At 74.2% G+C, this 57252-nt stretch carries 53 protein-coding genes, 3 pseudogenes and 1 riboswitch (2 of these 57 running past the window's edge); of the genes and pseudogenes, 23 read left to right on the top strand and 33 right to left on the bottom strand.

Annotation, left to right across the window (positions count from 1 at the left end):
- From ACI791_RS08095 to ACI791_RS08135, 9 genes are all read right to left on the bottom strand, one after another.
- Positions 1-2297 carry the 5' portion of a molybdopterin oxidoreductase family protein gene (locus ACI791_RS08095; RefSeq protein WP_456585583.1) on the bottom strand. Its footprint begins 169 nt before the window's first position, so the window shows 2297 of its 2466 coding nt (coding positions 1-2297); the start codon lies at positions 2295-2297; its stop codon lies beyond the left edge, outside the window.
- 159 nt (positions 2298-2456) lie between these two features.
- Positions 2457-2993 (bottom strand): DUF421 domain-containing protein, encoded by a 537-nt coding sequence (locus tag ACI791_RS08100; RefSeq protein ID WP_456585584.1) that lies wholly within the window; start codon positions 2991-2993, stop codon positions 2457-2459.
- Positions 2994-3002: 9 nt separating this feature from the next.
- Positions 3003-4283: a cation:proton antiporter gene (locus ACI791_RS08105; protein WP_456585585.1), complete on the bottom strand. Its 1281-nt coding sequence runs from the start codon at positions 4281-4283 to the stop codon at positions 3003-3005.
- A 40-nt stretch (positions 4284-4323) separates the two neighbouring features.
- Positions 4324-4731: a four-helix bundle copper-binding protein gene (locus ACI791_RS08110; protein ID WP_456585586.1), complete on the bottom strand. Its 408-nt coding sequence runs from the start codon at positions 4729-4731 to the stop codon at positions 4324-4326.
- A 155-nt stretch (positions 4732-4886) separates the two neighbouring features.
- Positions 4887-5738, bottom strand: a complete 852-nt coding sequence (locus ACI791_RS08115) for a formate/nitrite transporter family protein (RefSeq protein WP_456585587.1) — start codon at positions 5736-5738, stop codon at positions 4887-4889.
- 208 nt (positions 5739-5946) lie between these two features.
- Positions 5947-6810: a dioxygenase family protein gene (locus ACI791_RS08120; protein ID WP_456585588.1), complete on the bottom strand. Its 864-nt coding sequence runs from the start codon at positions 6808-6810 to the stop codon at positions 5947-5949.
- A gap of 83 nt (positions 6811-6893) precedes the next feature.
- Positions 6894-7865: a quinone oxidoreductase family protein gene (locus ACI791_RS08125; protein ID WP_456585589.1), complete on the bottom strand. Its 972-nt coding sequence runs from the start codon at positions 7863-7865 to the stop codon at positions 6894-6896.
- Between the two features lie 10 nt (positions 7866-7875).
- Positions 7876-8718 carry a citryl-CoA lyase gene (locus tag ACI791_RS08130; protein ID WP_456585590.1) on the bottom strand — a complete coding sequence of 281 codons (843 nt, stop codon included), beginning with the start codon at positions 8716-8718 and terminating at the stop codon, positions 7876-7878.
- Positions 8715-9911 carry a CaiB/BaiF CoA transferase family protein gene (locus ACI791_RS08135; RefSeq protein WP_456585591.1) on the bottom strand — a complete coding sequence of 399 codons (1197 nt, stop codon included), beginning with the start codon at positions 9909-9911 and terminating at the stop codon, positions 8715-8717. Before ACI791_RS08135 ends, ACI791_RS08130 begins: the two co-directional genes overlap by 4 nt.
- 469 nt (positions 9912-10380) lie before the next feature.
- Between ACI791_RS08135 and ACI791_RS08140 the strand changes: the two are divergent.
- The 4 genes and pseudogenes from ACI791_RS08140 to pdxY form a co-directional block, all read left to right on the top strand.
- A pseudogene (locus ACI791_RS08140) lies at positions 10381-10578 on the top strand (amidohydrolase family protein); the annotation flags it as partial.
- 148 nt (positions 10579-10726) lie between these two features.
- Positions 10727-11659, top strand: a pseudogene (locus tag ACI791_RS08145) (amidohydrolase family protein); the annotation flags it as partial.
- A gap of 86 nt (positions 11660-11745) precedes the next feature.
- Complete coding sequence (locus ACI791_RS08150; RefSeq protein WP_456585592.1) at positions 11746-12582, top strand: IclR family transcriptional regulator domain-containing protein; 837 nt, start codon at positions 11746-11748, stop codon at positions 12580-12582.
- 67 nt (positions 12583-12649) lie between these two features.
- Entirely contained in the window at positions 12650-13501 is an 852-nt protein-coding gene (gene pdxY, locus ACI791_RS08155; protein WP_456585593.1) for a pyridoxal kinase PdxY, read from the top strand.
- A gap of 6 nt (positions 13502-13507) precedes the next feature.
- Here the strand turns inward: pdxY and ACI791_RS08160 are convergent, their stop codons facing one another.
- Together ACI791_RS08160 and ACI791_RS08165 are read right to left on the bottom strand one after the other, a co-directional pair.
- Positions 13508-14326 carry a hypothetical protein gene (locus ACI791_RS08160; protein ID WP_456585594.1) on the bottom strand — a complete coding sequence of 273 codons (819 nt, stop codon included), beginning with the start codon at positions 14324-14326 and terminating at the stop codon, positions 13508-13510.
- A 328-nt stretch (positions 14327-14654) separates the two neighbouring features.
- Positions 14655-16079: an NADP-dependent succinic semialdehyde dehydrogenase gene (locus tag ACI791_RS08165; protein WP_456585595.1), complete on the bottom strand. Its 1425-nt coding sequence runs from the start codon at positions 16077-16079 to the stop codon at positions 14655-14657.
- Positions 16080-16403: 324 nt separating this feature from the next.
- On the opposite strand from ACI791_RS08165, the gene ACI791_RS08170 reads away from it, so the two are divergent.
- From ACI791_RS08170 to ACI791_RS08180, 3 genes are all read left to right on the top strand, one after another.
- Entirely contained in the window at positions 16404-17369 is a 966-nt protein-coding gene (locus ACI791_RS08170) for an anti-sigma factor RsbA family regulatory protein (RefSeq protein ID WP_456585596.1), read from the top strand.
- A 158-nt stretch (positions 17370-17527) separates the two neighbouring features.
- Entirely contained in the window at positions 17528-18346 is an 819-nt protein-coding gene (locus tag ACI791_RS08175) for a CoA transferase subunit A (protein WP_456585597.1), read from the top strand.
- A complete protein-coding gene (locus ACI791_RS08180; RefSeq protein WP_347057087.1) occupies positions 18346-19014 on the top strand; it encodes a CoA transferase subunit B in 669 nt (222 codons plus the stop codon). Before ACI791_RS08175 ends, ACI791_RS08180 begins: the two co-directional genes overlap by 1 nt.
- 96 nt (positions 19015-19110) lie before the next feature.
- Here the strand turns inward: ACI791_RS08180 and pcaC are convergent, their stop codons facing one another.
- Genes pcaC through pcaH form a run of 5 tightly spaced genes read right to left on the bottom strand, consistent with a single transcriptional unit; the run spans position 19111 to position 23044 of the window.
- Positions 19111-19515, bottom strand: a complete 405-nt coding sequence (pcaC, locus tag ACI791_RS08185; RefSeq protein ID WP_456585598.1) for a 4-carboxymuconolactone decarboxylase — start codon at positions 19513-19515, stop codon at positions 19111-19113.
- Complete coding sequence (pcaD, locus tag ACI791_RS08190; RefSeq protein ID WP_456585599.1) at positions 19512-20294, bottom strand: 3-oxoadipate enol-lactonase; 783 nt, start codon at positions 20292-20294, stop codon at positions 19512-19514. Before pcaD ends, pcaC begins: the two co-directional genes overlap by 4 nt.
- Positions 20291-21628, bottom strand: coding sequence for a 3-carboxy-cis,cis-muconate cycloisomerase (pcaB, locus tag ACI791_RS08195; protein WP_456585600.1), 1338 nt, complete (start codon positions 21626-21628; stop codon positions 20291-20293). Before pcaB ends, pcaD begins: the two co-directional genes overlap by 4 nt.
- Positions 21629-21653: 25 nt before the next feature.
- On the bottom strand, positions 21654-22301 hold the full coding sequence (pcaG, locus tag ACI791_RS08200; protein ID WP_456585601.1) for a protocatechuate 3,4-dioxygenase subunit alpha: 648 nt from the start codon (positions 22299-22301) through the stop codon (positions 21654-21656).
- The gene (gene pcaH / locus ACI791_RS08205; RefSeq protein WP_456585602.1) at positions 22298-23044 is read right to left on the bottom strand and encodes a protocatechuate 3,4-dioxygenase subunit beta; all 747 of its coding nucleotides are present in this window, start codon (positions 23042-23044) and stop codon (positions 22298-22300) included. The genes pcaG and pcaH overlap by 4 nt, the downstream gene beginning before the upstream one ends.
- A gap of 68 nt (positions 23045-23112) precedes the next feature.
- On the opposite strand from pcaH, the gene ACI791_RS08210 reads away from it, so the two are divergent.
- From ACI791_RS08210 to ACI791_RS08245, 8 genes are all read left to right on the top strand, one after another.
- Positions 23113-23889, top strand: a complete 777-nt coding sequence (locus tag ACI791_RS08210; RefSeq protein ID WP_456585603.1) for an IclR family transcriptional regulator — start codon at positions 23113-23115, stop codon at positions 23887-23889.
- Positions 23890-24075: 186 nt separating this feature from the next.
- Positions 24076-25248, top strand: a complete 1173-nt coding sequence (locus ACI791_RS08215) for a 4-hydroxybenzoate 3-monooxygenase (protein WP_456585604.1) — start codon at positions 24076-24078, stop codon at positions 25246-25248.
- A gap of 236 nt (positions 25249-25484) precedes the next feature.
- Positions 25485-26660, top strand: a complete 1176-nt coding sequence (locus ACI791_RS08220; RefSeq protein ID WP_456585605.1) for an acyl-CoA dehydrogenase family protein — start codon at positions 25485-25487, stop codon at positions 26658-26660.
- Between the two features lie 6 nt (positions 26661-26666).
- Complete coding sequence (locus ACI791_RS08225) at positions 26667-27815, top strand: acyl-CoA dehydrogenase family protein (protein ID WP_456585606.1); 1149 nt, start codon at positions 26667-26669, stop codon at positions 27813-27815.
- A gap of 485 nt (positions 27816-28300) precedes the next feature.
- A complete protein-coding gene (locus ACI791_RS08230) occupies positions 28301-29875 on the top strand; it encodes a Re/Si-specific NAD(P)(+) transhydrogenase subunit alpha (protein WP_456585607.1) in 1575 nt (524 codons plus the stop codon).
- Positions 29872-31278 (top strand): Re/Si-specific NAD(P)(+) transhydrogenase subunit beta, encoded by a 1407-nt coding sequence (gene pntB / locus ACI791_RS08235; protein ID WP_456585608.1) that lies wholly within the window; start codon positions 29872-29874, stop codon positions 31276-31278. The genes ACI791_RS08230 and pntB overlap by 4 nt, the downstream gene beginning before the upstream one ends.
- 198 nt (positions 31279-31476) lie before the next feature.
- Positions 31477-31887, top strand: a complete 411-nt coding sequence (locus ACI791_RS08240) for a hypothetical protein (RefSeq protein WP_347057099.1) — start codon at positions 31477-31479, stop codon at positions 31885-31887.
- 2 nt (positions 31888-31889) lie between these two features.
- On the top strand, positions 31890-32621 hold the full coding sequence (locus tag ACI791_RS08245) for a sulfite exporter TauE/SafE family protein (RefSeq protein WP_456585609.1): 732 nt from the start codon (positions 31890-31892) through the stop codon (positions 32619-32621).
- A gap of 3 nt (positions 32622-32624) precedes the next feature.
- Here the strand turns inward: ACI791_RS08245 and ACI791_RS08250 are convergent, their stop codons facing one another.
- Positions 32625-33005 carry a hypothetical protein gene (locus ACI791_RS08250; protein WP_347057103.1) on the bottom strand — a complete coding sequence of 127 codons (381 nt, stop codon included), beginning with the start codon at positions 33003-33005 and terminating at the stop codon, positions 32625-32627.
- Between the two features lie 186 nt (positions 33006-33191).
- On the opposite strand from ACI791_RS08250, the gene ACI791_RS08255 reads away from it, so the two are divergent.
- Positions 33192-34427, top strand: coding sequence for a glycoside hydrolase family 3 N-terminal domain-containing protein (locus ACI791_RS08255; RefSeq protein WP_456585610.1), 1236 nt, complete (start codon positions 33192-33194; stop codon positions 34425-34427).
- Positions 34428-34527: 100 nt separating this feature from the next.
- On the opposite strand, the gene ACI791_RS08260 is transcribed toward ACI791_RS08255, so the two are convergent.
- The 4 genes from ACI791_RS08260 to ACI791_RS08275 form a co-directional block, all read right to left on the bottom strand.
- Positions 34528-35373 (bottom strand): aggregation-promoting factor C-terminal-like domain-containing protein, encoded by an 846-nt coding sequence (locus tag ACI791_RS08260; RefSeq protein WP_456585611.1) that lies wholly within the window; start codon positions 35371-35373, stop codon positions 34528-34530.
- A gap of 194 nt (positions 35374-35567) precedes the next feature.
- A riboswitch (cyclic di-AMP (ydaO/yuaA leader) is annotated at positions 35568-35715 on the bottom strand.
- Positions 35716-35834: 119 nt separating this feature from the next.
- Positions 35835-36497 carry a class I SAM-dependent methyltransferase gene (locus tag ACI791_RS08265; protein ID WP_456585612.1) on the bottom strand — a complete coding sequence of 221 codons (663 nt, stop codon included), beginning with the start codon at positions 36495-36497 and terminating at the stop codon, positions 35835-35837.
- A 199-nt stretch (positions 36498-36696) separates the two neighbouring features.
- The gene (locus ACI791_RS08270) at positions 36697-37536 is read right to left on the bottom strand and encodes an SDR family NAD(P)-dependent oxidoreductase (RefSeq protein ID WP_456585613.1); all 840 of its coding nucleotides are present in this window, start codon (positions 37534-37536) and stop codon (positions 36697-36699) included.
- Entirely contained in the window at positions 37536-39026 is a 1491-nt protein-coding gene (locus ACI791_RS08275) for a flavin-containing monooxygenase (RefSeq protein WP_456585614.1), read from the bottom strand. Before ACI791_RS08275 ends, ACI791_RS08270 begins: the two co-directional genes overlap by 1 nt.
- Before the next feature lie 142 nt (positions 39027-39168).
- Between ACI791_RS08275 and ACI791_RS08280 the strand changes: the two genes are divergently transcribed.
- On the top strand, positions 39169-39822 hold the full coding sequence (locus ACI791_RS08280) for a TetR/AcrR family transcriptional regulator (protein WP_456585615.1): 654 nt from the start codon (positions 39169-39171) through the stop codon (positions 39820-39822).
- Between the two features lie 47 nt (positions 39823-39869).
- On the opposite strand, the gene ACI791_RS08285 is transcribed toward ACI791_RS08280, so the two are convergent.
- From ACI791_RS08285 to ACI791_RS08300, 4 genes and pseudogenes are all read right to left on the bottom strand, one after another.
- Positions 39870-40049, bottom strand: a complete 180-nt coding sequence (locus tag ACI791_RS08285) for a hypothetical protein (protein WP_456585672.1) — start codon at positions 40047-40049, stop codon at positions 39870-39872.
- 50 nt (positions 40050-40099) lie between these two features.
- Positions 40100-40177 (bottom strand): annotated as a pseudogene (locus ACI791_RS08290) (hypothetical protein); the annotation flags it as partial.
- Positions 40178-40280: 103 nt separating this feature from the next.
- On the bottom strand, positions 40281-40793 hold the full coding sequence (locus ACI791_RS08295; protein ID WP_456585616.1) for a universal stress protein: 513 nt from the start codon (positions 40791-40793) through the stop codon (positions 40281-40283).
- 99 nt (positions 40794-40892) lie between these two features.
- Positions 40893-41849: a DivIVA domain-containing protein gene (locus ACI791_RS08300; RefSeq protein WP_456585617.1), complete on the bottom strand. Its 957-nt coding sequence runs from the start codon at positions 41847-41849 to the stop codon at positions 40893-40895.
- Positions 41850-42099: 250 nt separating this feature from the next.
- Between ACI791_RS08300 and ACI791_RS08305 the strand changes: the two genes are divergently transcribed.
- Complete coding sequence (locus tag ACI791_RS08305) at positions 42100-43245, top strand: LLM class flavin-dependent oxidoreductase (protein ID WP_456585618.1); 1146 nt, start codon at positions 42100-42102, stop codon at positions 43243-43245.
- The gene (locus ACI791_RS08310) at positions 43242-43868 is read left to right on the top strand and encodes an FMN reductase (protein WP_347057114.1); all 627 of its coding nucleotides are present in this window, start codon (positions 43242-43244) and stop codon (positions 43866-43868) included. Before ACI791_RS08305 ends, ACI791_RS08310 begins: the two co-directional genes overlap by 4 nt.
- A gap of 78 nt (positions 43869-43946) precedes the next feature.
- On the opposite strand, the gene ACI791_RS08315 is transcribed toward ACI791_RS08310, so the two are convergent.
- The 5 genes from ACI791_RS08315 to ACI791_RS08335 all read right to left on the bottom strand — a co-directional run bounded on the left by ACI791_RS08315 (position 43947) and on the right by ACI791_RS08335 (position 50349).
- Positions 43947-44120, bottom strand: coding sequence for a hypothetical protein (locus ACI791_RS08315; protein ID WP_456585619.1), 174 nt, complete (start codon positions 44118-44120; stop codon positions 43947-43949).
- Positions 44121-44272: 152 nt separating this feature from the next.
- Entirely contained in the window at positions 44273-45847 is a 1575-nt protein-coding gene (locus ACI791_RS08320) for an FMN-binding glutamate synthase family protein (protein ID WP_456585620.1), read from the bottom strand.
- A gap of 68 nt (positions 45848-45915) precedes the next feature.
- Positions 45916-47376: a GntP family permease gene (locus tag ACI791_RS08325; protein ID WP_456585621.1), complete on the bottom strand. Its 1461-nt coding sequence runs from the start codon at positions 47374-47376 to the stop codon at positions 45916-45918.
- A 16-nt stretch (positions 47377-47392) separates the two neighbouring features.
- Complete coding sequence (locus ACI791_RS08330) at positions 47393-48946, bottom strand: gluconokinase (RefSeq protein ID WP_456585622.1); 1554 nt, start codon at positions 48944-48946, stop codon at positions 47393-47395.
- 77 nt (positions 48947-49023) lie between these two features.
- Positions 49024-50349, bottom strand: a complete 1326-nt coding sequence (locus tag ACI791_RS08335) for an MFS transporter (protein WP_456585623.1) — start codon at positions 50347-50349, stop codon at positions 49024-49026.
- A gap of 213 nt (positions 50350-50562) precedes the next feature.
- On the opposite strand from ACI791_RS08335, the gene ACI791_RS08340 reads away from it, so the two are divergent.
- The 4 genes from ACI791_RS08340 (at position 50563) to ACI791_RS08355 (ending at position 55626) form a co-directional block, all read left to right on the top strand.
- Positions 50563-50964, top strand: a complete 402-nt coding sequence (locus ACI791_RS08340; protein ID WP_456585624.1) for a cupin domain-containing protein — start codon at positions 50563-50565, stop codon at positions 50962-50964.
- Positions 50965-51080: 116 nt separating this feature from the next.
- Positions 51081-53942, top strand: coding sequence for an FAD-binding and (Fe-S)-binding domain-containing protein (locus tag ACI791_RS08345; protein WP_456585625.1), 2862 nt, complete (start codon positions 51081-51083; stop codon positions 53940-53942).
- A 16-nt stretch (positions 53943-53958) separates the two neighbouring features.
- A complete protein-coding gene (locus ACI791_RS08350) occupies positions 53959-54453 on the top strand; it encodes a cation:proton antiporter regulatory subunit (RefSeq protein WP_456585626.1) in 495 nt (164 codons plus the stop codon).
- A 6-nt stretch (positions 54454-54459) separates the two neighbouring features.
- Positions 54460-55626, top strand: coding sequence for a cation:proton antiporter (locus ACI791_RS08355; RefSeq protein ID WP_456585627.1), 1167 nt, complete (start codon positions 54460-54462; stop codon positions 55624-55626).
- Between the two features lie 4 nt (positions 55627-55630).
- Here the strand turns inward: ACI791_RS08355 and ACI791_RS08360 are convergent, their stop codons facing one another.
- The 3 genes from ACI791_RS08360 to fabG form a co-directional block, all read right to left on the bottom strand.
- A complete protein-coding gene (locus ACI791_RS08360; RefSeq protein ID WP_456585628.1) occupies positions 55631-56254 on the bottom strand; it encodes an SGNH/GDSL hydrolase family protein in 624 nt (207 codons plus the stop codon).
- A 73-nt stretch (positions 56255-56327) separates the two neighbouring features.
- Positions 56328-57101: a crotonase/enoyl-CoA hydratase family protein gene (locus ACI791_RS08365; protein WP_456585629.1), complete on the bottom strand. Its 774-nt coding sequence runs from the start codon at positions 57099-57101 to the stop codon at positions 56328-56330.
- Between the two features lie 131 nt (positions 57102-57232).
- Positions 57233-57252, bottom strand: the 3' portion of a protein-coding gene (fabG, locus tag ACI791_RS08370; protein ID WP_456585630.1) for a 3-oxoacyl-ACP reductase FabG. Its footprint extends 754 nt past the window's final position; 20 of the gene's 774 nt are visible here — the last part of the coding sequence; its start codon lies beyond the right edge, outside the window — the gene reads right to left on this strand; it ends in the stop codon at positions 57233-57235.

The following is a 57252-nucleotide window of genomic DNA, read 5'->3' on the forward strand; positions in this document are numbered from 1 at the left end:
AAGATCGGCTGCTTCGAGGCCGCGTCCCAGTCGGTGAGCGTCAGCTCGTTGGCCGCCCGGCCCCGCTTCCCGGCCGGCTCGTGCCCCTCGGGTGCGTCCCAGTAGCCGTAGTGGAACGGCAGGAAGACCACCCCGGGCCGGATGCCGCTGATCCGCAGCTTGGCCTCCACCCGGCCGCGCGGCGTGCTGATCTCCAGCAGGTCCCCCTCGGTGAACCCCCGGTCGGCCGCGTCGCCCGCCGACATCTCCACCCACACCTCCGGTGCCGCCTTCTGCAGCTGGGGGGCGCGGGCGGTCTTGGTCCGGGTGTGGAAGTGGTACAGCGTCCGGCCGGTGATCAGCTGGAACGGGAAGTCCTGGCTGGGCAGTTCGTGGGGCGGCACGTACTCCGCCGCCTTCAGGACGGCCTTGCCGCCGGGGTTCATGGCCTTGTACTCGGTGGGCGACAACGGCGCACCGGTGACCAGGTCCCGGCCGTAGCTCTCGCAGTAGCCGGGATCTGCCCAGAACTGCCCGTCCACGTAGATGCGCTCGGTGCCGTCGGGGTGCTCCTCGTTGCACGGCCACTGGATGCCGCTGCCGCCGCGCAGCTTGTCGTAGCTCAGGCCGGTGTAGTCGCACGGCCGCCCGCGGGTGCAGTCCTTCCAGCCCTCGAACGCCTCCTCCGGCGTCGACCACTTGACCAGCGGCTGCCCGTCCTTGTCCTTCAGCCCCAGCCGGTGCGCGAAGTCGATGAAGATCTCGAGGTCGGGCCTGGCCTCACCCGGCGGCTCGACCGCCTTCTCCGACAGGTGCACGGTGCGGTCGACGTTGGTGAAGGTGCCGGTCTTCTCCCCCCAGGTCGCCGCGGGCAGCACGACATCGGCCAGCTGCGCGGTCTCGGAGAGGAAGATGTCCTGCACCACCAGGAACAGGCGGTCCTGGGCGAGCACGTCGCGGATCCGGCCCAGCTCGGGCAGCGAGACCGCCGGGTTGGTGGCCTGCACCCACATGAACCGGATGGAGCCCTCCTCGGCGTACCGGAACATCTGCATGGCGTGCGTCGGCGGCGAGTAGTGCGGGATGTCCATCGGGTCGACGTTCCAGACCCGCGCGAGGTCCTTGACGTGCTCGTCGTTCGACCAGTTGCGGAAGGCCGGCAGGTCGCCGTCGGCCCCCGCCTCCCGGGTGTTCTGCGCGGTCGGCTGGCCGTTCATCTGCAGGATTCCGCACCCGGGCTTGCCGAGCATGCCGCGCACGATGTGGATGTTGTTCACCTGGACGGCCGCGGCCGTCGACTGGTGGGACTGGTAGAAGCCCTGCAGCACCGACGACAGCAGCCGCTCGGCGGTGCCGATGACGCGGGCGGCCTCCCGGATGCGCTCCGCCGGCACGTCGCAGACCTCGGCAGCCACCTCGGGCGGGTAGTTCTGCACCCGGTTCACCAGCTCCTCGTAGCCGACCGCGTGCGCCTCCACGTACCCGGCGTCGACCCAGTCGTTGGCGACGATCTCGTGCAGCAGGGCGTTCATGAGCATGAGGTTGGTGCCCGGCCGCGGGGCCAGGTGGACGGTCGCCGCGCGGGCCACCGGCGTCTCCCGGGGGTCGATGCAGACGACCGCCGGTGGGGTGGGCCCGGCCAGCCGGTCGAGGACCCGGGACCAGAGCACCGTCTGGGTCTCGGCCATGTTGTGGCCGTACAGCGCGATGACGTCGGCGTGGTCGATGTCGGTGTACGAGCCCGGCTGGCCGTCGCTGGCGAAGGACTCCTTCAGCGCGGCCGCGGCGGTGGCGGTGCACAGCCGGGTGTTCCCGTCGACGTGGTTGGTGCCGATGCCGCCGTGGGCGATGAGTCCCAGGGTGTAGTACTCCTCCAGGAACAGCTGCCCGGTCGTGTAGAAGCTGATCGCGCTGGGGCCCTGCTCGTCGAGCAGCTGCTTCGCCCGGCCGACGACCGCCTCCATCGCGGTGTCCCAGTCGGTCTCCACGAGTTCGCCGTCGCGGCGGATCAGCGGTTTCGTGAGCCGGTCGGGCGAGTTGTTGGCCTGCCAGCCGTAGAGGTCCTTCGGCCCCAGCCGACCGTGGTTGACGCGGTCGACGGCGCGCCCGCGGACGCCGGCGATGCGGTCGTCCTTGACGGCGATGTCCAGGCCGTCCCCGTTGGAGTGCAGGATCGTCGCCGACTGCACCCAGCGGTCGACGTCGCCTTCGGTCAGTCCGTCGGCGAGGTGGCTGTCCACCCGTGTGGGCCAGTCCTCGCCCGGTCCGTACGGGGTGCGTGTACCCCACGGGTCCGCGATGCGGTCGGTGCGTCGCACGGTCGTCCTCCGGGAGGTCGATGGTGTTCCAGGCCCGCCCCGTGCCCGGCCGGCCGCCGGTTGCAACACCCACCTGGGCTGTCGGGAGCAGCTGACACGGTTCCGTCACATCGGCCCGGTCCCCACGGCGACACGTGCACCTGCCGCCGCGGGGGTCGGTCAGGCTTTCGCGCCGCGGGCGACGTCCTCGGCACCCACGATCCCCTCGAGCGCGGAACCGGCGCCGTACTTCTCAGCCGGGATGACGCTCAGCGAGCCGTCGCTCTCGAGCACGACTGCGGCCACGTCGGCCAGGTCGCCGGCCCCGGAGGCGCGGACCGCCTGGCGGATCTCGGAGATGCCCACCCGCACCTCCCGCATCCGGTCGCGCACCGGCTCGCCGTTCCGCAGCACCAGCGTGGGCCGGGACGTGACGACGGCCCGCAACCCCGGCCACCGGACCGTGAGCCATGCGACCACCGCCTGCAGCAGCGCCAGCAGCCCCAGGGCGACGGCGCCCTCGGTCCAGGCGACGTCGCTGCTGAGCAGGATGGTGGCCAGGGTGGAGCCCAGCGCCACGGTGACCACCAGGTCGAAGGCGTTGAGCTTGGTGAGCGTCCGCTTGCCGGAGAGCCGCAGGACCGCCACGACGGTCACGTACGCCGCCGATCCCACCAGCAGCACCCGGACCACACCGGACCATTCGTCGAACCACATGGGGTGCCCCTACCCGTCCGGCCCCGGAGTCGACGCAAATCGGTCCCGATCGTGATCTCCGGTGTCGTCCTGCTCGCCGCGGCCCTTCGGGCCGGCGACCTTGCGGTAGAGAACGCGCCCCGGCGTCGCCGTCAGGCCGTGCACCGCGGTGCTGGCCGCCACCACGAGTGTGCCGGCGACCAGGACGACCGGGTCCATCGACAACCGTTCGGACTCCAGCGTCAGGTAGAACAGCGCCGAGACACCGATCGGGCCGAACCAGCCCAGGTAAGCGGCGTCCGGTCGGGCCAGGTGCAGGGGACGGCGGAGCAGGTAGACGACGGGGGGCCGGCGAAGCACCAGTACCAGCACGGCGAAGAGCAGGCCGCCCCAGCCGAGGGTGCGCCACTCCGACCACGGCAGGATCGCACCGAAGGCCAGGAACAGCGGGAGGACGACGAACCGGTTCACCGCCTCGTCGATGCGTACGTCCGCGGTGCGCTCCCGGCCGGTGCTGACCGCGTTGAAGGCCAGGCCGCAGACGAACACCGCCAGGATCCCGTCGACCCGGATCAGCCCACCGACGCCGAGCACGGCGAAGGCCAGGACCACCGTGAAGACCAGCTCGGGCCCTGGATCGGTCGCCCCGTGCTCGGCGCCGGCGCGCAGCGCGCGGCCACCCAGCCAGCCGAGCAGCACGCCGAGCAGAACGGCGCCGGCGACGTCCCACAGCGACTCCACCAGCGCCTCACCCGTGGACAGCGGACCGGCCAGGGCGATGGCGACGAGGACCAACGGCAGGGCCAGGCCGTCGTTGGCCCCGGACTCCAGGGAGAGCAGCTGGCGGTCGCGCCCGGGCAGATCCTCCTCGGCCGGCTTGCCGGTGGCGACGGTGGAGGCCAGGACCGGGTCGGTCGGCGTCAGCGCAGCCCCGATCAGCGCCGCCACCCCGAGCCCGACCCCGAGGGTCAGCGCGGCCAGCCCGGCGGTGACGAACGCCATCGCCGGCATCACCACGGCCAGCAGCAGGAGCACCTGCCGCCAGCGGGTGCGCGCGAGGCGGAACGGGTAGCGCAGCGCCACCGACATGACCGACATCGCCAGCAGCAGCCGGGCGGCGGTGTGCAACCACGCGTGGTCCTCGAGCAGGTCGGGCAGCGGCAGCACGCCGAACACCGCCGGGCCGAGGACGACGCCGATGCCGAGCGCCAGGAGCGGCTCGCTGACCGGCAGCCGGCGGATCCAGTCCGACCACGCCGCGGCGACGAGCGCCAGGGCGCCCGCCGCCGTGAGCAGCACGTCGACGGTCATCGTGCCCCGCCGGACTCGTTCCAGACGTGCAGCACGGTGGTCAGCCCAGGCTGGCGATGAGCTCCCGGCAGGCCGTCTCGCAGCGGCGGCAGGCCTCGGCGCAGACACGGCAGTGCTCGTGCATCTCGGCGTGCTGCGCGCACTCGTCGCCGCAGGCCTTGCACGCGGCGGCGCAGGCCTCGAGGACCGCCCGGGTGAGGTTGGCGTCGTAGCCGGTGTGCCGGGAGAGGACCCGGCCGGTGGTGTCGCAGATGTCGGCGCAGTCGGTGTTGGTGCGGATGCACTTGGTCAGCTCGGCGACCATGTCCTCGCTGAGGCAGGCGTCGGCGCACGCGGTGCACGCCTGGGCGCACTCGAAGCAGGCCTCGATGCACTCGAGGAGCTTCTGCTTGTCCACCCCGCCCAGGTCCTTCGGGTAGGTCTCGAGCATCTGCGCGGCGACGGTCACGTCGGACTCCCTCACGGTCTCGGCCCGGTGCGCGGTCACGTCCGGGGGCTCTCGCCGCGGGACGCCCTACCCCGCGCCCGCGGCGGGGCACACCATCGACCATGACGATTGCGTGACGGCGCTCCGGCCGACCGGGCCGGCGCGGGAGGCGCCGGTCAGGCCCGCTCCGCGGGCTCGGCCGCGTCGGCCTCCGCCGAGGTGTCCGGCGTCTCGCGCAGGAACAGGTACCAGTACGACGTCGCCACGAACACCACCGCGCCGACCAGGTTGCCGGCCCCGGCGAGCAGCCAGTTCAGCAGCACGTCCCCCCAGCCGATGTCCTCGACGCCGGCGAAGATCGCCGCGGGGAGGAAGAACATGTTGGCGACCACGTGGTCGAAGCCCATCGCCACGAACGCCATGATCGGGAAGAAGATCGCCAGGATCTTGCCCGACACCGTCGTCGCCGCCAGCGACATCCACACGGCGAGGCAGACCAGCCAGTTGCACCCCACCGCACGCAGGAAGGTCTGCCACGGCGTCTCCCCCAGCGCCTTGCCCTCGGCGATGCCGGCCAGCCGTTCGTGGGTCAGCCCGGCGGCACCGGTCGCGTCCGCGTCGCCGATCACCCCGGTCTGCACCGCGAGGAAGTAGGCCACGAGCAGCGCCCCGGCCAGGTTGCCCAGGAGCACCAGCGTGAGGTTGCGGGCGACGTCGCCGAGGCCGAGCTTGCCGTTCATGGCGCCGAAGGGGACCAGCAACATGTTCCCGGTGGCGAGGTCGGAGCCCGCGATCAGCACGAGCACGAGGCCGAGGGTGAAGGCCGCACCGGTGAAGAGCGTGGGCAGCGTGCCCCAGGTGGCCGGGTCCAGGCCCGAGGAGACGGTGATCGCCACCAGCCCGCCGAAGGCGATGTAGGCGCCGGCGAGGAAGGCGCTGACCAGCACCCGGTCCCACGTGCGGTGCACCTTCTTGGCACCGGTCGCGGCCGCTACCTGGGCCATCTCCTGCGGTTCACGAGCCGCCATGGTCGCCTCCTCGGGGTGGTGCCTGCCGGCCACAGCAGCCTCCCGCCGGGTCGGCCCAGCGGCAAACCGAGGACGGGAACCGGCGCTGTGGTCACCACCCCGCGACGCGGGTTGTTACAGCGGCTGCAACGGACCGCGCCCTACGTTCCGACGCCGGATCGGCCCGGCGCCGGATCGGTGCAGTGACCGCACCGAACCGGCGCGCCGGTCAGCCCTGGCGCTGGAGCACGAAGTCGTACCGGGACTCCAGCCACGGCACGTCGAGGGATCCGCCGTCGCGCGTCTGGCCCGGCTCCCGGGCGTCGAAGGAGGTGACCAGCTCCTGCTTGGTGCCGAAGACGACATCGCTGTCCAGGTACTGCGCCCCCTCCTGGAACAGGTGGGTGATGAGCGGCTCGAACCCGGGCACGTTGATCAGGAAGTGGACGTGCGCCGGCCGGAAGTGGCTGATGCCGGTACGGGCGGCCAGGTCGCCGACCGGGCCGTCCATCGGGATCGAGTAGCCCAGGGGCGCGATCGTGCGCACGCAGTACTCGCCGTCGGGCCCGGTCGTGTACTTGGCGCGCAGCCGGGCCTCGTCCACCTCGGCCAGCTGCGACTCGTAGAACCCCTCCGAGTCCGACTGCCAGACGTCGAGGACCGCACCGGCGACCGGGGCGCCGTCGAGGTCGGTCACCCGCCCGTGCAGGAACAGCGGCACCCCGGGCAGCCCGTCGGACATGTCCTCGGCGAAACCCAGCTCGGGGGAGCCCTCGATGTGGAAGGGGCCGAGCACCGTCGCCGGGGTGGCCCGGGGGTCCAGCCGGTGGTTCATCTGGACGACCAGCATCGACAGGCCGAGCACGTCGGAGGCGAGGATGAACTCCTCGCGCTTCTCGGTGCTGATCTTCCCCGTGGTGGTGAGCCACTGCATCGCGGCCATCCACTCGGCCTCGGTGAGCCGAACCTCGCGGGCGAAGTCGTGCAGGTGCCGCACGAGCGCCGTCATGACCTCGGCCAGCCGCGGATCGCGAGCGGTCGCCCACCGCTCCGCCGCCAGCTCGGTGATGTTGTCCTCGGTGACCAGTTGCACGCCGATCCTCCTGCCGTCCGGCGCGGCCGGTGCCCCGGCCGCGCGACCTCTCGCCCCCGCGGCTCCCGCGGGGTCGTGCTCGTTCAGGGCGTCAGCACGAGCCGGACGCCGGGGTCGCCGGTCGCCTGTCGGCGCCAGGCGGCGGCGACGTCGGCGAGCGGAAGCTCCTCGTGGGCCACGGCCAGGCGGCCCGCAGCGGCCTCACGGGCGATGGCCGTGACCGCGTCGGCCCGCTGGGCCGGCGTGAGCGCGTTGTTCGTGTAGCCGAGCACCGACGCCGACCTCGACCGCAGCCCCGCGGAGGAGAACTCCGCGGAGTCCCCGGCCGCGCCGCCGAGGTTGACCAGCCGCCCGCCGGGCGAGAGGGCCTGGGCGGCCGCCGTGGCGGCCGGCCCGAACACCGGGTCGACGACGAGGTCCAGGCGCCCGCCGGCGGCGTCGGCGAACCGGGTGGCGAGGGTGCCGGTCCCGCCGTCCAGCGCGACGACCGCGTCGGCGCCGGCGGCCAGGGCGCGCTCGCGCGCCGTCGCCGACCGGGCGCCCGCGACCACCCGGCCCGCACCGAGGATCCGGGCCGCGGCCACCGCGGCCTGGCCCACCGCGCCGCCGGCGCCGAGGACGAGCACGTGCTCGCCCGGGCGGAGCCCGCCGCGCCAGGTGAGCGACATCCAGGCGGCGACCGCGGACAGGCCGAGGGCGGCCATCGCCGCATCGGGGACGTCGGCATGCACCGGCACGAGCTCGTCGGCTGCGACCGCGCACCGCTGCGCCAGACTGCCGTCCCCCGGCGCCATGCCGGCGGCGGTGCTGAACCAGACGCGGGTCCCGGGCGCGGCACCGGGCCCGCTCTCCACGACCCCCGTCCCCTGCACCCCGGGGACGTAGGGCACGGCGGGACGCCCGAAGTAGGACGTGCCCGACGCGCAGAGCAGGTCCAGCGGGACCAGCGGGGCCGCGGTCACCCGGACGACGGTCGACGCCGGTCCGGGCTGGGGATCGGGGTGCTCGCGGAACTCCGGGGCCTTCCCCGGCGTGTGCAGGACGGCGGCGCGCACGGCCGGCGCCTCAGCCCGGCGTGCCGTCGCCGGTGACCGGCAGCGGCGGCGGGACGAACGGATCGGGGTCCACCGGCCGGTTGTTGAGGTCGACGGACAGGAAGACCTCGTTGGCGACCGGGTGCCGCAGCTCCTCGGCGAGCTGGCCGATCAGCCCGGCGGTCCGCGCCAGCAGCGCGAAGCCGCGGAGCAGCTCCAGCGGCAGGCCGAGATCGGCCAGGGCCGCACCGCAGACACCGGCGCCGTTGAGCGGGAGCTGCTTGCCGAGCACCTCCCGGTGCACCCGTCCGATGGCGGCGAACAGCGACAGGTGAGGGCCGTAGAGCCCCTCCTCGGCCGCGATCTCGAACAGCCGGGGCGTGCGTGGATCGCCCTGCTTGTGCACGTGGTGGCCCAGACCCGGGACGAACCGCTTGGCCGTGCGCTGCGCGGTCACCGTCGCCAGGGCGAGGGCGTCCCAGCCGGCGTCGTCGGTGGGGAGGTCGCCGTCCACGGAGGCGAGGACGTCGTGCAGGAACCGGCCGCAGTCCTCCGTCACGCCGAGGAACCGGGAGCCGCCGCCGAGGAGGCCGGCCGCCAGGGCGCCCTGGATCGAGTCGGGGGCCGACAGGTAGGTCAGCCGGGTGACGATCGCGGTCGGGGTGAAGCCGTGGTCGGCCAGCGCGGCGAGCACCGCCTCGAACACGCGGGTCTCCCCCTGGCTGGGGCGCCGCTGGGTGGCCAGCCAGAAGGCCAGCTCGCCGAAGCCCACCCGGCCCATGACGTCGCCGGCCAGGTCGCTGCCGAGCAGCGTGATCTTGTCCAGGCTGGAGGCGCCCAGCGCGGTCGGGTAGCCGGGTCGCTCGTCGCTCACCGGGTCTCCTCGGCAGCGGCCAGCCAGCGGCGGATCTCTGCGCCGTGCTCGTCCAGTCCGGGGGGCGGGAGCCGGTAGGCCGGCGGCGTCTGCGAGAAGGTGATCGGGTTGCGGACCGACGGCACGGCCGCCGCACCCTCCCCCACGCGGACCACCGGGTCCAGGCCGACCTCCTCGGCGAAGGCCACCCCCTGGTCGATGGTGTTGATCGGCCCGCACGGGACGCCGGCGGCGATGATGTCGCGGAACCACTCCTGCTTGCTGCGGGTGCGCAGCCGCTCGACGAGCAGCGGGCGGAGCTCGTCCCGGTTAGCGGTGCGGTCCTCGTTGCGGCCGAACCGCGGGTCGTCGGCGAGCTCCGGCACGCCGAGGACCTCGACGAGCCGGCGGAACTGGCCGTTGTTCCCCGCCGTGATGATCAGGTCGCCGTCGGCGCAGGGCAGCGGCTCGTAGGGGAACAGGCTGGGATGGCTGTTGCCCATCCGGAACGGGACCACGTCCCCGGCGACGTAGGCGCTGGTCTGGTTCACCAGCCCGGACAGCGCCGAGGAGAGCAGGTTGACCTCGATGTGCTGCCCCTGCCCGGTGGCGTGGCGGTGGTTGACAGCCGACAGCACGCCGATGGTCGCGTGCAGCCCGGCCATGACGTCGAAGAGGGCGACCCCGGCGCGGTAGGGCGAGCCGTCGGTGTCGCCGGTCAGGCTCATGAACCCCGAGATGGCCTGCACGATGAGGTCGTAGCCGGGCAGCGGCGCACCCTTCGGCCCGCTGCCGAAACCGCTGATCGAGGCGTAGACGACGCCGGGGTTCGTCGCGGCGACGGAGTCGTAGTCCAGGCCGAAGCGCGCCAGGCCGCCCGGCTTGAAGTTCTCGACCACCACATCGGCGCGGCGGGCCAGCTCGCGGGCGGCATCGGCGTCGGCGTCGTCCTTGAGGTCCAGGGCCACCGAGCGCTTGTTCCGGTTGATGCCCATGTAGTAGGTCGAGACGCCCTCGCGCACGGGCGGCTGCCAGGTGCGGGTGTCGTCGCCCGTGGGCCCCTCCACCTTGACCACCTCGGCGCCGAGGTCGGCGAGCAGCATGGTGGCGTACGGACCGGCCAGGATGCGGGAGAAGTCGGCCACCAGGAGCCCGGAGAGGGGCCCCGGGGCCGCCGATGCGGTGCTCGCCCGATCCGTCGCGTCAGCGCTCATCTGCGGTTCGCCACTCCTCACCAGCCCTACACGGACCACTGTCCGCGCTCGTCGTCGCAGTCTCTGCCGGGCTCGCGACGCCTGTCAACCGCAGCGCAGCGGCTCAGGCGGCCCCTGGGCCCGCTGTTGACACCCGGCGCCCGAACGGCGAAGGTGACGCAGGTCGCACGGGCTGTCCGTTCTGCGGACGCTCGTCCGGCGATGAGACGACGACCAGGAGGAGACGATGACCCAGTCCGAGCCCACTCCGGTGGCCGGCCGGCCGGTGGTCCTGCGCGGCGGGACCGTGCTGACCATGGACAGCAGTTGCACGGTGCTCGACCGCGCCGACGTCCTGGTCGTCGACGACCGGATCGCCGGCGTCGGGCCTGCCCTGGAGGTGCCCGAGGGCACCCAGGAGATCGACGCCCGCGGCGGCATCGTCATGCCGGGGATGATCGACACCCACCGGCACATGTGGCAGACGGCGATGCGCGGCTACGGCGCCGACTGGACCCTGACCCAGTACTTCGTCTGGTACTACCTCGAGCACGGGAAGAAGTTCCGGCCCGAGGACGTCGCCGCGGGCAACCGGCTCTCGGCACTGGAGGCCCTCGAGTCGGGGGTCACCACCACCGTCGACTGGTCGCACGGCCTGCAGACCGTCGACCACGCCGAGGCCGCCGTCGCGGCGCTGCGCTCGGTACCGGGCCGCTTCGTGCTCGCCTACGGCAACATCCAGGCCGCACCGTGGGAGTGGACCGCCGACCCGGCGGTCCGCGCGTTCCTGGAGCGCCACCGCGACGCGGCCGACGACCGCCTCGGTCTGCAACTCGCCTTCGACGTCACCGGTGACCCGGCCTTCCCGGAGAAGGGCTGCGTTCGAGGTGGCCCGCGAGCTCGACCTGCCGGTCACCACGCACGCCGGGGTGTGGGGCGCGACCAACGACGACGGCATCCGGCTCATGCACGAGCACGGCTTCATGACCCCCGAGACGGTGTACGTCCACGCGGCGACCCTGACCCCGGACTCCTACCACCGCATCGCCGCCACCGGCGGATCGATCTCGGTGTCCACCGAGTCCGAGCAGAGCGCCGGCCAGGGCTACCCGCCCACCTGGCAGGTCCGCTCGCACGGCATCCCGGTCTCGCTGTCGATGGACACCAGCGTCTGGTGGAGCGGCGACCTCTTCTCGGCCATGCGGACCACGCTGGGCGCCGACCGCTCCCGGGAGCACTTCGAGGCGCACCTGACCGGGGACACGGTGACCCACCTGCAGCTGCGCGCTCAGGACGTCGTCCAGTGGGCCACCCGCGGCGGGGCGCTGACGCTGGGCCGCGACGACCTGGGCAGCCTGGAGCCGGGGATGAAGGCCGACGTCGTGCTGATCAAGAACGACGCCTCCCCGGGCTCCTTCCCGATGCTCAACCCGTTCGGCCACGTCGCCTTCCAGGCCCAGCGCGGCGACGTGCACACCGTCCTGGTCGACGGCCGGGTGGTGAAGCACGCGCACCGCCTGGTCGACGTCGACCTGGCGGCGGTGCGGCGCGAGGTCGAGTCGACGGTGGACCACCTGCGCGGCGCCATGGGCGAGGAGGCGTGGACCGGCGGGATGTACCCGGACCTGCCCGACGCCGAGGTGCTGGACAATCCGTACCAGTACACCGACTACAAGTCACACGGCACGCACGCCGCCCGTGAGCAGGTGTTCGAGGATCACCTGGCCACCGAGCGGCCGGCCGGCGAGCAGCCGATCAGCCACCACTGAGCGGTCCGGGCCGGCGGTCCCGCGCACATCCGGCAGCGGGGTGCGCGGGCCCGCCCTCCACCGGCACCGAGGAGAGGACCACGGACATGGCAGGGCGCGGCACCGGGCCCGACTTCGTCGAGGCGCTCGCGCGGGGGCTCGACGTCCTCGCCTGCTTCGACCGGGACTCCCCCACCATGTCGCTCACCGAGGTGGCCGCCGCGGCGGGGCTGGCCCGGCCCACCGCACGGCGGCTGCTGCTCACCCTCGAGGAGCTCGGCTTCGTCCGGTCCCGCGACGGGACGTTCTCCCTCACCCCCAAGGTGTTGACCCTCGGGATGGCCTACGTGGGTGCGCTCGGGCTGTGGGACATCGCCCGACCACACCTGGAGGACCTGGTCGCCCGTACCGGGGAGTCCTCGTCGATGGCGCAGCTCGACGGCTCCGACATCGTCTACGTCGCCCGGGTGTCGGTGCCCAAGCTGATCGCGCTCCGCGTCGACATCGGCACCCGCTTCCCCGCCACCCAGACCTCCCAGGGAAAGGTGCTGCTCGCGGCGCTGTCGCCCGATGAGCTGGCCGACACCCTCGCCCAGCGCAGCCGGGCCGGCCTGCCACCGATGATCGGCCGGTCGCCCGAGCAGCTGCGCGCCGAGCTGACCGAGGTGCGCGCCCGTGGCTGGGCGCTCGCCGACGAGGAGCTGGCCCCGGGCGTGCGCTCGGTGGCGGTCCCCGTCCGGGACGGCGCCGGCGTGGTGCGCGCGGCGATGAACGTGACGGTGCACGCGGCGGAGACGTCCACCGACCGCCTCCTGCGCGACCACCTGCCGCTGCTGCTGCGGACGGCGGGCGACGTCAGCGCCGAGTGGGCGATGTGGCAGGCCCGGCCGCACACCGAGGTCTCGCCCCACGGCACCGTCGGCGACGACACGGCCTCGACCTGACGCCGCGCGGCTACCTCCTCGCCCCGATGTCGACGAACCGTGACGGCCGTGTGCCAGGGTGCCCTCCGTGACCGCCGTTCTCAGCATCCAGTCGCACGTCACCTACGGGCACGTGGGCAACTCCTCGGCCGTGTTCCCGCTGCAGCGCCTCGGCATCGAGGTGTGGCCGGTGCACACCGTGCAGTTCTCCAACCACACCGGTTACGGCGAGTGGCGGGGCCGGGTCTACGACGGCCAGTCGATCGACGAGCTGGTGCAGGGCGTGGCCGAGCGCGGTGTGCTGGGCAGCTGCGACGCCGTGCTCTCGGGCTACCTCGGGTCGGCCGACATCGGGCACGCCGTCGTCGGCGCGGTGGCCCGTGTGCGGGGGGCCAATCCCCAGGCCGTCTACTGCTGCGACCCGGTCATCGGCGACGTCGGCCGCGGCGTCTTCGTGCGGCCGGGCATCGCGGAGTTCATGCGTGAGGTCGCGGTCCCCGCCGCGGACGTCGTGACGCCCAACCACTACGAGCTCGACCTGCTCTCCGGCACGGCCACCCGCTCGCTGGCCTCGGTCAAGGACGCCGTCGCCGCGGTGCAGGCGCTCGGCCCCCGAGCGGTGCTCACCACCTCGCTGGTCGCCGAGGACACCCCGGACGACGCGGTGGACCTGCTGGCGTCGGAGGGCGGACGGCACTTCCGGGTCCGCACGCCCCGGCTGGGCGTGTCGGTCAACGGCGCCGGCGACGCGATCGCCGCTCTGTTCCTCGCGCACTGGCTCGACACCCGCTCGGCGGCCGAGGCGCTGGGCCGGGCGGCGGCGTCGGTGTTCGGGCTGCTCCAGCGCACCGAGGACGCCCGCTCCCGCGAGATCCTGCTGGTGGCCGCGCAGGAGGAGTTCGTCGCCCCGTCGCGCACCTTCCCCGTCGAGGAGGTCTGACCCGGCTCAGCGCCCGGCGAGGGTCGCCGCGATCCGGGTGATCGTCGGCTCCTCGACCGGCAGGTGCGGCAGTACGCCCGTCACCTCGTCGGGCTCCAGGCCGGCGTCCCCCAGCGCGGCGAGGAGCAGGTCCGCCTCGGCCGGCGGGACCGGCACCGCGCAGCCGGAGTCCTCCAGGGCCGCTCGGGCCAGGAACAGCGCCCCCGCCAGGCCCTCGTCGGGAGTCGGGGCGGGGGCCGGCGCAGCCGCCCGGGTGGCCGCCTCGGCCGCGCGGACGAGCGAGAGAGGCAGGCCCTCGGCCTCCACCTCGATCAGCGGGACGTCGCGCAGCGCGGCGAGGACGAGGTGCTCGGCGTCGATGCGCAGCGGCGCCTCCCAGCCCCCGGCGCGCACGACGTCCCCGACGTCGGCCGGGTCCTCGCCCAGGTCCTCGGCGAGCTCGGCCCACTCCGCCCGGCGGGTGGTGCGCGCCCGCTCACCGGCCACTCGGCAGGTCTCGGTGACGAAGGGCACGAGCACCTCGTCGTCGAACCGCTCGGCCTCGAGCCGGCCGTCCGGGCCGATCATGGTGAGCGCGTCCTGGAAGCTGCCGGGGCGGGCGTCCTCGAGGTCGACCCGGCCGTCCTCCTCGCTGCCCAGCGGCTGCCCGTTGGCCGCGCGCTCCCCCACCGTCAGCCCGCTGGGCACGATCCGGCCGGAGCGGCGCCGGTAGTGCGGGCGGTCGGAGAGCCCGACGGCCCACGCGCAGCTCTCGGCGATCAGCGCAACGCCGCGCTCGCGCAGCACCTCGCGGGTCAGCAGGCCCATCCAGTCGACGTCGAACACGCCCTCCACTGTCCCCGACCGGTCAGCCGGCGGCACCTGTCGGCTCGGTCACCGGCAGCAGGACCCGGAAGCGCGCGTCCCCCGCACGGACGCCACCCGGACGTCCCGACCGTGGCGCTCGACGACGATCCGCCACGAACACGTCGGGCCCAGCCCCGTGCCCTGACCGACGGGCCTGGTCGTGAGGAAGGGCTCGTCGAGTGCCGGCGCTGTCCCCGCCGCAGCACCGCCCCCTCGACCAGCCGGCGCCCGACCGCGCGGTCGGGTGCCCGCCGGCCGGACCCTTCGCCTGCGCCGAGCACGCGCGCCCGGGGCGGTGCTGCGGGGATCACTCGGCGGCGGCGCCGGCGGTGCTGCCCTTGGCCTGCCCGCTGCTGGGGCCGCCGACCCACACGGTCTTGGCGTTCATGAACTCCCGCATGCCCAGCTCGGTGAGCTCCCGGCCGTAGCCGCTCTGCTTGATGCCGCCGAAGGGCAGGTCCGGATAACTGGCGGTCATCCCGTTGATGAACGCCATGCCGGAGGCGATGTCCCGGACGAACTGCGCCCGCTCGTCCTCGTCCTCGCTCCAGAGGTTCGACCCCAGCCCGTAGACGTGGCTGTTGGCGATCTCGATCGCCTCGTCGAGCGAGTCGACGGTGTAGAGGGCGGCGACGGGTCCGAACACCTCCTCCGAGTGCACCTTCATCTCCGGCGTGACCCCGGTGAGCAGGGTGGGAGCGTAGAACCAGCCGGGCCGGTCCAGCCGCTGCCCGCCGACCACCACCGTGGCGCCCTTGCTCCGGGCGTCCTCGACGTAGTCCTCGACGTCCTGCAGGCCGGATTCGGTGGCCAGCGGGCCCACCTGGGTGTCGGCGTCCATCGGATCCCCGACGGTCAGCGCCCCGATCTTCTCGGCGAACAGCCGGGTGAACTCCTCGGCCACGTCGCGGTGCACGAAGAACCGCTTCGCCGCGATGCAGCTCTGCCCGTTGTTCTGGTTGCGGGCCGTGGTGGCCACCTCCGCGGCGGTGTCCAGATGGGCCGAGGGCATCACGATGAACGGATCCGACCCACCCAGCTCCAGCACCGTCTTCTTCAGCGCGTCACCGGCAATCGCGGCCACCGACTGCCCGGCCGGGCCGCTGCCGGTCAGCGTCGCGGCCATGACCCGGTCGTCGCGCAGCACCTTCTCGACGGTCGACGAGCCGATCAGCAGGGTCTGGAAGACGTCGTCGGGGAAGCCGGCCTTGCGGAAGATCTCCTCCATGTACAGCGCCGTCTGCGGCACGTTGCTCGCGTGCTTGAGCAGGCCGACGTTGCCGGCCATCAGCGCCGGGGCGGCGAAGCGCATCGCCTGCCAGAGCGGGAAGTTCCACGGCATGACCGCGAGCACCACGCCGAGCGGCTGGTGGACGACGTAGGCTCGCTCGGCGCCGACGGCCGCGGCGTCCTTGTCCTCGGGCTCGAGGAAGGCCGGGCCGCGCTCGGCGTACCAGCGCAGCGCCTTCACGCACTTGCCCACCTCGGCCTTCGCCGAGGCGAGGGTCTTGCCCATCTCGGTGGTCATGAGCTCGGCGACGGAGTCGGCGTCGGTGTCCAGGACGTCGGCGGCGGCCGACAACCAGCCGGCCCGCTGCTGCGGCGTGGTCAGCCGGTAGCTCGCGAACGCCTGGGCGGCCCGGGCGATCTTGTCCTCGAGGGCCTCGTCGGTGAGCGGCTCGTAGGTCTTGAGCGTCTCCCCGGTGGCTGGGTTGATCGTGGCGATGGACATGGTTCTCTCCCTCCTGGTGCGCTCTCCCCTGCCCGGACGCAGGCAGGTGAAACCGGCGGCCGGCAGGTGCCCTGCGCCGCCTCGGTCCGCTGAGCGCCCGCCACCTGGTCGGCTGCGGCATCGCCGCGGTCGCCGGCACCCGGAACTCGCGGGTGCGGTCCGGTGCCGCCGGCCGCGACCGGCTTCCGGCACCTGTGGGTCGCGAGTGGCGGACGGAGCACCTGCGGCTGACCGATCCCCGGCGAGGGCCTACCGTGGAGCATCGGTTCGCGGCGGCGGACGCAACAGGCAGGGGTGCACGTGGACTGGACGGCAGCAGGTGGGGTGGGACATCCCCCCGCCGGGGGCTTTCCGCACGACGCCCTCCTGTACGACTCGACCGACCAACTGGTCGCCACCGCCGCCCCCTTCCTGCGTGCCGGGCTGGACGCCGGCGAGGCCGCCGTGGTGGCGGCGTCGCCCGAGGGCGCCACCGCGCTGCGCGAGGCCCTGGACGGCGATCCGCGACTGCTGGTGCTCGACCGCGGTGAGGCCTACCAGCAGCGCACGCCCGCCGCGATCACCGCCTTCCGCCGGCTGGCCCAGCAGCAGACCGCCGGTGGGGCCCCGCGGGTCCGCGTCGTCGGCGAGCTGGACTACGGGCGCACCGAGCGGGAGTGGCTCGAGTGGGAGCGGTACGAGTCTGTCATCAACGAGGCGCTGCGCGGGTGGGACATGTGGGGTGTCTGCGCCTTCGACACCCGGCACTCGCCCGAGCCGGTGCTCGCGTCCGCCATCCGCACGCACCCCCACGTCGTCACCCCGGCCGGGCGCACGCCCAACCGCGGGTACACCGATCCGGCCGAGTACCTCCGCGCGCTCCCGGTGCCCGCCGAGCCGCTCGAGCGCACGCCCCCGCGCTTCGCCGCCGCCGACGTCGCCGACTTCATCGGCCTGCGGCACGCCGTGGCCGCGGAGCTGGCCGCCGTTCCGGCCTCCGCCGACGTGGTCGAGGACTTCCTCCTGGCCGTCGACGAGATGACCTCCAACGCCGTCCGCCACGGGCGGCCGCCGGTGAGCCTCCAGCTCTGGACCGCGCCGGACCGCATGGTGTGCAGGATCAGCGACGGCGGACCCGGCTGGGACGATCCGTTCGCGGGCTACGGCCCCGCGCACGGCGAGGACCTCTCGCACGGCGGCATGGGGCTGTGGCTGGCTCGCCAGCTGTGCGACCACGTCGACATCGCCGGCGGCGAGCACCACCCGGGCGACGGCGGCGTCAGCGTCCGGCTGACCACCGTTCTGCGCTGATCCCGCCGGAACTTCCGGCCAGTGGAGCCCCCCGGCCCGCGGTGCGATCCCGGACGGCGATACTGGGCGCGGTAATCGGCGAGCGATGGGAGCACTGTGGTGGATCGGACACGCGCGTACCACGGGCGGGACACCGTCCCCGTCGAGTTGGCCCGCCGGTGAACAAGGTCGTCGCCTCCGCCCGGGAGGCCGTGGCCGACATCGAACCGGGCTCGGTGCTGGCGGTGGGCGGGTTCGGGCTGTGCGGGGTGCCGTTCGTGCTGATCGACGCACTGCTGGAGCAGGGCACCGACGGGCTGACGACGATCTCCAACAACTGCGGGGTCGACGACCAGGCGCTGGGCGTGCTGCTCTACGCCGGGCGGATCCGCCGCACGATCTCCTCCTTCGTCGGCGGCAACAAGGAGCTCGCCCGGCTCTACCTCTCCGGTGAGCTGGAGGTCGAGCTGACCCCGCAGGGCACGCTGGCCGAGCGGCTGCGCGCCGGCGGCACCGGCATTCCCGCCTTCTACACGCCGACCGGCGTGGGCACGATGGTCGCCGACGGCGGCATCCCGATCCGCTACGCCCCCGACGGCACCGTCACCGAGGTGAGCGCACCCAAGGAGGTGCGCGAGTTCGACGGCCGCCAGTACGTGCTGGAGACCGCGCTGACCGCCGACTACGGCCTGGTCCGCGCCGCCGTCGGCGACCGGCACGGCAACCTGGTGTTCCACGAGTCGGCGCGCAACTTCAACCCGCTGGCCGGCATGGCCGCCCGCGTCACCGTCGCCGAGGTCGAGGAGCTCGTCGAACCCGGCGAGATCCTGCCCGAGGACGTGCACCTGCCCGGGGTATTCGTCGACCGCGTCGTCGTCGTCGGCCCGGAGGGCAAGCGGATCGAGAGGCGCACCACCCGCCCCCGCCCCGCGGCGGGCACCGCCGACACCGCCGCGCCGGCCGCCGCCGGCGAGGAAGCGACCGGAGGAGCAGCCTGATGTCCCTGTCCCGCGAGCAGCTGGCCGCCCGCGTCGCGCTGGAGCTGGAGGACGGCTCCTACGTCAACCTCGGCATCGGCATGCCCACCCTGGTGCCCAACTACGTGCCCGACGGCGTCCACGTCGTCCTGCACTCGGAGAACGGCGTCCTGGGCGTGGGGCCCTACCCCTTCGAGGGCGAGGAGGACCCCGACCTGATCAACGCCGGCAAGGAGACCGTCACCGTCCTGCCGGGCGCCAGCTTCTTCGACTCCGCGCTGTCGTTCGGCATGATCCGGGGCCAGCACCTCGACGTCGCCATCCTGGGGGCCATGCAGGTCAACCCCCGCGGCGACCTCGCCAACTGGCTCATCCCCGGCAAGATGGTCAACGGCATGGGCGGTGCCATGGACCTCGTCCACGGCGCCAAGCGCGTCATCATCATGATGGAGCACGTCGCCCGCGACGGTTCGCCCAAGATCGTCGACGAGTGCACCCTGCCGCTGACCGGCAAGGCCTGCGTGGACCGCATCGTCACCGACCTCGCCGTCATCGACGTCACCGACTCGGGCCTGGTGCTGCGGGAGACCGCTCCCGGCGTCACCGCCGACGAGGTGGTGGCCGCCACCGGCGCGCCGCTCACCGTCGCCGAGGACCTCCGCGAGATGCCCCTGCCCGCTGCCGTCTGACGGCGCCGGGGGTCGGGTCGCCGTCGTCCGGATCGGGACGACGGCGACCCAGCGATCAGCAGCCCGGCGCCGTTGCGGCACGCGGGCCGGTGGCGGTCAGGTTCCGGTGGTGCGGAGCTCCTCGAGGATCGGGCCGGCGACCTTGAAGGCGTGGTTGGCCGCGGGCACGCCGGCGTAGACCGCGGCGTGCTGGATGACCTCGCCGATCTCCTCGTCGGTCAGCCCGTTGTTCAGGGCCGCCCGCACGTGCAGCGCGAACTCGTCCCAGTGCCGCAGCGCGATGCAGATCGAGAGCGTCATGAGGCTGCGGTCGCGGCGGGCCAGGCCCGGTCGCTGCCACACGTCGCCCCAGGCCACCCGGGTGATGAAGTCCTGGAACCCAGCCGTGAACGGTGTGGTGCCGGCGACGGCGCGGTCGACGTGGGCGTCGCCGAGCACCTCGCGGCGGGTGCGCATCCCCGCCTCGCGGCGCGCCCGGTCGGTGTCGGGCAGCTCGGTCATCGGGCGTCTCCCGCGGCGTCGAAGTGGGCGAGCAGCGCGCCGGTCACCTGCAGCGGCTGCTCGATGTTGGCCAGGTGCGCACCGGGGCTGACCGTGACCTGCCGCGCACCCGGGATCCCCTCGACGATGGCCTGCTGGTGCTCCGGCGGCGTCGCCGGGTCCTCCGCCCCGGAGACGACGAGCGTCGGCGCGGCGATGGTCGGGAGGTCGGCCCGCAGGTCCATGTCGGCGATCGCCTCGCAGCAGCTCGCGTACCCCTCGCCGTCGATGCCGGCGACCATGTCCCGCAGCCCGGCGACGACGTCGGGGTGGTCTGCGGCGTAGCCCGGGGTCACCCACCGGCTGACGAGGGTCGGCGCCAGCACGCCCGTGCCCTCGGTCCGGGCCGTCGCCGCGCGGTCGAGCCAGTTCTGGCGGGGGCCCAGCAAGGCGGAGGTGCACAGCAGCGCGAGCCGGTGCACCCGCTGCGGCTCGCGCGCGGCCAGGCGCATGCCGGTCATGCCGCCCAGCGACAGCCCGGCGACGTGCGCCCGCTCCGCGCCGACCTCGTCCAGGAGGGCGACGAGGTCGTCGGCGAGGTCGTCCAGCGAGTAGGGGCCCGGCGGTACCGGGGACTCCCCGTGCCCGCGGGTGTCGTAGGTGACCACCCGGAAGCGCTCGGCGAGCGCGGGCACCTGCCGGTCCCACATCGCCCGGGTCGCGCCCAGCGAGTTGGACAGGACGAGGACGGGCGCGTCAGTGGGCCCGTCGACGGTGTACGAGACGGCGACGGCGGTCATCGGGCTCCTTCGGTGAGGTGGGCGTGCTCGGCGAGCGCGGCGTCGACCTGGGCGCCGGCCTCCCCGACGTCCGGTCCGCCGCCGAGCAGGTCGGCGAGCTCGACGTCGTCCCGGCCGGCGACCACGTCGGCGAGGCTCCGGCCGGTGGCCGCGGCCTCCCGCACGGCGGCCGCGGCCTCGTCGTGCGCGGCGCCGCGACCGAGGACCGGGGTGAGCGCGTCGGCGAGGGCGCCGGCGAGCTCGGGATCCCCGGCGGCGGCCGCCGTCGCGGACATCCGGTCCACGTCGGGGCGCAGGCCGGAGAGGCTCTCGACGAGCCAGGCCGCCGCCGAGCCCACGGTGGTGAGCAGGTCGGTGAGCGCGGGCCACTCGCTGTGCCAGGCTCCGGCGGCGCGCTCGTGCTCCTGCTCCATCGCGCCGAGGAGCGTCGCCACCAGGCCCGGCGCGCGGCGGGCGCAGGCTCGCACGGAGATCGCGGCCACGGGGTTCCGCTTGTGCGGCATCGCCGACGACCCGCCCCGGCCGGCCCCGCTCTCCGCGGCCTCCCCGACCTCGGTCTGGGCCATGAGCACCACGTCGACGGCGACGGTCGCCAGCACTCCGGCCGTCGCACCCAGGGCGCCGGCCAGGTCGGCGATCGGCAGCCGCACCGTGTGCCACGGAACCGGGGTGGTCGCCAGTTCCAGCTCGGCGGCCAGCGCCGCCCGCAGCGCGGTACCGGACCCGTCCGACGCCACGAGCGTCCCGACCGCGCCGCCGTACTGGACGGGCAGCGTGGCGACGACCTCGGCCAACCGCAGCCGCGCACCGTCCAGCCCGCTGAGCCAGCCCGCCGCCTTGAGACCGAAGGTCGTGGGCAGCGCCTGCTGCATCAGCGTGCGGCCCATGACCACGTCACCCCGGTGGGCGCGGGCGAGGTCCGCGGCGGCCTCCGCGGCTCGTGCCAGGTCCCGGTCGATCGCGGCGATCGCCCGGCGGGCCAGCAGCACCATCGCCGTGTCCAGCACGTCCTGGCTGGTGGCGCCGACGTGCACCGCGACGGCGTCCCGCTCCCCCACCGCTGCCTGCAGCACCCGCACCAGCGGGGGCACCGGGTTGCCGGCGTCGGCCGCACGGGCCACGACGGTCGCGAGGTCCAGCCCGGCCGGCTCCGCGCACGCCGCGGTGACCGCGTCGGCGGCGGTGGTGGGCACCAGACCGGTGGCGGCCGCCGCACGGGCCAGCGCCGCCTCCACGTCCAGCAGGGCGTCGAACCAGGCCGCGTCGGAGACGGCCGCCGCCGCGCCGCCCCGGGCGAAGATCCCGCTGAAGAGGCCGCTGAAGAGGCCGCTCACGCGGCGGTTCCCGTCACAGGGGAGTTCATACCGCGAAGAAGACGGTCTCGCGCTCGCCCTGCAGGTGGATGTCGAACCGGTAGCCGTCGACGGTGGGCGTGGCGATCAGCGTCCGCCGCGCCGCGTCGTCCGGCAGCGCCCGCAGGACGACGTCCTCGGCGTTGGCCTCCGCCTCGTCGGCGAAGTAGATGCGGGTGACGACCCGGTCGAGCAGCCCGCGGGCGAAGACGCTCACGTCGACGTGCGGAGCCTGCACCCCGCCCTCCCCGTCCGGCACCCGGCCGGGCTTGAGGGTGTGGACGGCGAACTCGCCGCTGAGCGTCTGCGCCCGGGCGTAGCCGCGGAAGCCCGGGTAGGACGACGGCCCGCGGGGGTCCTCGGGCGAGGGGCAGCCGCCGTCCGGATCGGCCTGCCAGGTCTCGACCATCGCGTCCGGGACCACGCTCCCGGCGCCGTCGAGGACCCGGCCGCGGATCCACACGCCGCCCCCGGTGCCCTCGGCGGCAGCCCACTCACCGTCCGGCCAGGTGAGGCCGATGGCGAGGTAGGGCCCGACGGTCGCGCTCGGGGTGGTGCCCAGCCGCAGCGGCCCGGTGAGGAACCCGGTGCCGCGCTGCCCCGACCGGGGCTGGAAGGGGCCCGGCGGGTCGGCCGGGACGTCCAGGGGGTTCACGCGACATCTCCGTCGTCGTCGGTCTCGAAGGGCGTCTGGTCGGTCCCGCGCAGCACGATGTCCCACTCGAAGGCCAGCGCCCAGTTGTCCTGGGTGCGCTCGAGGGAGTACCGGCTGATCGCCCGGTGCCGCGCAGCCGCCGGGATGGCGTTGAAGATCGGGTCCTGGCCGAACAACGGGTCGTCCGGGAAGTACATCTGGGTCACCAGGCGCTGGGTGAACGCCCGCCCGAACAGGCTGAAGTGGATGTGCGCCGGGCGCCAGGCGTTGTGGTGGTTGCCCCACGGGTAGGCGCCGGGCTTGATCGTCATGAACTCGTAGCGGCCCAGGCTGTCGGTGACCACCCGGCCCAGCCCGTCGAAGTGCGGGTCCAGCGGCGCCGGCCAGTTGTCGGCGACGTGCCGGTAGCGGCCGGCGGCGTTGGCCTGCCACACCTCCACGAGAGCGTCGGGCACCGGACGGCCGTTGCTGTCGAGCACCCGGCCGTGCACCAGGATCCGCTGACCGATCGCCTCGCCGCCGCTGCGGAAAGTGAGGTCGGCGTCCTCCGGCCGCACCCGGTCCTCCCCCAGCACCGGACCGGTGACCTCCGTGAGCCGGTGCGGCAGGTCCACCGGCGTGCGCAGGGGCGCGCGCAACCCGGTGCTGCGGTACTCGGGGAAGCCCACGGGCGTGCGCAGGGCCTCGGGCTCGCGCAGGTACCGCGGCACGTGCAGGCCGCCGGCGGAGGTGGTCCCGGTCATGCCGGGACGGTACGACCGGGACGCTAGGCTCCCAACCCCACGCTTCCACTGGGCGGGAGTACCACGAGGTGGCAGGTCGCAGCGCCGCCCCGGGCCGGTCGGTCACCTCCCGGGCGCTCGGGGTGCTCGACGCGTTCGGCAGCGACACCCCGCGGCTGTCGCTGTCCGAGATCGCCGAGCGGACCGGCACTCCGCTGACGACGACGCACCGGCTGCTCGGCGAGCTCACCGGGTGGGGAGCGCTGGTGCGGCGGTCCGACGGCCGCTACGAGATCGGCCGCAAGCTCTGGGACCTCGGCCTGCTCGCCCCGGTGCAGCTGGAGCTCCGGCAGGTGGCCGCCCCGTTCCTGCTCGACCTGCACACCACGATCCGCGACACCGTGCACCTCGCCGTCCGGGAGGGGCTCGCCGCTCTGTACGTCGACCGGGTGTCGGGGCGGGAGTCGGTGCCGGTGGTCAGCCAGGTGGGCAGCCGGCTGCCCCTGCACGCCACCGGCGTGGGCAAGGTGCTGCTCGCCGCCGCACCGGACGACGTCGTCGACCAGACGCTGCGCTCGCTGTCCCCGATCACCCGGCGCACCGTCGTCGACCCGGCGCAGCTCACCCGGGAGCTGGCCGAGATCCGCCGGCGCCGGTACGCGCGCACGTGCGAGGAGATGTCGCCCGGGGCCGCGTCCGTGGCCGTTCCCGTGCAGGTGGAGCGGGCGACCGGCCCGCTGGCCGTGGCCGCCCTCGGCATCGTCGTCCCACCGCACCGCCGGGACCTCGCCCGCCTGGTTCCGGCGCTGGAGATGGCGGCGCGGGGCATCGGCCGGGAGCTCGCCCGCTCGCAGGAGTTCCACTGACGTCCGCGCCCGGCGGCACCGGCTTCCCCCGTGGTCGAGCTCGGCGTCACCGGGGGACAGCGTGGGGGCGTAGCGGCCCGCCGGCGGGATCGCTGACCGGCGCCCGCCTCCCGGGCGCCACCGCCCCCGCCACTGGGCGGAAGGCTCCGGTTCCGCCGACGGGCGCAGGCGGGAACACTCGCTTCCGTGCGCACTCAGGTGGGAATCATCGGCGCCGGCCCGGCCGGCCTCCTGCTGTCCCGGCTGCTGGCGCTGCGCGGCATCGACTCGGTGGTCCTGGAGAACCGGTCCCGGGAGTACGTCGAGGCCCGGATCCGCGCGGGCATCCTCGAGCAGCACACCGTCGACACGCTGACCGACGCCGGCCTCGGCGACCGGCTGCGCCGGGAGGGGCTGGAGCACCGCGGCATCCACCTGCAGTACCCCGGCACCCGCCACACCCTCGACTTCCCGGAGCTGTGCGGGCGCACCGTGTGGGTCTACGGGCAGACGGAGGTCACCAAGGACCTCATCAAGGCGCAGCTCGACGGCGGGCCGCCCCTGCTGTTCGACGTCTCCGACGTGGTGCCCGAGGACGTCGACGGCGAGTCGCCGCGGATCCGGTTCACCGACGCCGACGGCGTCGCGCAGGTCCTCGAGTGCGACGTCGTCGCCGGCACCGACGGCTTCCACGGCGTCTCCCGGCCCGTCGTGACGGCGGGAACCGACAGCCGGCTGTGGGAGCGCACCTACCCCTACGCCTGGCTGGGCATCCTGGCCGACGCCCCGCCCGCCACCGACGAGCTGATCTACGCCTGGCACCCCGACGGCTTCGCGCTGTACTCGATGCGCTCGCCGTCGGTCTCCCGGCTGTACCTGCAGGTCGACCCGTCGGACTCGATCGAGAACTGGTCCGACGACCGCATCTGGGAGAACCTCTCCCGCCGCATGTCCCTGGACGGCTGGGGCGTCTCCACCGGTCCGATCACCGAGAAGTCGATCCTGCCGATGCGCTCGTTCGTCAGCGCGCCCATGCGCCGCGGCCGGCTGTTCCTCGCCGGCGACGCCGCGCACATCGTGCCGCCCACCGGCGCGAAGGGGCTGAACCTGGCCGTCGCCGACGTCACGCTCCTGGCCACGGCGCTGACCCGCCTGCTCCAGGAGAACAGGACCGACCTGGTGGACGCGTACTCCGACACCGCGCTGCGCCGGGTCTGGCGGTGCACGCACTTCTCGTGGTGGATGACGTCGATGCTGCACACCTCCGGCGACGACTTCGACGCCCGGCTGCAACTCGCCCAGCTGGAGCGCGTGTGCTCGTCGGAGGCCGCCGCGCGCGAACTGGCGGAGAACTACACCGGGCTGCCGATCGAGACCTGACCGGCAGCCGTGCGTCGCAACCTGCGGCACCCGTCGGGGCGAGCTGCTCGTTTTGGTCGACCCCGATCTGATCCGTCGGCGCTCCGCACCGGGCCCCGGGCAGCACCGCTGCCCGGGGCCCGGTCGTGCGGCCGGCACTCCGCAGCCGGGATGCCGCATCTACCCGCCGGTAGCCCGTGTGGGATCGTCGGGGCACTACGTCGAGACGGCGCCGCCGCCGTCAGGAATGAGGACCGATGCGGTTGCAGCTGTCCCCGGAGCTCCAGGCCTTCCGGGAGGAGATGCGGACCTTCTTCACCACCCAGGTGCCGCAGGAAATCCGCGACAAGGTCGCGGCCCACCGGCACGTGTCGAAGGAGGAGTACGTCCAGGCCCAGCGCGCGCTCAACGCCGCCGGCCTGGCGGTGCCGCACTGGCCGGTCGAGTGGGGCGGCCGGGACTGGACGCCGCTGCAGCGCCACATCTGGCGCGAGGAGATGCAGTTGGCCGGTGTGCCCGAGCCGCTGGCCTTCAACACCAGCATGATCGGCCCGGTCATCGCCGCCTTCGGCAACCAGGAGCAGAAGGAGCGCTTCCTGGCCAAGACGGCCAACCTCGACATCTGGTGGTGCCAGGGCTTCTCCGAACCCGACGCCGGCTCCGACCTCGCCTCGCTGCGCACCACCGCCGTCCGTGACGGCGACGACTGGGTGGTCAACGGTCAGAAGACCTGGACGACCCTGGGGCAGCACGCCGACTGGATCTTCTGCCTCGTCCGCACCGACCCGACCGCGGAGAAGAAGCAGCGCGGCATCTCCATGCTCGTCTTCCCGATGGACACCCCCGGCGTCACGCTCCGCCCCATCGAGCTCATCGACGGCGGCCGCGAGGTCAACGAGGTGTTCTTCGAGGACGTCCGCGTGCCCGCCGAGAACCTCATCGGCGAGGAGAACCGCGGCTGGGACTACGCCAAGTTCCTCCTCGGCAACGAGCGCGTCGGCATCGCCCGCGTCGGCGCCACCAAGAAGATGCTCGCCCAGGCCAAGGAGTACGCCCGCGAGATCACCGTCGACGGCCGCCCGCTGCTCGAGGACCCGTTCATGGCCCGGCGGATCGCCGAGGTCGAGAACGAGGTGGTGGCCCTGGAGCTCACCGCGCTGCGCGTGGTCGCCAACTCCGCCGACGGGAAGCCGCACCCGGCCTCCTCGGTGCTCAAGCTCAAGGGCTCGGAGCTGCAGCAGGCCGCCACCGAGCTGCTGGTGGACATCGCCGGCCCGCTCTCGGTCGCCTCGTTCGCCGAGGAGGGCTCCGACGTGCCCGACTGGGCGCGCGTCGCGACGCCGCACTACCTGAACTACCGGAAGGTCTCCATCTACGGAGGCTCCAACGAGGTTCAGCGCACCATCATCGCCGGCACGATCCTGGGGCTGTGATCTGACGTGGACTTCACCTTCGACAGCGAGCAGAACGACCTCCGCGAGGCCGTCCGCGGCCTGCTGGAGCGCGTGTACTCCGACAGCGAGGCGCGCCGCAAGGTCGCCGCGAACGACCCCGGCTTCGACGAGAAGACCTGGTCGCGGCTGGCCGAGATGGGCCTGCTGGGCCTGCCCTTCGCCGAACAGCACGGCGGCATGGGCGCCGGGCCGATCGAGGTGGCGATCGTCGCCGAGGAGATCGGCCGCGTCATCGCTCCCGAGCCGTTCATCGAGGCGGTCGTGCTGGCCGGCGGGCTGATCGCCGCCGTCGGCACCGACGAGCAGAAGGCCCAGCTCCTGAGCGTGATCGCCGAGGGCACCAGCGTGCCGGCCTTCGCGCACGCCGAGATCGGCACCCGGTGGAGCCCGTCGGCGTCGGCGGTCACTGCCACGCAGGCCGGCGACGGCTGGACCCTCACCGGCGTCAAGGAGCCGGTGCCCACGGGCGCCCGCGCCGACGTCCTGGTGGTCTCGGCCGTGGTCGACGGCGGCACCGGGCTGTTCGTGGTGCAGGGCGACGCGGCGGGCCTGACCCGCACCGGCTACCACACGCACGACGGCACCCGCGCTGCCAACGTCCGCTTCGACGGCACCCCCGCGACCCTGCTGGGCGCCGGCGGCGACCAGACGGCCGCGATCGAGCGGGCACTGGCCGAGGCGCGCATCGCCTACAGCCACGAGGCGATCGGCGCCATGGACACCGCCCTGCGGATCACCGCCGAGTACCTCAAGACCCGCAAGCAGTTCGGGGTGACGCTCAACAAGTTCCAGGCGCTCACCTTCCGCGCCGCGGACATGTACGTGTCCCTGGAGCTGGCCCGCAGCACCGCGCTGTGGGCGTCGATGGTGCAGGACGCCGGCGGCGACGTCCGCTCCGCCGCCGACCGGACCCGGCTGCAGACCAGCCGCGCCGGCCGGCACGTCGGCAAGGAGGCCATCCAGCTGCACGGTGGCATCGGCGTGACCGCGGAGTACTCCGTCGGGCACTACACCAGCCGGCTCACCGCGATCGACCACCTGCTGGGCGACGGCGACTTCGCCGCGGCCCGGCTGGCCCGCACGGTGGCCGACCGGCCCACCGTCGACCCGCTGGGCGCGCCCTACGCGGTCTGATCGAGGGCCCAACTGCAGGTCTGCGCCGGAGCCCCGCTCCCCGTTCCCGGGGGGCGGGGCTCCGCCGTCCCGGGGGCCGGGTCGGCCCGGCGGTGAGGAGGCGAGGCAGGCAACGACGAGGCGGTCCGCCCGGTCGGGGCTGATCGCCGCGGGGAGCCGGCAGCGCCGATCCCGGGGACGGACACGGTCCTCCCTCCGTACGACGGCCACCGTCGTACGGACCCATCCCGCAGTTCCTCGGCCGGTTCCGCCACCCGCCTCACCCTGGCTGCCGCCCCGCCCCTCGTGGGGAGGCAGCCGTCACACTTCCGCCCGGAGGCGCGCCCGGTGCCCCGACCTCCTATGCCGTGACTCACATCGCTGGAGCCGGACGCCGCAACGATCCGTCAGCAGGCAAGATCCCTCCGGGATCCACCGCACCGTGAACGACCCCGCCACTGGCGGGCAGGCGACGAGGCCTACGCACCGAGGAATGGAGCACCACGATGCTGATCGGAGTTCCGCGCGAGACGCGGCCCCGCGAGACGCGGGTGGCCGCGACACCGGCGACGGTGACGCAGCTGGTGCGGCTGGGATACGACGTCGTGGTCGAGGCCGGTGCCGGTACCGCCAGCAGCTTCCCCGACGAGGCCTACGCCGAGGCCGGCGCGCGCGTCGGCACGGCCGAGCAGGCATGGGGCGCCGAGGTGGTCCTGCGGGTCAACGCCCCCGCGGTCGAGGAGATCGGCCGGCTGGCCGACGGCGCGACCCTGATCAGCCTGCTCTCCCCCGCGCTGAACCCGGATCTGGTGGATGCGCTGGCCGCGCGGCCGATCACCGCGCTGGCCATGGACGCGGTGCCGCGGATCTCCCGGGCGCAGTCGATGGACGTGCTGTCCTCGATGGCCAACATCGCCGGGTACCGGGCGGTGATCGAGGCGGCGAACGTGTTCGGCCGGTTCTTCACCGGTCAGGTGACCGCCGCCGGCAAGGTCCCGCCGGCCAAGGTCCTGGTGGCCGGCGCAGGCGTGGCCGGGCTGGCCGCCATCGGGGCCGCCTCCAGCCTGGGGGCGATCGTGCGGGCCACCGACGTACGCCCCGAGGTCGCCGAGCAGGTGCGGTCCCTCGGCGGCGAGTACGTGGCGGTGCCCGACGCCGACGGTGCACAGGTCAGCTCCGACGGCTACGCCCGCGAGATGGGTGAGGACTTCAACCGGCGTGCCGCCCAGATGTACGCCGAGCAGGCCCGCGACGTCGACATCGTCATCACGACCGCGCTCATCCCCGGTCGGCCGGCCCCCCGGCTGTTCACCGAGGAGATGGTCGCCTCGATGCGCTCCGGGTCGGTGATCGTCGACATGGCGGCCGCGCAGGGCGGCAACGTGGCCGGGTCGGTGCCCGACGAGGTGGTGGTGACGCCGAACGGCGTGTCCATCATCGGGTACACCGACCTGCCCGCCCGCCTGCCGGCCCAGGCCTCCCAGCTCTACGGCACCAACCTGGTGAACCTGCTCACGCTGCTGACGCCGGACGCGGACGGACGGCTGGTCCTCGACTTCGACGACGTCGTGCAGCGCGGGATCACGGTCGTGCGGGAGGGCGAGAAGACCTGGCCGCCACCGTCGGTGCAGGTCTCGGCGGCACCGCCACCGCCGCCGTCCCCGCCCGCCGGCGCGACGGCGGGCGCCCCCGCGGTGCCGCAGAAGACCCCCTCGCCCGGCCGCCGGTTCGCGCTCGTGGGCCTCGGTGCGGCGCTGCTGTTCCTGCTCACCGCGTTCTCCCCGAACGAGCTCGTCGGGCACTTCACCGTGTTCGCGCTCGCCGTCGTCGTCGGGTTCTACGTGATCGGGCACGTGCACCACGCCCTGCACACCCCGCTGATGAGCGTCACCAACGCGATCTCCGGGATCATCGTCGTCGGTGCACTGCTGCAGCTCAGCAGCGACGACGGCGTCGTGCAGGCCCTGGCCTTCGTCGCCACGCTGGTGGCCAGCATCAACGTCTTCGGCGGCTTCGCCGTCACCCGCCGCATGCTGGGCATGTTCTCCCGCGGCCCGAGTGTGCAGGGCGCCGCCCGATGACCGCCACCACCGCCGCCGCCGCGGCGTACATCGTCGCCGCCCTGCTGTTCATCCTCAGCCTGGCCGGCCTGTCGAAGCACGAGACGGCGAAGGCCGGGAACGCCTACGGCATCGCAGGCATGGCGATCGCGCTCGCCGCTACCGTCGGCGTCGCGACCCGGGACATCTCCGCCGTCGGCCTCACCCTGCTCGTGGTCGCCGTGGCCATCGGCGCGGCGATCGGCCTGTGGCGCGCGCGCAGGGTCGAGATGACCGGCATGCCCGAGCTCATCGCTCTGCTGCACAGCTTCGTCGGCCTGGCCGCGGTGCTCGTGGGCTGGAACGGCTACCTCTCCGTCGAGGGCGCCGACGGCGGCTCGACGCTCACCGGGGCCGAGGCGGGGATCCACTCGGGCGAGGTGGTCGTCGGCGTGTTCATCGGCGCGGTCACCTTCACCGGCTCCATCGTCGCCTTCCTCAAGCTGTCGGCGCGGATCAAGAGCAACCCGCTGATGCTGCCGGGCCACAACTGGCTCAACCTCGGCGCGCTGGCGCTCTTCGCCGTCCTCACCGTGATCTTCGTCGCCGAGCCGAACCTGCTCGTGCTGTCGGTGGTGACGGTGCTGGCCCTCGCCCTCGGCTGGCACCTGGTCGCCTCGATCGGGGGCGGCGACATGCCGGTCGTGGTCTCGATGCTCAACAGCTACTCGGGCTGGGCCGCCGCCGCCTCGGGCTTCCTGCTGGGCAACGACCTGCTGATCATCACCGGTGCCCTGGTGGGCTCCTCCGGCGCCTACCTGTCCTACATCATGTGCAAGGCGATGAACCGCTCGTTCCTGTCGGTCATCGCCGGCGGGTTCGGCAACGAGGGGAGCGTGGGCTCCGCCGACGTCGACTACGGCGAGCACACCGAGATCAGCGCCGCCGAGACCGCCGAGCTGCTGCGCGAGGCGAAGTCCGTCGTCATCACCCCGGGGTACGGCATGGCCGTCGCCCAGGCCCAGGGCCCGGTCGCCGAGTTGACCCGCAAGCTGACCGAGCGAGGCATCGAGGTCCGGTTCGGCATCCACCCCGTCGCCGGCCGGCTCCCGGGCCACATGAACGTCCTCCTGGCCGAGGCGAAGGTGCCCTACGACGTCGTCCTGGAGATGGACGAGATCAACGACGACCTGGCCGCCACCTCCGTCGTCCTGGTCATCGGCGCCAACGACACCGTGAACCCGGCCGCCTCCGAGGACCCGACGAGCCCCATCGCCGGCATGCCGGTGCTGCGCGTCTGGGAGGCGGAGAAGGTGATCGTCTTCAAGCGGTCGATGAGCACCGGCTACGCAGGCGTCCAGAACCCGCTGTTCTTCCGCGAGAACACCGCCATGCTGTTCGGCGACGCACGCGATCGCGTGGAGGACATCCTCAAGGCACTGTGAGCGCCGCCCCCGGGGCCTGGTCTCCCGGCGGGCCGCGTGCGCGGTCGGGCCGGTGGCGAAGACGTACCTCCCAGGGACCGCCGTGGAGCGGGCCGAGCACCTGCCGGTCGGCCGCCGGATCGCCCCGGGCACCGCCGGGTTGCGCTGCGCGGCGGAGTCGCCGACGGTTGCCCGGTGGATCCTTTCCGCGGTCTCGGCATGCCCCGCATCCCCGGGTTCGGCGAACTGCTCACCCTGCTGCAGACGCAGACCGAGGCCCTGGCGCAGCTGCCCCGGACCCTCTCCGACCTCAACGCCACCGTCCGCGAGCTGACCGCGGCGACCACGTCCGCGCGGGAGACGATCGCCTCGGCCCACCGCATCGCCGAGCGCCTGGAAGGGCTGGTCGAGGAGCTGGAGGAGCCGGTGCGCGCGCTGCGCCCCGGCATCGAGCGGGTCGGCCGGGTGCTCGACGACCCCGCCGTCGACACCGTTCCCGACACGCTGCGGCGCATCCACGACGACCTCATGCCGCTGATCCACGGCCTGCGCCAGGCGCAGAGCCGGGTGGGCTCGGTGACCGGCCTGCTGCGCCGTCGTCCCCACGAAGACGGCGACGACGGCTTCTGAGCGTGGAGCTCGCCGCCCATCCGCTCGCACTGGTGGCGTGCGGCCTGGCGGTGCTGGTGGCGTCCGTCGTGCAGACGGCGACGGGCATGGGCTTCGGCCTGCTCGCCGGACCGCTGGTCCTGCTCGTCCAGCCCGCGCTCGTGCCCGGTCCACTGCTGGTGGGGACGCTCGCCTCACTGCTGCCGGTGCTGTGGCGGGAGCGGGGCGCGCTGGAGATCCCGGCGATGCGCGGAGCGATGCTCGCCTCGGTCCCCGGAGCGCTCGCGGGGCTCGGGCTGCTGCAGGTGATGGATGCACGGCTGCTGGCGGCGACGGTTGCGGTCGTGGTGCTGGTCGCCTGCGGCGCGGGGATCGCCGGCGTCCAGCTGCCCGGCGGCCAGCGTGCGCTGACCGTCGCGGGCTTCGCCTCCGGCACCCTGTCGACCGTCGCGGCGACCCCGGGACCGCCGCTGGTGCTCACCTACCGCGCGCCCTCCCCCGCCGCCCAGCGGGCCAACCTCTCGGTCTTCTTCGTCGGCACCACGGTGCTTTCCCTCGGCGTGCTCGTGGCAGGTGGGGAGCTCTCGGGCAGCGGTGCCGCCTCCGGCGGGCTGCTCGTGCCGTTCGTCCTGCTCGGCTACGTCGCCGCCGGCCCGCTGCGGCGCCGACTGTCCCTGCCGGCCATGCGCCGCGCGGCGCTGGCGCTGTGCCTGCTCTCCGGCGCGGCGCTGCTGGTCCGGGCGCTGACCGGCTGACCCTCAGCCCCCGGGCGGCGGCTCCCGGCGGACGAGGTCGCCGACGGCCTCCTCCAACCGGGCCCACGAGCCGCTCCACTCCACCAGCGGGTCGAGGATCCGCTCGAAGACGGCGAGCTGCTGGTCGAAGGCGTCCAACTGGGCCCGCATCGCCGCGATCGAGGTGCGCTGCGCGGTCACCATCTCCATGATCGCGCGCAGCTGGGCGGCCGACATCGCGCCGGGCGGACTGGGCAGGGCCGGCAGCGGGAGCCGGGACGTCGCACTGCCGGCCAGGGTGCGGGCGCGGTCGGTGAAGAACCGCAGCTGGCTCACGAACTCGTCGATCGACCGCCCTACGATCCCGCTCTGCGGGTCGGTGCGGTCGCCGTCGGCCTCGGTCATCGCTCCCCCTCCGGCTGTCCTGCCCCCCGACCCTAGGCAGGACGGGCCGACGGTGCCCGGTCAGCCGTCGGCGGTGCGGTTCCGGATCTCCTCCTCCGTCGCCCGGGTAGCGGCTCAGGGTCCCCCGACTCCGACACGGCCACCACCTCCCCGGCTCCCGGGGCGGCCCGGGCAACACTCGGGGAGATGTCCACACACCGCACGACGACGTCCCGGGCGGGTTCCGCACCCATCCGACGGCCGGACCGGGCGCGGTCCCTGGTCCTCGCGACCGTCGTCGTCGCCGCGCTGACCGGCTGCGCCTCCACGCCCGTCCGACCGGCCTCCTTCTCCGGCGGCGGACCCGCGACGGCCACCACCACTCCCCCATCGCCCGAGCGGACGTCGACGGACGTGTCCGTGGACGCCGTGCTCGCCGGCCTGGACCGCCGGTCCCAGGTGTCGCAGCTGTTCGTGGCCGGCGTTCCGCTGGACGGGCTTGGCGCGGGCACGGCCGTCGTCGGCGAGGGGGTCGGTGGGGTCTTCCTGCAGGGCCGGACCACCCTGGCCGCACCGGAGCTCGCCGCCACCACGGCCGCCTGGCAGGAGGCGGCGCCCGGTCCCGGCCTCTGGATCGCCGCCGACCAGGAGGGCGGCGCAGTCCAGACCCTCAAAGGTTCCGGGTTCGACGTGCTCCCGCCGGCGGTGGAGCAGGGCTTGCTGCCGGCCGGCGAGCTGGGTGCGCTCGCCGACCGGCTGGGGGCCGCGATGTCCGGTGCCGGCCTGAACCTCAACCTCGCCCCGGTGGCCGACGTCGTCCCCCCGGGCACCGAGGCGGGCAACGCGCCGATCGGCGCGTTCGGCCGGCAGTACGCCGGCGCCGGTCCCGCGGTGGCAGCCGCTGCCGCGACGGTGGCCGACGGGCTGGCCTCGCACGGCGTCGTCCCGACGTTCAAGCACTTCCCCGGCCTGGGCCGGGTCTCCGAGAACACCGACACCACCAGCGACGTCGTCGACCCGGTGACCGCCGCCGGCGACGAGCAGGTCACCGCCTTCGCCGATGCGCTCGCCCGCACCGCGGCCGACCCGTTCGTGATGACGTCGTCGGCGACCTATCCCCGAATCGACCCGGAGGAGCAGGCCGCGTTCTCCCGCGCCGTCGTCACCGACCTGCTCCGCGACCGGCTGGACTTCGACGGGGTGGTCGTCTCCGACGACCTCGGTGCCGCCGAGGCAGTGGCGGACATCCCGCCGGGCGAGCGCGCCGTCCGCTTCCTCGCGGCCGGGGGCACGCTGGTGCTGACCGTCGACGCCGGTCTGGTGCCGGAGATGGTCGACGCCGTCGCGGCCCGGGCGGAGACCGACCCCGCCTTCGCCGCGACCGTCGACGCGGCCGTCCGCACCGCCCTCACCGCCAAGGCCGAGGCCGGCCTCCTCGGCTGAGCCCGGAGACGACGAAATCGGCGATCTCGCCCCCATCACGTGCGTGAAGGGGGCGAGATCGCCGATCTCGTCGGTGGGCGATCGGGGGAGCCAGCTCCGCTCAGTACCAGCCGGTCGCCCGCGAGTGCGACCACGCGCCGCACGGCGAGCCGTAGCGGTTCTCGATGTAGATCAGCCCGGCGTCGATCTGCCGGTAGCCGTCGGAGGTCTTGGCGATGCCCGTCCCGGCCCACGTCGAGTTGAGGAACTGCGGGATGCCGTACGCGGTGCTGGTCGGGTTCTGCGCGTTGGGGTTCCAGCCGCTCTCCTTGCCCCACAGGCTCTCCAGGCAGCTGAACTCGCCGGCGCTGCCGACCTTGCTCATCGCGTACTGCTTGAACGACCCGGCAGGGGCGGCAGGTGCCGCCGGGGCGCTGGTCGCGCGCGCCGGAGCGGGGGCGGCTGCCTGGGCGCGGGCGGCCTCGGCACGAGCCGCCTCCGCGCGCGCGGCCTCCGCGCGCGCGGCCTCGGCACGGGCGGCCTCGGCACGGGCGGCCTCCTCCGCCGCGCGGCGGGCGGCCTCCTCGGCCGCGATGCGGGCCGCCTCCTCGGCGGCCCGGCGGTCGAGCTCGGCCTGCTCCGCGGCGGCCCGGGCCTCGGCGGCCGCAGCCCGCTCGGCGGCGCGCTCGCTGCGGCTCGCCGCCAGCGGGGCGAGGCTGTCGACGGCGGACTCCACCGTGTCGGCGGCGGGCGCCTCGGCGGTGATCCCGAGCTGCTCGGCGACGCTGACCGACGCCAGTTGCGGCTCGTCCTGCGCGGTCGGCTCGTCGGTGACGACGACGTTGGCGATCAACCCGCCGGCGGCGACGACGGCCAGCAGCAGCGCCGGACGGCGGACCCGGCCGACGGGACGACGTCCGCCCTCGGGCCGGAGGGCGCGGGTGATCGAGGTGGCGCGAATCTTCATGGGGAGGAACTGCTCCAGGGGCAGGGCACAGCGGGGCAGCGGAGGCTGCACGGACTGCTGCGGGGTGGTCGAGTGGCAGCGGCGGTCGGGCGGTGCGCCCGGGCGCTCAGCGCGGGGAAGGCGCGCGCGAGGCCCCGTACCGGCTGCAGTTCCGTACAGGGTGGGCCCGCAGGCTCGCCATGCGGCGGCTCTCCGTTTCTTCCGTCGTGCCGCCTACCGGGTTAGCTGACGGATTCGGGCGGGAAGCGGCCCTACCCGCGCCGCCACGTGCTCGGCGCGCGATTCACCCCAGTGCTGCGGTGGGTCCCCGGCTCGCCCGCAACTCGACGGCAGCGGGCGACTCGGCGGCGCCCGGCGGACCTCCCCGGGCGGGGAGAACGAACGGCCGGACGGGACCCACGGTATCCAGCGTTATCCGTTCGTGACAATCCCTCGCCGGGAAAAGGAACATGACGCGACCCTCAGGGCAACCGCCAGACGGTCGTCCGGCGCACCGGTGCGGGCCGGCCTGGCGACGGTTCGGTGTCGGGCACGTCGTAGGCGGCCAGGGACTGCAGCCGGTCCTCCGGGAGGTAGACACGCCCCGGATCGCCGACCAGCACCTCCACGCCGCGGGCACGTGCGGCCTCCAGGAAGGGCAGCACCCGGTCGGTCATCTCGCGGTCGTAGCAGACGTCCCCGGCCAGGATCACCGCCACGTCCGGCGGTTCGGCGCCCAGCACGTCGCCCACCGGCGTGATGCCCGGCGTTCCGTTCCGCTCGGCGTTCACGATCACGGCGGTCAGCGCGAAGGGGTCGACGTCGCTGGCGAGCACGGACGTCGCCCCGGCACGGACCGCCGCCACGGCGACCAGCCCGCTGCCGGCGCCGAGATCCAGCACCGCCCGCCCCGCGACCAGGTCGGGGTGGTCGAGCACGTACCGCGCCAGCGCCTGGCCGCCCGGCCAGGCCGCCGCCCAGAACGGCGGATCGGTGGAGGTGCGCCCATGCTCGGTCTCCATGGCCTCCCACAGGGCGACGACGTCGGCGGCCACCAGCAGCTCCACCTCGGGCACCAGTTCGGGCCGCACCGCCCGGGTGTGGGCGCGGACGAACTCCGGGGGGACGGAACGGTCGGCCGACACCGAGGCAGTCAACCGCACCGGCGGGACGACGGCGCAACCGAGGTGCCGTCGCCCAGGCCTGCGGCGCCCACGACGGCAGCTTCCCCCGGTCGGCCGCAACCCAGCGCCTCGTCGACCACCACCATCGGGCGTTGCTCCCGGCGTTGCAGGTGCTGATCCGGGGACGCCTCGGGGAACGCTCCCCGAGCGCCGCGACCGGTCAGCTCGTCGGCTTCGCCGGTGCCGCCCGACGGGCGATCAGCCGCCAGTAGCTGCCCGGCACGAGCCGCACCAGCACGTCGGGAACCTTCGCGGTCCAGCCGATCAGCAGCCGCGGACGACGACGCTCGATTGCCGCGACGATCTGTGCGGCAGCGTCCTCCGGCGGCATCCGGAGCAGCCTGGCGAACTGCTTGCGCCCCTTCTCGTACTCCGCCACCGACACGCCCGAGCCGGTCCGGGCGCTCTCGGCGATGCGCGTGCGGATGCCGCCGGGGTGCACCACCGTCACGCCGATGCCGTCCTCGGCCAGCTCGTGCCGCAGCGCCTCGGTGAACCCCCGGACGGCGAACTTGCTGGCCGCGTAGGCCGCCTGGCCGGCCGGGGCGACGATGCCGAAGACGCTGGACAGGTTCACCACGTGTGCGCCGGGGTGCGTCCTGAGCACCGGCAGCAGGGTGTGGGTGAGCCGGACGACGGCGCGCACGTTGATCGCCATCACCCACTCGAACTCCTCCAGGGTGACCTGGTCGAAGCGCCCGCCGAGCGCGGCTCCGGCGTTGTTGACCAGCAGCGTCGTCTCCGGGTGCTCGGCGACGAGCGTCGCCGCCACCCGGGCGGTCGCCTCGTCGTCGGCGAGTTCGACGACGTGGGTGGCGATCCGCAGCCCCGGGTGGTCGGCACGGATCCGCCCGGCCACACCCTCGAGCCGCTCGGCCTCGCGGTCCAGCAGCACCAGGTGGCTGCCCCGCCCGGCCAGTTGCGCGGCGAGCGCCTCGCCGATGCCGCTCGCCGCACCGGTGACGACGGCCGTTCCGCCCGCGAACGCGTAGGGACCCATCACGCCATCGTCCGCTCGGGGACGGCGCCGGCCAGCGCTCGCGGCTGGAAGGTCATGCCCTCGTCCTCCAGGGAGCCACGGCGCATCAGCGCGACGTCGCGCAGGTAGTTCTGGTGCAGCCGCCAGGGCGCGCGGCCGCCCTGCTTGGGCAGGCCGGCGAGACTGCGCTGCACGTACCCGGCCGCGAGGTCCAGGAACGGCGCGTCAGCCCCCTCCGGCGGGGCGACCGGGGTCGCCGACACGTAGCCGTGCGCGTCCATGTGGTCGAGGAGCCGGACGACGTAGCCGTTGACCAGGTCGGCCTTGAGCGTCCAGGAGGCGTTGGTGTAGCCGATGACCATGGCGAAGTTGGGCACGCCGGAGAGCATCATCCCCTTGTAGGAGACCGTCTCGGGCAGCTCGACGGGCTCTCCGTCCACGGCGAGGGTCATGCCGCCGGCCGGGAGCAGGTTCAGCCCGGTCGCGGTGACCACGACGTCGGCGGCGAGGTGCTCTCCCGATTCCAGCTCGATGCCGTCCTCGGTGAAGGTGCGGATCCGGTCGGTGGCGATCGAGGCCCTCCCCTGCCGCAGGGAGCGGAACAGGTCGCCGTCCGGGACGAGGCAGAGCCGCTGGTCCCACGGGTCGTAGGGCGGGTTGAAGTGCATGCTGACGGCGAACCCGGCCGGCAGCTGCTTCTCGGTGAGCCGGCGGATCAGCTTCCGGACCATCGCCGGGCGACGGCGGCTGAGCTGGTACAGCGCGGTGCTGGTGAGCACGTTCTTCCAGCGGACGATCGGGTAGGCGGCCCGGGCCGGCAGCTTGGCGCGCAGCCACTGCGCCAGGGGATCCCGGCTCGGCAGCGACATGACGTAGCTCGGCGTGCGCTGCAGCATGGTCACGTGCTCGGCCTGCTCGGCGAGGTTGGGCACGAGGGTGACGGCGGTGGCGCCGCTGCCGATCACCACGACCTTCTTGCCGGTGATGTCGAGGTCCTCGGGCCAGTGCTGCGGGTGCACCAGCTCTCCGCGGAACCGCTCCTCGCCCTCGAAGCGGGGGCGGAAGCCCTCGTCGTAGCGGTAGTAGCCGGAGCAGACCGACAGCCACGAGCAGGTCAGCCGCACCGTCTCACCCGTGTCGGTGCGCTCGGCGGTGACCGTCCACCGGCTGTTCGGCGTCGACCACTCCGCGGAGAGCACGCGGTGGTGGTACCGGATGTTGTCGGTGACCCCGTACTCGCGCGCCGTCTCCTCGATGTACCGGCGGATGGCGGGTCCGTCGGCGATCGACTTCGCCTCGTTCCACGGGCGGAAGGAGTAGCCGAGGGTGAACATGTCGGAGTCCGACCGGATCCCCGGATAGCGGAACAGGTCCCACGTGCCCCCGAGAGCGGCGCGGGACTCCAGCACCAGATAGCTCGTGCCCGGCCGATCCTTCTCCAGGTGGCAGGCGGCACCGATGCCGGAGAGGCCGGCGCCGACGACCAGGACGTCCACGTGCTCGGTTGGCATGCCTGTCTCCGGTTCGCTCGTCCGGCGCGGGCCGGAACTGGGTCTGCGCCGTCGCGACGGTGCGCGGCGCACGGTATCGACGGCGTGTCGACTCAGTCAACACGACGTCGAGACGCGGGCCGGTGCGGCTAGTCTGCGTGCCGTGCCGGCTGCCACGGGTGAGCTCCCCAGCGCCGGGCGCGGCCGGCGGCCCGCCCGGCGCTCCGGCGACGACCGGGAACTGGCGATCCTCGCCACCGCGGAGCGCCTCCTCGCCGAGCGGCCGCTCGCCGCCATCTCGGTCGACGACCTCGCGCGTGGCGCCGGCATCTCCCGGCCCACGTTCTACTTCTACTTCTCCTCCAAGGACGCCGTCCTGCTCGCCCTGCTCGACCGCGTGGTCGCCGAGGCCGACGCCGCGATGCAGCGGGCCTTCGGAACACCGGCCACCGGTGCGCGGGACGGCTGGGCGCGAGCGATCGGCGCCTACTACGACACCTTCCGCGCGCACCGGTCGCTCACCGTCGCCTGGGCGCAGGCGCGCTCCACGAACGACGAGGTCCGGGCGCTGTGGTCGGAGGTGTTCGAGCGCTGGGTGCAGCAGTGCGCCGCGGCCGTCGACGCCGAGCGGGCACGCGGGGCCGCACCGCCGGGGCTGCCCTCGCGCGACCTCGCCGTCGCCCTGACGTCGATGAACGAGCGGGTGCTCTACGCGACGTTCAGCGGGGACGGGCCGGCCGTCCCCGAGGAGCGGGTCGTCGACGTGCTCCTCGGCATCTGGCTCTCGGCCGTCTACGGCGCTGCGGTCCCCGACTGAGCATGCTGAGCAGGGCGCGCAGCGGCGCGCGCAGTCGAGCAGTTCGATCACCGTGCCGTCGGGCGTCCGGCGGAACGACCGGTCGTCGTGGTCCGCCGCACCAGGTCGGCGCGCCGCCGCGGGATCCGGAAGTACAGCGAGGAGACGGCCGGCAGGCCGGCGTCCGACGCGCAGACCAGCAGCTCGTGGTCGTCGAGGCACTCAACGCCCGGCGGCCGGCCTGGCACGCGCGCCACGGTGCCGACCCGACCGGTGGGCCGCCGGCGCGCACGATGCGCCCGTCGGCCAGACCCGTGTACACCCGCCCCGCCCCGTCGACCAGGACGCCCTCCGGCCCCTCGCCGATCGGCACCACCGTCGCCCCACCGACGTCGCGCGCGCCGATCCTCCCGCTCCCACTCCGCGGCCGGTCCGGAGGTCAGCGGCAGACTGCCCGCCGGCCCCGGAGGCCACCGGGGTCACTCCCCGACGACGGCGGAGCCGGCCCCGGCGGTCGTGAAGTCGCGGCCGCCGGCGCCGGTGCGGACCACGGTGACCGGGCAGGCCGCGTGGTGCACCAGCTGGTCGCTGACCGAGCCGAGCAGCAGGCCGGAGAACCCGCCGCGGCCACGCGCGCCGACCACCACCAGGTTGGCGCCCTCTGCGGCGGCGAGCAGGCCCTGCACCGGCGGCCGGTGGACGACGTGGCAGGTGACCCGCGCGGCGGGGTCCAGCCCGGCCGCGGCGACGTGCGCCGTGAGCTCCTCCAGCACGGCCTGCTCCCAGTCGGGCAGCGGCGGCACGTAGCCGGGTTCCCAGGTGGCGGGGTGCGGTGCGGTGGTCATCGACCAGGCGCGGACCACGTGCAGGTCGACGTCGGCCCGGCGGGCCAACCGTGCCGCCCAGCGGAGCGCCTCCTGCGCGCACTTCGAGCCGTCGTGCCCGACCACGACGCCACCGTCGACCTGAACGACCTTACGGACCTCGTCCACCGCTGCCCTCCACGTTGGTGCGCGCCGGCGTGATCACCGACACGGTCAGCCTCTCATCACGCGGCGACGCGCACGTCACCGGCGGCGGACGGCGCACCGTCAACCCGAGACGGGCTCGGTCCGGCCACCCAGCAGCACGAGCTCGTCGGCCGGCGGGACACCCACGGCCTGCAGTGCCGCACCGATGCGGTCGGTGAGGCACCGCAGGGACTCCCGGGCCTGGTCGCGCTGGCGGCAGAGGTCGTCGACCTCCGCCCTGATCGCGGCGAGCCGGGCGCCCGCGACGTCGTCGGCGGACTCGCGGTCCCGCTGGGCCTGCGCCGCGGCCTGCTCGCGCTCGGCGGCCGCCGCCCGGGCCAGCTCGCCCCTCTCGGCAGCGGCCTCGGCGGCCAGCCGGTCCCGTTCGGCGGTGGCCTCGGCGGCGAGGCGGTCGCGCTCCGCCGCCGACTCGGCAGCCGCGCGGTCACGCTCGGCGGCGGCCACCCTGAGCAGCTCGGCGGCCTCGGCCTTCGCCCTCTCCAGCACGGCGGCCCCCTCGGCGCGGTCCCGCTGGGCGTTCACCCGGAGCTGATCGGCGACGTCGATCGCCATCTCCTTGATCTCGTGCGCCTTGCGCAGCCGCGCGTCGGCCTCGAGGCGGGCGTCGGCGAGCACCTGCGCCGCATCCGCCTCGGCCGCGTCGAGCACCTGGGCCGCCTGGTTCTCCGCCAGCCGCAGGACCTCTCCGACCCGGGCGCTGACCACCGGCCGCTCGCGCCCGACGGGTTGCTCGGCCAGCAGGCGGCGGGAGATCTCCAGCTCCGTCCCGCAGGCGACCACGCGGTCGAGCAGGTGCTCCCGCTCGCGGTGCGCGGCCGAGAGCTCCCCCTCGGCCCAGGCGACGTAGTTGTCGACCTCCATCCGGTCGTAGCCGCGCAGTGCACCGCGGAAGGCCGGCCGGTGGTCCAGCAACGTCTCCAGGGCGCCCGCCGGCCGCGGAACCCGGGCATCGGGCGCGTCCGGCGGCACCTCCTCGTCCTGGACACGATTGGCGACGAACTCGACATGCCGGAGCATCCGGACGGCCCCCCTGGGAAGTAGGTGAGGCGGAATCTGCCAGAGGGCCACCCGGCTCGCGGGCCGCTGTGACGGGTCCGTGACCGTGTCGCCGCCACCCCGGCGGTGCCACGCCGGCGCGTACTGGAACGACTACGCGGCGCTGCCGCCGCCTCGCCTCCACCCCATCGGGCACCCGGGCATATCGGGCCGGTGCGGCGCGTTCACCCGGCAGGGATAATTGCACTCTCAACCAGATGCGGAGACCGAGATGCAGTTCGGCGTGTTCACCGTCAGCGACATCACCACCGACCCGACGACCGGGCGCACCCCGACCGAGGCGGAGCGGCTGAAGGCGGTGCTGGCCATCGCGCAGAAGGCCGAGGAGGTCGGCCTCGACGTCTTCGCCCTCGGCGAGCACCACAACCCGCCGTTCTTCTCCTCCTCCCCCACCACCACGCTCGCGTGGATCGCGGCGCGGACCCGGACGCTGCAGCTGTCGACGTCGACGACGCTGATCACCACCAACGACCCGGTGAAGATCGCCGAGGACTACGCGATGCTGCAGCACCTGGCCGAGGGCCGGGTCGACCTGATGATGGGCCGCGGGAACACCGGCCCGGTCTACCCCTGGTTCGGGCAGGACATCCGCAACGGCATCGAGCTCGCCGTCGAGAACTACGCGCTGCTGCGCCGGCTGTGGACCGAGGACGTCGTCGACTGGCAGGGCAAGTACCGCACCCCGCTGCAGGGCTTCACTTCGACACCCCGCCCGCTGGACGGCGTTCCGCCGTTCGTGTGGCACGGCTCGATCCGCTCCCCCCAGATCGCCGAGCAGGCCGCGTACTACGGCGACGGCTTCTTCTCCAACCACATCTTCTGGCCGAAGGAGCACACCCAGCGGATGGTCGAGTTCTACCGCCGCCGCTACGAGCACTACGGCCACGGCAGCGCCGACCAGGCGATCGTCGGCCTCGGCGGCCAGGTGTTCATGCGGAGGAACAGCCAGGACGCCGTCGCCGAGTTCCGCCCCTACTTCGACAACGCGCCGGTCTACGGCCACGGCCCCTCGTTGGAGGACTTCAGCCGGGAAACCCCGCTGACCGTCGGCTCGCCGCAGCAGGTCATCGAGCGGACGCTCGGGTTCCGCGACTACGTCGGCGACTACCAGCGGCAGCTGTTCCTCGTCGACCACGCCGGGCTGCCGCTGAAGACGGTGCTCGAGCAGCTCGACCTGCTGGGCGAGGAGGTCGTCCCGGTGCTGCGGAAGGAGTTCGCCGCCCGTAAGCCGGCGCACGTGCCCGAGGCCCCCACGCACGCCGCGCGGGTCGCGGCGGCCGGCGGCAGCACGGACACGACGGTCCACGCCGGTGGCGACGACGTCACCGGGCGCACCCCTGAGGCGGTGACCCGATGAGCACCCGCACCCTCGCCGTCGTCAGCGCCGGGCTGGGCGTCCCGTCGTCCACCCGGCTGCTGGCCGACCGGCTGACCACGGCCACGGTGGAGGCCCTCCGCGAGCGGGGCGTCACCGCCACGGTCGAGGTGGTCGAGCTGCGGCAGCACGCCCGCGACCTCGCCGACAACCTGGTCACCGGCTTCGCCAACGAGGCGCTGCGGGGCTCGGTGGACACGGTGGTGGGCGCCGACGGCCTGATCGCCGTGACACCGATCTTCTCGGCGTCCTACAGCGGCCTGTTCAAGACCTTCTTCGACGTCCTGGACAAGGAGGCGCTGGCCGGCAAGCCGGTGCTACTCGGCGCCACCGCCGGCACGGCGCGGCACTCGCTGGCCCTGGAGCACGCCATGCGGCCGCTGTTCGCCTACCTCCGGGCGACGGTCGCCCCGACCGCGGTCTTCGCCGCGTCGGAGGACTGGGCCGGCGGCGAGACCGGCAGCCCGGCTCTCACGGGGCGGGCGCACCGGGCCGCCGGCGAGCTCGCCGACCTGGTGGCCGGACGGCCACCGGCCGCCCCGGCGGACCCGTTCGCCGACCCGGTCGGCTCCTTCGAGGACCTGCTCCGCGGCTCCGGCGCCTGAGGAACGCCCCCTGCCCCGACCGCCGGCACGATCGCGACGGGCGCCGGCAGGGGGCCGCTCCGGCCGGAGGCCGAGGGATCAGTCGTCCTCCTGCTCGCCGCCTTCCTGCTCGCCGCCTTCCTGCTCGACGATGCCGCCCTCGTCCACGGCCTCCTCGCCGCCGCAGGCGGTCATGGTGAACGAAGCGGCCGCGATGGCGATCCCGGCTGCGGCCGAGCGCCAGCGACGGGTGGGCAGGGACGTGCGGTTCATGGGTTCTCCTCCAGGCGGGCCGACCACAGGTCGGGAGCGGATGTGCCTCCCGTGCTGTGCCCCGGCCCGCACCGAAGCACGCACATCCGTCCCGACGTCATCGACCGGTCACCCGCACCCGCCGCGCGGCCGGCGCCGGACGGGGTCCTCGTTCAGCCGACGGCGTCCTCCGACGGGGGCGCGGTACCGCCCTCGGACCCCTCGCCGGTCATGAGCGCGACGACGGCGGCCCGGTCGGCCGCCGACGGCAGACCCCAGCCCGGCTCGTACCCGTACACCTCGCGCAGCGGGCGGGACGCCGTCCGGCCGGTGAGCACCTCCACCGAGTCGGTGTCGATCAGGCTCGGGTGCTCGACACCGCACGCCTCGGCCACCTTCAGCAGGTCGCGGCGCAGCGTGCGGATGTAGTTGGCGGCCCGGGCCGACTTCAGCGCCGGGTCCAGCCCGTGCGCCAGCCAGGAGTTCTGCGTGGCCACCCCGGTCGGGCAGGTGTCGGTGTGGCACTTCTGCGCCTGGATGCAGCCGATGGCCAGCATCGCCTCCCGCCCGACGTTCACCATGTCGCAGCCGAGCGCGAAGGCGACCACGGCGTTGTCGGGCAGGCCCAGCTTCCCGGCCCCGATGAAGACCACGTCGTCGGCCAGACCGGCGCGCGCGAACAGCGCGTGGACGCGGGAGAAGCCGAGCTGGAAGGGCAGCGACACCGAGTCGGTGAAGATCAGCGGCGCGGCACCGGTCCCACCCTCGCCGCCGTCGATGGTCACGAAGTCAACGCCGCGCCCGGTGCTCGACATCAGCTCGGTGAGCTCCTCCCAGAACTCCATGTCGCCGACCGCCGACTTGATGCCCACGGGCAGGCCGGTCTCGGTGGCGAGCAGCTCCACCCAGTCCAGCAGGCTGTCGACGTCGGAGAACTCCGCGTGCCGGGAGGGGCTCACGCAGTCGACGCCCTCGGGAACGCCCCGGGCCGCGGCGATCTCGGCCGAGACCTTCGCCGCCGGCAGCACCCCGCCGAGACCGGGCTTCGCACCCTGGCTCAGCTTGATCTCCAGCGCGCGCACCGGCGCCCCCGCGACCAGGTCCTTGAGCCGGTCGAGGTCGAACCGCCCGTGCGCGTCACGGCAGCCGAAGTAGGCCGTGCCGATCTGGTAGACCAGCTCCCCGCCGTGCCGGTGGTAGCGGGAGATCCCGCCCTCCCCCGTGTTGTGCAGGCAGCCGGCCAGCGCCGCTCCGCGGTTGAGGGCCTCCACCGCCGCGCCGGACAGCGAGCCGAAGCTCATCGCCGAGATGTTCACGACCGACGGCGGCCGGAAGGCTCCCGCCCGGCCCCGGGCGGCGCCCAGCACCTTCGCGCACGGGAGGTCGACGTCCTGCCCGGCCTGCACGTGGGTGGCCGGGACCGCCCGCCCGAACGTGCGGTGCTTGATCACGGGGTACCCCGCGGTGTACTCGAGGTCGTTGTCGGTGCCGAACCCGAAGTAGTTGTTGTCCCGCTTGCTCGAGGCGTAGACCCAGCGCCGCTGGTCGCGGGTGAACGGCCGCTCCTCGTTGTTCCCCGCGACCAGGTACTGCCGGAGCTCAGGCCCGATCGACTCCAGCAGGTAGCGGGCGTGGCCCACCAGCGGGTAGTTGCGCAGGAGGGTGTGCTCGCGTTGGAGCAGGTCGCGGACGGCGACCCCGGCCAGCGCGGTGAGACCGGCAGCGGCGGCGCGCGGGAGAAGCGGCATGCCTCACTATCGCGCGGCGGGGCCGGCCGCGCAGTCGCTGCCGGCCCCGGTCACAGGAACAGGCTGAGTCACAGGAGGAGGCTGAGCACCAGCGCCAGCAGGAAGCCGATCGTGCCCAGCAGTGTCTCCATCACCGTCCAGGTCTTGAGGGTGGTCTTCTCGTCCATCTGGAAGAACCGGCTGACCAGCCAGAAACCGGAGTCGTTGACGTGCGAGAGCACGGTCGCCCCCCCGGCGATCGCGATGACGATCAGGGCGAGGTCCACCGAGCTGAGCCCCTCGCTGGCCGCCACCACGGGGGCGATCAGGCCGGCCGCGGTCGTCAGCGCCACCGTGGCGGAGCCCTGCGCCACCCGGATCAGGGCGGAGATGACGAAGGCCGCCACGATGACCGGCAGGCCGATGTCCCCGAGGACGTCGGCCAGCGCGGCGCCGATGCCGCTGGCCCGCAGCACGCCGCCGAACATGCCACCGGCACCGGTGATCAGGATGATCGCGCACACCGGCCCCAGTGCGCTGTTGAGCACCGACTCCACCTCGGCACCGCTGTCGCCGCGGCGCCGGCCCAGCACCCACATGGCCAGCAGGACGGTGATCAGCAGCGCGATCGGCGTCGCCCCGATCAGCTGCCCCCAGCGGACGAACGCCGACTCCTCGTCCACGACCCCCTCGGCGGCCAGCGTGGTCAGGCCGGTGTTCAGGAAGATCAGCAGCATCGGGAGCAGCAGCACCGAGATCACGGTCGCGAAGCGCGGCGGTGCGGGGCGGGTCGCCGTCTCCGTGCCGGTCCGCCCGCCGGCGGCGATCCCCGGCGAGCTGCCCTCCACCGACGGGTCCGGGGAGTCGTCGGCCGTCCTCGGCTCGCCGGCCAGGATGTTGGGGACGGGGAGCTCGAACCGGCGCCCCGCCCAGAGGCCGAACAGGTAGCCGCCGAGGAACCAGGTCGGGACGCCGATGAGCAGGCCGAAGACAAGCACGAGGCCGATGTCGGCGCCGATCAGGCCGGCCGCGGCGACCGGCCCCGGGTGCGGCGGCACGAACGCGTGCATGACGGCGAACGCGCCGGCCACGGGCAGCCCGTAGGTGAGCAGCGAGCCACCCAGCCGGCGCGCCACGGTGAACACGATGGGCAGGAAGACGACGAGCCCGGCGTCGAAGAAGATCGGGAACCCGAACAGCAGCGCCGCCACGCCCAGGGCCAGTGGCGCCCGCTGCTCGCCGAAGCGTCTGATCAGGCTGTCGGCGAGCACCTGGGCGCCGCCGCTGTGCTCGAAGAGCCGGCCCAGCATCGCCCCGATGCCCACGAGCAGCGCGACGCTGGCCAGGGTGGAGCCGAAGCCGGTGGTCATGGTGGTGACCACGTCCTCCAGCGGGACCCGCGCCGCCAGCGCCACCGCCAGGCTGACCAGGATGAGAGCCAGGAAGGCGTGCAGCTTCACCTTCATGATCAGGAAGAGCAGGACGCCGACCGCCACCGCGGCGATCAGCAGCAGCGGTCCGGCGCTCAGCGCCGGTTCGGCGTCGGTCATGGCTCCTCCGCTGAAGTCAGGTCGGTGGGGTAGGTGCGTCGTCCAGGGCGTCGAGCGTGGTGAAGACGTCGACCAGGGCCTCGGTGGACCGGTCGACCAGGGGGCGCAACCGCCGGTAGACGTCGACGGCATCCGGATCGGGCAGGACCGGCTCGTGCACCGCGACCAGCGAGGTCGCCGCGTCCAGGTCGGGCAGCTCCCCGAGGGCGTGCCAGCCCAGAAGGCAGGCGCCGAGCCCGGTGCCCTCCGGCGACTCGGCGACGCGCACCGGCAGGTCGAGGGTCGCCGCCAGCGTCCGGATCCACAGCGGGGAGGCGACCGCGCCCCCGGTCGCCCGCACCTCCCGCACCGGCACATCGGTGGCGGCGAAGGCGTCGCGCACCAGCGCCAGCTGCTGGCAGACCCCCTCCACGGCGGCCCGGACCAGGTGCGCACGTCCGTGCTCGCGCCGCAGCCCGAGGTAGGCCCCGCGCATCCCCGACCGCCACCAGGGCGCCCGCTCGCCGAGCAGGTAGGGCAGGCAGACCAGGCCGGAGCTGCCCACCGGAACGGCCTCGGCCTCGGCCAGCAGCCGGGCATCGAGGTCGTCGGCCGCCTCCCCCTCCGGCGGCGGGGCGCCGTCGAGGCCTGCGGCCAGCGCCTGCGCGGCCCACCGCACGACCGATCCGCCGTTGTTGATGGCCCCGCCCACGACCCAGGCGTCGTCGGTGAGCGCGTAGCAGAACAGCCGGCGGCCGGGATCGACCGTCGGGGCGGGGACGACGACGCGCATCGCCCCGCTCGTGCCGAGCGAGACCGCGGCGACGTCGGAGCGCACCGCACCGATGCCGAGATTGGCGAGCACCCCGTCGGACGCGCCGATCACGACCCGGAGGCCGGCCGGCAGGCCCGTGGCCGCAGCCACCTCCGGCCGCAGCCCGGGCAGCACCGCCGTCGTCGGGAGCACCTCTCCCAGCTGGCCGGGACGCACGCCGGCGATCTGCATCGCCTCCTCGTCCCAGCGGCCGGCCCGGATGTCGTAGAGCCCGGTCGCCGACGCGCTGGAGCGGTCCAGCACGTGCGGCCCGCCGCAGAGGGTGGCGACCACCAGTTCCTTGACCCCGCCCCAGCGCGGGACCCCGGCCAGGCGGTCGGCGTCCTGCACCCGCTCCCACGACAGCTTCACCAGCGGCGACATCGCGTGCACGGGGGTGCCGGTCCGGGCGTGCAGCTGCGGCGCCCGGCCGTCGGCCACCAGCGCCTGGGCCCACTGCGCGGCCCGGTCGTCGGCCCAGGTCACCACGGGGCCGAGCGGGCGCCCGTTCCCGTCGAGGGGCACCAGGCCGTGCATCGCGGCGCTGAGGGTGACCGCGACGACGGTGTCGCCGCGCTCGCGGGCGCGGGCGGTGACGTCGGCGAGGGCCGCCACGGCCGCGGACGCGAGGGCTCCGGCGTCCAGCTCGGCCCGGCCCGGTGCGGGCACCAGCAGCGGGTAGGCGACGCTGACGACGTCCCGGACCCGCCCGTCGGACCCCGCCGTGACCGCCTTCGTCGCCGTCGTCCCCGAGTCGAGACCGACCACGACGTCCACGCCCACCCCCTGACCGGCTCGCTCGCTCCAGGCATCCTGCCCGCGAGGAGCAGGTGGCGGCAAGGCGGGCGCCCGGCTCAGCCGGTCGGCCCCTCCCCGCGCAGGCGCCGGCGTACGGCGACCATCAACGGCTGGAGGACGACGCCGTCGCGGGCCAACCGGTCCCGCAGCTGGCGCCGGTGCCGGACCACACCGGCCAGCCCGATCGCCCAGAACAGGTACTGGACGGAGAACGCCGCCCGGAAGGCGTCCAGGTCGTAGTCGGTCGAGACGCCCGGCGTGAGCACGTCCAGGACCGCACCGACGGCGAGGATGGTCAGCAGCGAGGCCACGAACCCGCCGACGTTGACCACGCCGCTCGCGCTGCCCTGCCGCTCCACCGGGTTCTCCGTGCGGGCGTAGTCGAACCCGATCATGGAGCCGGGGCCGTTGGTGCCCAGCACCACCACCAGCAGTACGAGCAGCGGCAGCGGGGCCCGACCGGGCCACAGCAGCACGACGGTCCACACCGTCGCCGTCGCCGCCAGGATGCTGAAGACCAGCACCGAGCGACGCAGCGGCCACCGGGCGCAGAGCCGGCCGAGCGCGGGGCCCACCCCCATGCCGACCAGCACCAGCAGCGTGAGCAGGCCCGCGGCCGTCGAGGGGGTCAGCCCCTGACCGACCACCAGGAAGGGGTAACCCCACAGCAACGCGAAGACGGTTCCCGAGAACTGGGTGACCAGGTGCGTGTAGAGACCGATCCGGGTTCCCGGCTCGCGCCACGTCTGGACCAGCCCGTGGCGCAGCTGGGCGAGGTCCGGGGCCTGCGGCCGGGTGCTGCCGGCCGGTGCATCGCGCAGGGCCAGCAGCACCAGCAGGAACACCAGCACACCGGTGGCCGCGGCCCCCAGGAACGTCGCCGTCCAGGACGTGGCGTGCAGGAGGGTCACCAACGGATAGGCGGCGACGATCGAACCGACCTGGCCGAGGATCCCGGTCAGCTGGGTGATCAGCGGCGCCGCCGAACCGGGGAACCAGAAGGACACCACCCGCAGCACGCTGATGAACGTCATGGCGTCGCCGGCACCGACCAGCACGCGCCCCGCGACGGCCGTGGGCACGCCCCCGGCCAGGGCCAGCACCAGCTGCCCGGCCGCCATGGTCAGCGCTCCGGCCAGGATCATCCGGCGCGACCCGAACCGGTCCAGCGCGACCCCCACCGGAACCTGGAGACCCGCGTAGACGGCGAGCTGCAGGACGAGGAACAGCGACACCGCCGCAGCGCCCGCGGAGAACCGCTCCTGCGCCTCGACCGCGGCGACACCCAGCGAGGAGCGGTGGAAGACCGCCACCGCGTAGGCCAGCAGCCCGACGCCCCACATGGCGTAGGCACGCGTCGTGGGGCGTGCGGGAGGCGGCATGTGCACACCCTCTCCTACGTCCGCGCCACCCCGGTCCTTCCGATAGCGACAGGTGAGTTGCGCCACTGAGCCGTTCCGCCCGGTGGGTGGCCGGCGTCGCGGAGGGGAACGAGGAGTACTCGGCCGCACGCCGGGGCAGCACCAAGGCAGTTCCCGGACGGGTCGTTGTCGGCCGGTCCGCCACCCGGCCCCGAGACGAGAGGAGCGCCGTCCATGGCGTCCGTCATCCACTACACGATCGCCACCGAGGCCGAGAAGAGCCCCGATTTCCGCCGGGTGCTCTGGACCGGCAGGAACACCCAGCTGGTGATCATGACGATTCCGCCGGGCGGGGAGATCGGCGAGGAGACGCACGAGGACATCGACCAGATCCTCACCTTCGTCAGCGGCATCGGTAAGGCCGTCATCTCCGGCAGCGAGAGGGACGTCGCGCAGGGCGACCTGGTCGTCGTCCCCGCCGGCACGAAGCACAACTTCCTCAACACCGGCGAGAACCCGCTGGTGCTCTACACCGTCTACGGCCCGCCCGAGCACGCCGACGGTGCGGTGCACAGGACCAAGGAGGAGGCCGACGAGGCCGAGGAGTCGGGCGAGGACGAGCCGCCGGCGTCCTGACCTCCGCACACCTCCACCGGCCGTGGCCGGGCACCGACGGTGCCCGGCCACGGCCGTTCCCGCCTCCGGACCACCCGCTCGTGCCCGTATCAGGAGCGGGGACCAGACTCGACGATATGAGCGCACCGGCCGCGAACCCGACGACGCGCACCGACGACGGCCGGGCGGTGGCCGAGGAGCTGCGCCGCGCGGGGATCGGCGACGTCGACGACTCCGGGCTGGCCCGGGCCCTCTACTCCTCCGACGCGTCGCTGTACCGCGTCCTGCCGCGCGCGGTGGTCCGCCCGCGCGACCCCGACGAGATCGTCGCCGCCCTGGAGGTGTGCCGGTCGCTGGGGGTTCCGCTGACCCCGCGCGGCGCGGGTACCTCGATCGCGGGCAACGCCGTGGGCGCCGGCGTCGTCCTCGACACCAGCCGGTACCTCTCCCGCGTGCGCGCCGTCGACCCCGGCGCCCGCACCGCCACGGTGGACCCCGGCGTGGTCCAGGCCGCGCTGCAGACGGCCGCCCGCCCGCACGGCCTGCGCTTCGGCCCCGACCCGAGCACCCACAACCGCTGCACGGTCGGCGGGATGATCGGCAACAACGCCTGCGGCTCCCGGGCACTGGGCTACGGCCGTACCTCCGACAACGTCGTCGCCCTCGACGTGGTCACCGGCACGGGCGAGCGCCTGACCGTCGGCCCGGGCACTCCGCCGCGGAACGGCGTCCTCGCCGACCTGCACCGCCTGGTCGCCGGTGAGCTCGCGACGATCCGCACCGAGTTCGGCCGCTTCGGCCGCCAGGTGTCGGGTTACTCGCTGGAGCACCTGCTGCCCGAGCGCGGATTCGACGTCGCCCGGGCGCTCGTCGGCAGCGAGGGCAGCCTGGCCGTGGTGCTCGGCGCGACGGTGCGGCTGGTCACCGACGCCCCGGTCCGCGGGCTGGTGGTGCTCGGCTACCCCACGATGGCCGACGCCGCCGACGCCACGCCCGGCCTGCTGCCCCACGAGCCCACGGCGGTCGAGGGCCTGGACGAGCGGATCGTGCAGCGGCTGCGGGACGTGCCGGCGGCCGTGGTCCCCGACCTGCCGCGCGGCGCGGGCTGGCTGATCGTCGAGCTGACCGGGAACAGCATCGCCGAGGTCGAGTCGAAGGCGCGCGGCGTGCTCGCCGACGCCGGCGCCGTCGACTCGATGGTGGTCACCGACCCGGCGCACGCCGCGGCGATCTGGCGGATCCGGGAGGACGGCGCCGGGCTGGCCAACCGGACCTCCGACGGCCGGCCGGCGCACGCCGGGTGGGAGGACGCCGCCGTGCCGGTGCAGCGGCTCGGCGACTACCTCCGCGGGTTCGAGGCCCTGCTGGACGACCACGGGCTGCAGGGCGTGCCCTACGGGCACTTCGGCGACGGCTGCCTGCACGTGCGCATCGACTTCCCCTTCGGCCACGGCTCGCCCGCCCACCCGGACGACGGGGGCCGCAGCGCCTACCGGTCGTTCGTCGAGGACGCCGCCCGGCTCGTCGCCGGCTACGGCGGGTCGCTGTCCGGCGAGCACGGCGACGGCCGGGCCCGCAGCGCGCTGCTGCCGCACATGTACTCCCCCGCCGCGCTCTCGCTGTTCGAGCGGGTGAAGGCGGTCTTCGACCCGGACGACGTGCTCAACCCCGGTGTGGTCGTGCGCCCGGTGCCGGTCGAGGACGACGTGCGGATGACGGTCGCCCCGCGGCTGACCGAGGGCCTGGCGCTGGCCTACCGGCACGACGGCGGGGACTTCTCCACGGCCGTGCACCGCTGCACCGGTGTCGGCAAGTGCCGGGCCGACCTGCAGTCCTCCGGCGGGGTCATGTGCCCCTCGTGGCCCGCGACGCGGGAGGAGAAGGACACCACCCGCGGCCGCGCCCGGGTGCTGCAGGAAATGCTGGCGCCCGGCGGCCCGGTGCGCGACTGGCGGTCGCCCGAGGTGCACGCGGCGCTGGACCTCTGCCTGTCGTGCAAGGGCTGCTCGTCGGACTGCCCCACCGGCGTCGACATGGCCTCCTACAAGGCGGAGGTGCTGCACCAGTCCTACCGGCGGCGGTTGCGGCCCCGCGCGCACTACACGCTGGGCCGGCTGCCCTTCTGGTCCGACCTGGTCGCCCTGGCCCCGCGCCTGGTCAACGCGATGCTCGGCTCTGCGCTCGTGGGCCCGCTGGCCAAGTGGGGCGCGGGCATCGACCAGCGCCGCTCGGTGCCGACGTTCGCACCGCGCACCTTCCGTCAGCTGTGGGCCGACCGGCCCGAGGCGGGCGACGGGCCACGGGTCGCGCTGTGGGTCGACTCGTTCACCGACCACTTCGCCCCGGAGGTCGCGGTCGCCACCGCGCGGGTGCTCACCGCGGCCGGCTACCGCGTCGAGGTTCCCGGCGCCGACACCTGCTGCGGGCTCACCTGGATCACCACCGGGCAGCTCGACAAGGGCAAGCGCATCCTCGGCGACACCGTGCATGCGCTGGCACCGCTGGCGGCCGCGGGCGTACCGGTCGTCGGCATCGAGCCCTCCTGCACCGCCGTGCTGCGGAGCGAGGCGCTGGAGCTGGTCGGCGGGCCGGAGGCCGAGCAGGTGGCCGCCGCCACCCGCACCCTCGCCGAGCTGCTCCGCGACACCCCGGGCTGGACACCGCCGTCGCTGGCGGGCACGGAGATCGTCGCCCAGCCGCACTGCCACCACGCCTCCGTGCTCGGCTGGTCGGCCGACGCGCAGCTGCTCGAGCGGGCCGGCGCGACGGTGACCCGGCTGGGTGGCTGCTGTGGGCTGGCCGGCAACTGGGGCGTCGAACGCGGGCACCACGACGTCTCGGTGGCCGTGGCCGAGCAGCAGCTGCTGCCCGCCGTCCGCGACCTCCCCGACGACGCGGTCGTGCTCGCCGACGGGTTCTCCTGCCGCACGCAGCTGGACCAGTTGGCCGGCCGGCGCGGCCGGCACCTCGCAGAGCTGCTGGCGGACCGGCTGGGCTGAGCGCGGATCTGCGACGATGCCGGACGTGGAGCTCGAGGAGACCCTGCTGCCCGGTGTCGGCGTCCGCTACCAGATGCGGACCCGGTCGGGTCAGGTGCTGGGCATCGTGGTGCAGCGGGAGGGCGGAGCGGAGATCGCGGTGTTCGACCGGCGCGACCCCGACCGCGCGCGGGAGACGTTCCGGCTCGACCAGGAGGAGGTCGACGCCCTGTCCGAGGTGCTGGGCGCGCCCCGGCTGACCCAGCGGTTCGCCGACCTGTCCCGCGAGGTGCCCGGGCTCGAGTCCGCCCGGATCTCCGTCCGGCCGGGCTCGCCGTTCGCCGGCCGGACCCTGGGCGACACCCGCGCCCGCACGCTGACCGGTTGCTCGGTGGTCGCCATCGTCCGCGGCGCCGACGTGGTCCCCTCCCCGTCGCCCGGTGACCCGTTGTTCGCCGGCGACGTGCTGGTGGCCATCGGCTCGTCGGCCGGGCTCGAGCAGCTGGACCGGCGGCTCGCGGGACCGGAGTAGCCCGCGGTGGACCACGTCGCCGCCCTGCTGCTCGAGCTCGGCCTGCTCTTCCTCGGCCTGTCGGCGCTCGGGCTGCTGGCCCGGCGCCTGGGGCTCTCCCCCATCCCGTTCGTGCTGCTGGCCGCGCTGGCGCTCGGCGAGGGCGGCCTGGTGGCGGTGGACGACGCGGCGCCGTTCCTGGAGGCGGCCGCGGAGATCGGCGTCGTCCTGCTGCTGCTCACCCTCGGGCTGGAGTTCTCCGCCACCGAGTTGTTCGCGTCGTTCCGCCGGCACGCGCCCTCGGGACTGGTGGACCTGGTGCTCAACGGTCCGCCGGGCTTCGTCGCCGGGCTGCTCCTGGGGCTGCCCTGGCAGGGGGCGCTCGCGCTGGGCGGGGTCACCTACATCTCGTCGTCGGGCATCATCGCGCGGCTGCTCGGGGACCTGGGGCGGCTGACCAACCGGGAGACCCCGGCCGTGCTCTCGGTGCTGGTGCTCGAGGACCTCGCGATGGCGCTCTTCCTGCCCCTGCTCGTGGTGGCTCTCGCCGGTCAGGGCCCGATGTCCGCGGTGGCCGGCGTGGGGCTCGCCGTGGGAGCGGTGCTCGTGGTGCTCCTGGCCGCGCAGCGGCACGGCCACCGGCTGGGCCGGCTGCTCAGCCACGACGACGACGAGCAGGTGATGCTCCGGCTGGTCGGGCTGACTCTGCTGGTCGCCGGCGCCGCGCAGGCGATGGGCGCCTCGGCAGCGGTCGGCGCGTTCCTCGTCGGGCTGGCGCTGCCGGCGTCCTTCGCCGAGCGCGCCCGGGTGATCCTCGGCCCGCTGCGCGACCTGTTCGCCGCCACCTTCTTCGTCGCCTTCGGCCTGGCCACCGATCCGGGGGCGATCCTGCCGGTGCTGCCCGCCGCGCTGGCCCTGGCCGCGGTCACCACCGTCACGAAGATCGGCACCGGCTGGTTCGCCGCGGCCCGGGACGCGGTGGCCGTCCCGGGCCGGCTGCGCGCCGGCACCGCGCTGGTGGCCCGCGGTGAGTTCTCGATCGTGATCGCCGGGTTGGCGGTCACCGCCGGGCTCCCGGCCGTCGGCCCCGTCGCGACCGGGTACGTGCTCGTGCTCGCGGTGACCGGGCCGGTGCTCACCCGCTTCGTGGAGCCGCTGTCCGACCGGCTGGTACGCGCCCCGACCGCCGCGTGAGCGGTCAGGCCGCGGCGTCGCCCCGCCGGGCGCGGGCCGCGGCCAGCACGTACGGGGTGAGCACCCCGGCGATGCGCGCGTAGCCGGCCGAGGACGGGTGGAACCGGTCGGGTGAGAACAGCGCCGGGTCGGCCGAGAAGGCGCGCGCGACCTCGGCGGCCACCTGCGCCACCGTGGCACCGCCGGTGGCCGCCACCTGCGACTGCCGCCGCTGGAGCACCGCGCAGGCGCCCCGGACCAGCGCCCGCAGTGCCGGCGGCACGAACGGCACCATCGACATGTCCGGCGCCGGAACCACCACGACGTCGGTGCCGGCGGCCCGCAGAGCGGTCACCGCGGCCGAGAGCGCGGTCGCGGCCTGCTCGGCCGGCACGAACCGGGCGAGGTCGTTGGCGCCGACGACCACGACGGCGAGGTCGGCGGACAGGGGCAGGGCGCGGCGCACCTGGTCGGCCAGCCCGGCCGAGACGGCGCCGGGGACGGCGAGCACGTGCAGGTCGACGTCGAACCCGTCGTCGGTCAGCGCTCGGGCCAGCCGCGGGCCGAGGGCGTCGGCGGGGCGGGCGGCACCGGTGCCGAAGGCGAGGGAGTCACCGAGGAGGAGCAGGCGGAGGGCGGAGGAAGCCACGTCAGGGGGAACGACGTGACCCCCTCCGGTATGCCTCTCCCACCGCGTCCACACGAGGCGGCGGACCGACCGGTCAGCGGCCTCGCCACACCGGCGGGCGGCGTTCGGCGAATGCGGTCGACCCCTCCCGGGCGTCCTCCGAGCCGAACACCGGGCGGACGATCTGCTCCTGGCGCTCCCACGCCTCCTCCACCGGCCAGGATGGCGCCGACAGCACGACCTGCTTGGTCGCGGCGACCGCCAGCGGGCCGTTGGCGGCGATCACCTCGGCGAGGGCGACCGCTGCCTCCACCGCCGCTCCGTCGTCGACCACCCGGTTGACCAGGCCCACCGCCGCCGCGCGCTCGGCGTCCACCGGGTCCCCCGTCAGGAGCAGCTCCAGGGCGATCGCGCGTGGCACCCGCTGCGGCAGGAGCAGCGCCGCCCCGCCGGCCGCGACCAGCGAGCGCTTCACCTCCGGCACCCCGAACCGGGCCCCGCGGCCGGCCACCACGAGGTCGCAGGCGAGGACCAGCTCGAAGCCGCCGGCCAGCGCCCAGCCCTCGACGGCGGCGACCAGGGGCTTGCGCGGCGGCGTGCGGGTGATGCCGCACAGCCCCCGGCCCTCGATCGACGGGCTCTCGCCGCGGAGGAAGGCCTTGAGGTCCATGCCGGACGAGAAGGTGCCACCGGCCCCGGTGAGCACGCCCGCCCGCAGGTCGCCGTCGGCGTCGAGCTCGTCCACCGCGGCGGCGACCGCCCGGGCGACGCCGCCGTCGAGGGCGTTGCGCGCGGACGGCCGGTTGATCGTGATCACCTGGACGGCGCCGCGGCGCTCCACCAGGACCTTGTCGTCGTCGTCGACCATGACGCCTCCTCGGGCGGGCAGAGATGACGCAGGGCCAGGCAGCCGGAACGGCTGCCCGGCCCTGCGGGAACAACCCCGCGCCAGGGTCCCACCCCGAGCGAGCGGGGGACGGGGGACGCGGGGTCCTCGTTCTAGGCCTTCGGGCCGCCGG

It is taken from the genome of Blastococcus sp. SYSU DS0973 (assembly GCF_054051055.1).

Bases quoted from the DNA above. Each gene is read 5' to 3' on its own strand.
- ACI791_RS08300 (WP_456585617.1), bottom strand. From the start codon at position 41,849: ATGCTCCGGCATGTCGAGTTCGTCGCCAATCGTGTCCAGGACGAGGAG.
- ACI791_RS08335 (WP_456585623.1), bottom strand. From the start codon at position 50,349: ATGCCGCCTCCCGCACGCCCCACGACGCGTGCCTACGCCATGTGGGGC.
- ACI791_RS08135 (WP_456585591.1), bottom strand. From the start codon at position 9,911: ATGAGCGCTGACGCGACGGATCGGGCGAGCACCGCATCGGCGGCCCCG.
- ACI791_RS08320 (WP_456585620.1), bottom strand. From the start codon at position 45,847: ATGCCGCTTCTCCCGCGCGCCGCCGCTGCCGGTCTCACCGCGCTGGCC.
- ACI791_RS08325 (WP_456585621.1), bottom strand. From the start codon at position 47,376: ATGACCGACGCCGAACCGGCGCTGAGCGCCGGACCGCTGCTGCTGATC.
- pcaD (WP_456585599.1), bottom strand. From the start codon at position 20,294: ATGACCGCCGTCGCCGTCTCGTACACCGTCGACGGGCCCACTGACGCG.
- ACI791_RS08315 (WP_456585619.1), bottom strand. From the start codon at position 44,120: ATGAACCGCACGTCCCTGCCCACCCGTCGCTGGCGCTCGGCCGCAGCC.
- ACI791_RS08180 (WP_347057087.1), top strand. From the start codon at position 18,346: ATGTCCCTGTCCCGCGAGCAGCTGGCCGCCCGCGTCGCGCTGGAGCTG.
- ACI791_RS08165 (WP_456585595.1), bottom strand. From the start codon at position 16,079: ATGTCCATCGCCACGATCAACCCAGCCACCGGGGAGACGCTCAAGACC.
- ACI791_RS08230 (WP_456585607.1), top strand. From the start codon at position 28,301: ATGCTGATCGGAGTTCCGCGCGAGACGCGGCCCCGCGAGACGCGGGTG.
- pcaH (WP_456585602.1), bottom strand. From the start codon at position 23,044: ATGACCGGGACCACCTCCGCCGGCGGCCTGCACGTGCCGCGGTACCTG.
- pntB (WP_456585608.1), top strand. From the start codon at position 29,872: ATGACCGCCACCACCGCCGCCGCCGCGGCGTACATCGTCGCCGCCCTG.
- ACI791_RS08275 (WP_456585614.1), bottom strand. From the start codon at position 39,026: ATGCCAACCGAGCACGTGGACGTCCTGGTCGTCGGCGCCGGCCTCTCC.
- ACI791_RS08340 (WP_456585624.1), top strand. From the start codon at position 50,563: ATGGCGTCCGTCATCCACTACACGATCGCCACCGAGGCCGAGAAGAGC.
- ACI791_RS08105 (WP_456585585.1), bottom strand. From the start codon at position 4,283: ATGACCGTCGACGTGCTGCTCACGGCGGCGGGCGCCCTGGCGCTCGTC.
- ACI791_RS08255 (WP_456585610.1), top strand. From the start codon at position 33,192: ATGTCCACACACCGCACGACGACGTCCCGGGCGGGTTCCGCACCCATC.
- ACI791_RS08270 (WP_456585613.1), bottom strand. From the start codon at position 37,536: ATGGGTCCCTACGCGTTCGCGGGCGGAACGGCCGTCGTCACCGGTGCG.
- ACI791_RS08350 (WP_456585626.1), top strand. From the start codon at position 53,959: ATGCCGGACGTGGAGCTCGAGGAGACCCTGCTGCCCGGTGTCGGCGTC.
- ACI791_RS08260 (WP_456585611.1), bottom strand. From the start codon at position 35,373: ATGAAGATTCGCGCCACCTCGATCACCCGCGCCCTCCGGCCCGAGGGC.
- ACI791_RS08240 (WP_347057099.1), top strand. From the start codon at position 31,477: ATGCCCCGCATCCCCGGGTTCGGCGAACTGCTCACCCTGCTGCAGACG.
- ACI791_RS08365 (WP_456585629.1), bottom strand. From the start codon at position 57,101: ATGGTCGACGACGACGACAAGGTCCTGGTGGAGCGCCGCGGCGCCGTC.
- ACI791_RS08100 (WP_456585584.1), bottom strand. From the start codon at position 2,993: ATGTGGTTCGACGAATGGTCCGGTGTGGTCCGGGTGCTGCTGGTGGGA.
- ACI791_RS08310 (WP_347057114.1), top strand. From the start codon at position 43,242: ATGAGCACCCGCACCCTCGCCGTCGTCAGCGCCGGGCTGGGCGTCCCG.
- ACI791_RS08150 (WP_456585592.1), top strand. From the start codon at position 11,746: ATGGCAGGGCGCGGCACCGGGCCCGACTTCGTCGAGGCGCTCGCGCGG.
- ACI791_RS08305 (WP_456585618.1), top strand. From the start codon at position 42,100: ATGCAGTTCGGCGTGTTCACCGTCAGCGACATCACCACCGACCCGACG.
- pcaC (WP_456585598.1), bottom strand. From the start codon at position 19,515: ATGACCGAGCTGCCCGACACCGACCGGGCGCGCCGCGAGGCGGGGATG.
- ACI791_RS08115 (WP_456585587.1), bottom strand. From the start codon at position 5,738: ATGGCGGCTCGTGAACCGCAGGAGATGGCCCAGGTAGCGGCCGCGACC.
- ACI791_RS08250 (WP_347057103.1), bottom strand. From the start codon at position 33,005: ATGACCGAGGCCGACGGCGACCGCACCGACCCGCAGAGCGGGATCGTA.
- ACI791_RS08345 (WP_456585625.1), top strand. From the start codon at position 51,081: ATGAGCGCACCGGCCGCGAACCCGACGACGCGCACCGACGACGGCCGG.
- ACI791_RS08220 (WP_456585605.1), top strand. From the start codon at position 25,485: ATGCGGTTGCAGCTGTCCCCGGAGCTCCAGGCCTTCCGGGAGGAGATG.